Origin of the sequence: Pseudomonas viridiflava (assembly GCF_001642795.1) — a bacterium.
GTDB lineage: Bacteria > Pseudomonadota > Gammaproteobacteria > Pseudomonadales > Pseudomonadaceae > Aquipseudomonas > Aquipseudomonas viridiflava.
In genome coordinates, this window is record NZ_LKEH01000018.1 from 251649 (window position 1) to 309319 (window position 57671).

The following is a 57671-nucleotide window of genomic DNA, read 5'->3' on the forward strand; positions in this document are numbered from 1 at the left end:
CTTGCCGGCGATGCTTTTTCTGAAGCGATCTATCAGTGACTGAACTGAAGCCATCGCCGGCAAGCCGCCTCCCACGGGGTATGCATTCAGTCAGTCACTTTCGTTTTGCCCCCCGGTTTTGCGCGTCTTGCGGACTTGTATATAACGATGAGCGCGTGGGAACGATCATCAATGGACGATGAACGTCTGGAGCATTGGACACGTATGGAAATTCACAACCTGAACGACATCGCCGCTTTCGTGAGTTCGGTGAACGCGGGTAGCTTCACCGCTGCGGCCAGGCAACTGGGGCTCACGCGTTCGGCAGTCGGCAAATCGATTGTGAGGCTGGAAGCTCGATTGCAGGTGCGTCTGCTCAACCGGACAACCCGCAGCCTGAGCCTGACGGACGACGGTCAGGTCCTCTACGAACGCTGTGTTGGCATCCTTCAGGATCTGGACGATGTCGAGGACGCACTGGCGTTTCGTCGTTCGACACCCAGCGGCCGATTGCGCATGAGCCTGCCGGTCGCCTTGGGCAGGCTCCACGTTCTGCCTCACATTGAACGCTGTCTGAAGGACTGGCCTTCGCTAAGCGTCGACGCGACGTTTTCTGATCGTCTGGTAGACCTCATTGACGAAGGATTTGATCTGGCGATGCGGATCGGCCCGCCCAAAGAGGATTCCCGGCTGCTGACGCGCACCGTTGCGTACCAGCAGATGATCACCTGCGTTTCACCGCACTACCTCGCCGAACACCCAGAACCCCGGACGCCCGAGGAGCTGTCTGCGCACGAATGCCTGCATTTCGTCAGCGGGGGAAGATTGCTGCCGTGGCATTTCCGGGTACACGGTCAAACAATCGCTTTCACGCAAGGCGGACGGCTGCAGATGGACAGCGCTGAAGCGCTGCATCAGTCCGCGTTGGCAGGTTTGGGCATCACGACGCTTCCGTCTTATGTCGTGAGTCATGACCTGCGCAGCGGTAAGCTGGTTCGAGTGCTCACCGATTACGCTGAGGCCGCAGAGCCCATCCGCATCATCTACCCCAGCAAGCGGCATCTTTCGCCCAAGATACGGTTGTTTATCGACCGGCTGGTGGAGGCGTGGTCGCCGTGTGCTCCTTGGGAAGAGGGTCGGGATTGATGACCTGACTGGTGACGTGCGTGGTCGCCGTCAAACCACTCGTTCAAGACCGCATTCGCCCGCCGTTGCGGCGGGCGATTGGCTTTCAACCTAGTCCATCACCTCGGCCACACCCTGATCTTCTCCCAGAAAACCACCGCTCTGGTGCTGCCACAACCGCGCGTAGGTGCCATTCCTTTCGAGCAGTTCGCTGTGGGTGCCTTGCTCGATGATGCGTCCGTTGTCCATCACGATCAGCCGGTCCATGGCTGCAATGGTGGACAACCGATGGGCGATGGCGATGACGGTCTTGCCTTGCATCATTTCATCGAGGCTTTCCTGGATGGCCACTTCGACTTCCGAATCCAGCGCGCTGGTCGCTTCGTCGAGAAGAAGAATCGGAGCATTCTTGAGCATCACCCGGGCAATCGCGATGCGTTGGCGCTGGCCGCCCGACAGCTTGATGCCGCGCTCACCTACCAGCGTGTCGTAGCCGCTGTGGCCTTGCTTGTCGGTCAACTGATTGATGAACCCGTCAGCCTGAGCATTGATCGCAGCCCTGTGGATATCTTCGTCGGTCGCATCCGGCCGGCCGTAAGCGATGTTGTCGCGAATCGAGCGGTGCAGCAGCGACGTGTCCTGCGTGACCATACCGATCGCGCTGCGCAGGCTGTCTTGGGTGACGTGCGCGATGTTCTGCCCGTCGATGCTAATCTCGCCGCTGTCCACGTCGTAGAAGCGCAGCAGCAGGTTGATGAGGGTGGATTTGCCCGCACCGGAGCGGCCCACCAGACCGATTTTCTCGCCCGGACGGATGCTCAGATTCAGGCCATCGAGCACCTGACGTTCGCCGTTGTAGTTGAAGCTGACGTTGTCGAACTTCACCGCGCCGCCAGAGGTGACCAGCACGCCTGCATCTGGCGCATCCTGAACCTTGGGACCGCGGGTCAGGGTTTCCATACCGTCCTGTACCGTGCCGATGTTTTCGAACAGCGAGGTCATTTGCCACATGATCCAGTGCGACATGCCGTTGACGCGTAACGCCATGGCGGTAATGGCCGCCACTGCGCCTGTGCCGACTTCACCTTGGTGCCACAGATACAGGGCGTAGCCGCCAGCGGCCATGATCAATGCGACGACCAGGGCCTGATTGACGATCTCGAACTGGCTGACCAGACGCATCTGGCGAAAGCCGGTCTGCTTGAAATCTTCCATCGCGGCGCGTGCGAAGTGCGCTTCACGTTTGGAATGGGAGAACAGTTTCACTGTCGTGATGTTGGTGTAGGCGTCCGAAACACGTCCGGTCATCGATGACCGTGCGTTGGCCTGTTCCTGGCCGACCTTTCCCAGACGAGGCACGAAATACATCATGGCCAGCCCGAACAGTGCAATCCACGCGAGAAAAGGCAGCATCAGTTTCAGGTCGAAGCCGCCCGCCAGCGCGATGATCGCAATGAAATACACGCCGATGCCGGGCGCGATCTCGATAAGGGTGAACAGCACTTCGCGAACGGAGAGCGCCGTCTGCATCACCTTGGTCGTGACCCGGCCGGAGAACTCGTCGGAAAAGAACGAAAGGCTTTGCCGCAGCATCAAGCGATGGAAGTCCCAGCGCAGCCGCAGCGGCAGATTGATCGCCAGTACCTGATGCTGAACCATGGTTCTCAACGCCACCAGCCCGATGCTGACCACCAGGATGATGCCGATGCCCCACAGCACTTGGCTTTCCTGTCCGCTGACCTCACCGCCAGCCTTCCACGTCGAGAGCAGATCCACGACCTGCCCGAGAAAGGAAAACAGCCAGGCTTCGTAAATCGACACACTGGCGCCCAGTAATGCCAGAGCGAGGATGTAACCGCGGGCGCCCCGTGTGCAGGCCCATAGAAATTTCACCAGGCCTTCAGGCGGTGGTGGTGTTTCGTCGGGCGGGAAAGGGTCAAGCCGTTTTTCAAATGCCTGAAGCATCAGCAGTCTCCATGGGAATCAGTTGAATCGATCCTGTCGTTGCGCTGTACGTTGAGCTTGGGCTAAGGCACCGCACTCAATAATCAAAGTGGAGCTATGCGTAAAGTCAGTCAGTAGCAGACCTGCTGCAGGAGCAGGGGTTGCACTTGCAAGCATCGGATTGTGGAGGAGGGCAAGCTGCCTCTTCTCAAAACTCTGTCATTTACCGAAATGCACGCATGCCTGCTTCTGCCCGAAGGGCGTGGGAGTTCTCGGAGGTTACGACGGCAGCGATGGGCTGCGCAGCGGCCCCTGGTTACATCTGACATACCGTGTGTGCGGGTCTTGCTGCCGGTTCCCGGCAGATCGCCGGCAAGCCGCCTCCCACAGTCCGGTGTTTGCTGCGCGACAGCGTTCAGTCAGACACTTTTGCTCGCCCGCACCTGCGGCGGGCGAACACTCCCTTGCAACTGCGTCAGTTACCCAGCGGTGGCGTGCGAGGCGGGATCACGCGTTTGCTACCCATCGATTCAAAGGCCGAGGCAAAACGCAGCAGGTTGGAATCGTCATACGCACGACCGGCGAAGGTCAGCCCGACAGGCATGCCGATATCGGCCATCAGACCCATCGGCACGGTAACGGTCGGTACGCCCAGATGACGGATGGCGAGGTTGCCGTTGGCGACCCAGACGCCGTTGCTCCAGGCGATGTCGGCGGATTGGATGTTGACGTCCGCATCGGCAGGGCCAACGTCGGCCACGGTGGGGAACAACACGGCATCGAGGCCGAGTTTTTCCATCCAGTCTTCAAGGTCTATGCGGCGCGTCTGTTCCAGTCCGCGCAGGCCGTCCGGCAGCGTCGGGATTTCGTTCCAGGGCGTGATGCCGCGCTCGGCCATGCGTACGTATTCATCCATGCCTGCCGCCAGATCGTCTTCACGATTGGGCAGGGTGCCAGGGTCGTGCGGGAAGATTTTCGGCCCGTCGACATCGGCCAGGCGGTTCAACGCCGGGTCGCCGTTGGCGCGCAGGAAGTCATCGAATGCCCAGCCGGAAAGATCCCACAGTTCGTGGTGCAGAAACTCTTTCGAGACCAGCCCGCGGGTGAACACCGTTGGCGCGCCGGGACGATCACCTTCGCAGTTGGAAACCAGCGGGAAGTCGACGTCGATCACTTCGGCGCCAGCTGCAACCAAGGCCTGGCGTGCGTCTTCCCAGAGGTCGATCACCGAAGGCCGGGTGATGATGCGCTGGCCGGTCGGCCCACCGATACCGGGTTTTTCAGCGGTGCCTGCATCAGGGTCGGCATTGATGTACATGCGCGGCACACCGAAGCGCTTGCCGGCCAGATTCTCTGCGCCAGCACTCAACTCCGTGTAGGCGGCAGGGCGTACCGAGGCGACGGATGGAATCGGCACCCAGGGCTGCAGGCGCCACAGATCGCCGCGTGTTTCCGGGTCTTCGGCGACGATGACATCCAGCACTTCCAGCAGGTCGGCCATGGTTCTGGCGTAGGGCACGACCACGTCCATGGTCGGCGTCAGCGGCCAGTTGCCGCGCACCGATATCACGCCGCGCGAAGGGGTATAGGCGCACAGACCGTTGTTGGAGGCCGGGCCGCGTCCGCTCGACCAGGTTTCCTCGGCCATGCCGAACGCCGCGAAGCTGGCGGCGGTGGCGGTGCCTGCGCCGTTGGACGAGCCGGAAGCAAAGGGCGCGGTGAGGTAGTTCGCGTTGTAGGGGCTTTCGGCGCGTCCATACACGCCGCGCTGCATGCCGCCATTGGCCATCGGCGGCATGTTGGTTTTGCCCAGGCAGATGGCGCCGGCAGCACGCAGACGGCCGATGGTGAAGGCGTCTTTCTGGGCAACCAGATCGACAAACGCCGGGCTGCCCGACGCGGCTGTCAGGCCCTTGACCAGATAACTGTCTTTGGCGGTGTAGGGAATACCGTCGAGGGGGCTCAGCGTTTCGCCTTTCGCCCGACGCGCGTCAGACGCTTGCGCCTCGGCAAGCGCCTCAGGGTTAGGCACCACCAGAGCGTTCAGTGCCGTGGCAGTGTTTGGTCCGTCATAGGCTTCGATGCGTGCAAGGTACGCCTGAACCAGCTCGACGGCAGTGGTCTGGCCGGATTCAAGCGCCGCGCGCAGCTCGGCAATGGAGACTTCTGTGACTTCGATCATGGGATTCTCACCGACGGCTGATAGGGAACGGCACAGGCGCTCGCGTTGTGTGCACTCAGGTGCAGTTGCCTGCTTTGCGATAGCCCGCCGCCCTGGCTTTGGATTCAGAGTCGAAGGATATCCGATTTTTCGACGAGACTTTATCGTAGCTCGGGCAGCCCTGCGGCAGGTGATAGATATGGCTGTTGAGGTTGCCGATGATCACGCCTGCCGAGGATGCGCGAGGTGCAGGTTTCTTCGCGTCAGGCTGCGTTGTGGCCTGGGCGGTTTTCTGCGGGATGGCGCTGACCACGCCGTCGCCGACCGGCTTGTAGCCTTGCGTCCAGGTACGGGCACGGCTGACGAACGGATTGGCATGGCCCATGACGGTCGCGATGCGACGATCACGTTCCTTTTCCCACGCCGTCACCGGGTATTGCTTGTCCCAGGCCATCAACAACTGTTGCTGCTGACGCGACATGTTCAGGTTGTATCGATCGAACATGTAAAAAGTGGTGCGGGCAACCATGCCTTTCACTTCGTCACGCGGTTCGGCAACGTTCTGCTGGAAATCGACCTTGGTCTTGCACTGTCCATACTGCGGCGCCACGCCTGAGGCCATGCCGTAGTTGTAATTGTTGCGGTCGCCGTTCACTTCGCCCACTGCCGGGTAAAGGTTGAACAGGTCGGCTTCCATGGCCTTGAACACCGGGTCATCGTTTTCGCAAAATTCGCGTCCGCCTTTCTGCCAGCACTGACGCTGATGGCCGAAGGTCCAGGCCGGTACGATGTGCTCCCACTCGGTACGCTCTGCACGGTTCTCCTGTTTGCGGGCCTGCAGGCCACAGGAGTCGGCATCGATGCGGCCACCTGATTTTCCGACCCAGGTCCATTTGCAGCCGCAATAAAGATCGCCCTGAGCACTGCTGGCCTGATCGAGATAGATCTTTTGTTTGGCAACCACCTTGGCCTCGGAGAAGGTCGAAGGCGGCTCTGCGAAAGCGGGGTTGATAGCGAGGAACGACAGCGTCAATACGTAAAACAGAAATTTCATGAGTCAGCATATTTCAGGTTCAGGGGCGCGCATTGTACTCATGACAGCCCGAGCGTAAACGTATGATTCAGCTCGATTCCAGTTGCGCCTTGAAGCGTGCACGGTGTTCTCTGGGCGTGGTGCCGAAGGCTTTGATGAACCGGCGGATCAGCGTTGCCTCGCTGCCCATGCCGCAGCGTTGTGCGATTTCCTTGAGGGGTTTGCTCGACGTATCCAGCAGATGACGCGCCGCTTCCAGGCGGATCGACTCGACCATTCGGCTCGGTGTGCGGCCGGTGCTTTCACGGTATTTGCGGATGAAGGTCCGCTCGCTCATATTCATGAAATCGGCGAGCGCGGTGACGGATAAATCATCACACAGATGCACATTCATCCAGGCATGAAGGTCGGAAAACTGGCTGCTCTTCGATTGCAACGCCAGCGAGGAACTGAACTGGTCCTGATCGCCGGGACGCTTGAGAAACATGATCAGATGCCGGGCCACAGGTAGCGCGGAGGCGGCTGTGCCCAGGAGCGGACGGTGATCGGTGAAATGCTTTTTGCCGGAGCCAGATTCAGCATCCAGTCGCAGGCGTGGCTGGCCGTCAGCACAGTGAAGGAGGAGCACACCGGGCAGGACAGCTGAGGGAGCGCGTGCTGCTTCTGATCAGACTCGCTGGCGTCCAGGCCCGCGCTGCCTGAGCCATCCAGCGAACAGTAACCTCCGTTCAGACCGCTGAGCGCCAGACCGCCCATTTGTCCGTGATGCAAACCGCAGAAAAAAAGGCTCAGCAGGACGCTGGCGTAGAGCGTCCATGCAATAAGCGACCTTTGATCACGGGTTATTTTCATGGGGCGCAACTCTATCACTGCCCCGTTTTTTCAAGCAGTCGCCGAGTGTGGCGAATCGTCGCAGCCGATGAGTCAGCCCGATAATTGATAGAGGGTTAACCGCACCGTGGAGATGGGGCTTGATGAAAAGTGACAAGTTAGATGAATTAAAGATGCCTGGTATGTAAAACCTGACCATTGATGAATATCAAATAGTTACTGGTGAAAAGCCGACACTGTTTGTCGTCTTTGCTGCGCATTCAAATGCCCGATGAAAGTGCATGCTGGATAAGCGTGCACCGGTGTGAAGCGTCATTATCACTAAATTAAAACGTATTGAAAAAAGCGTTGTACCGTCACGAAATGTCTATGTTATGTTGATAACAGCGTTGCAGTTTTTGATCGATTGGTAACATTCCTGGTTTCACTTGCCTGTCAGAGTGGCGGAAGACGTGATGGAAAAAACCAGCTTTCTGGAAGCGCTTGAACAGCAATTCGCGGACCTGACACCCACGGGAAAACGGATCGCGGGTTATCTGTTGGCCAATCCGCAGAAGTTGCCTTTCGAGACCGCTGACAGCATCGCGTTGCAGGCGGGCACGACCGGCATATCGGTAGGGCGTTTCCTGCGTTCATTGGGTTATCGCAACATTGATGACGTGAAGCGCAGTTTGAGAGGCGATGAGGGCGGGCTCTGGGTATTGACCGATCGACTCGGCGCCTTCCGGGAAGAAGCCAGTCATGGGGACACGCTCGAAAGGTCGATGAAGCGCGAAGTCGAGGCCATTCAGCGCGTGTATGCGCTGGCCCGGGGTGAGGTGTTCGCGAAAATTGTCGAGCGGTTGTCGAGCGCGGATGCGGTGTTCATCGTGGGTATTCAAACCACGCGCGGCATTCTCAATGCGTTCTTCAGCCACCTGGAGTACATCAGGCCCAAGGTTTATTACGTGGATGGGTTGTCTGGAACATATGCCGAATCGCTCAATTCCGGATTCGATAATCCGTATGCCGTGATTGCCGACTTTCGTATGTATTCGGCCGTGGCCCGCACCTTTTGCGAAGTGGCCGAGCAGCGAAATCTGCCCCTGGCCTTTATTACCGATTTTCAATGTCCCTGGGCGCGGGATTACCCCACGGATTTGTTGCAGCTTGACATGGACGTCGGACAGTTTTGGGACTCGCTGGCACCCCTGGCCTCTTTGCTCAATTTGATGGTTTCAGCGGTGGCGGAAAGTTACGGCAATCGCCTTGATGAGCGACTGGCCAAAAACCGCGAGTTGCAAAAACTGTTTGGTCAGTTCGATTGAGTTCCATTTCATTGCCATTGCAGGCTTCGGAGTTGCCGAGTGAATAACAATCCCCTGATCGAAGTCGACGCCCAGGCGCTTCAGGTCGAGATCGATCTTATCTACGCCAGCGCCGACAACCTGGCGGGCAAACGCATCTACCAGGATTCGCGCTGCCTGTTGCACCGCGATGCGGAAGTCTGCCTGCGCAAGGCGAGTGATCTGGCCCGACAGGCCGGTCTGACGCTGCGCATCTTCGATGCCTACCGCCCGGCCTACGCGCAGTACCTGCTGTGGGACGCGCTGCCGAACTCGGAATACGTCAGAGACCCCGGCCTTGGCTCGCACCACACGCGTGGTGTTGCAGTGGACCTGACCCTGGTCGATGCCTCGGGTGAGGCGCTGGACATGGGCACCGGTTTTGATGACATGCGCGAGAAGTCCCATCAGTTTCATGCAGACCTCCCCGTTGAGGTGCAGCGCAATCGCCTGCTGCTGCTGGGCATCATGTTGTCGGCAGGGTTCACCTACATCGACAGCGAATGGTGGCATTACGAATTGCCCGGTGCGGATGATTATCCCTTGATCGATGACGTTTCGGTCGCACCTGCACATTGAATCAAAGACCGTGAAAACCGACCGGGGCGCCAAAGAATCCCGGCAATCACTATCAGCGTCATGAGCAAACACAGAGGCCGTCAGGCGTCTTTTTACTGCCCGGTATAGCTTCAATAAAAAACCGACGAACTTCCCTATCGAATGATCAAGGAACCGGCATGAACTCCATCGTTAAACCCAAGAATCTGGTACTCGCCCTGGTTGTCACAGCCATGGGGCTGGGCGCCTGGCAGTCGGCCAGCGCCGCCGTCGCCCAGGACACGCTGATGATCGGCAAACCAGCCGATCCGCAGACCCTCGACCCTGCCGTGACCATCGACAACAACGACTGGACCGTGACCTATCCGGCCTATCAGCGGCTGGTGACCTACAAGGTCGAGAACGGCAAGGGCAGCACCGAGGTTCAGGGAGAACTGGCCAGCACCTGGACCACTTCGGCAGACGGTCTGACCTGGGAGTTCAAGCTCAAACCGGGCAATAAATTCGATGACGGCTCGGAGGTGAATGCCGAGGCGGTCAAGTTCTCGTTCGACCGGGTAATGAAGCTCAAGCAGGGTCCGTCCGGCGCCTTTCCCGAGGACATGACAGTCTCGGTGGTTGACCCCATGACGGTGCGCTTCGTACTGACCGCGCCTTACGCACCTTTCCTGTCGACCCTGGCCCACAACGGCGCTGCCATCGTCAATCCGGCTGCTGCCAGACATGCCGAAGGCGCCGAAGCCTATCTCTCGACCCACACCGCAGGGTCGGGCGCGTTCAAGCTGACCAACTGGCAAAAAGGCCAGACGCTGACGATGGAGCAGAACAGCTATTACGCAGGGCCCAGACCCACCCTGCAAAAGGTGGTGATCAAGATCATCGGTGAGGCGTCGGTGCGCAGGCTGCAACTGGAGCACGGCGACCTCGACATCGTCGAAGACATGCCGGAGGACCAACTGGCAGCGTTGAGCAAGAAGTCAGGCGTGGTGATCGGCGATTTCCCTTCGCTGCGGGTCACGCTGCTGTACCTCAACACCCAGAAAGGCCCGATGAGCAACCCTGATGCGCGCCGCGCGGTGATCGAGTCGCTGGATTACAACGGCATCATCACCGGGATTCTGGGCGGCAAGGCCAAGCCGCTCAACGGTCCCATTCCGCAGGGCATGTGGGCCTACGATGAAAAGCTGGCGCCCATGCAGCAGGACCTTGCCAAGGCGAAAGCCGATCTGGCCAAAGTCTCGCCCAAGCTGAGCAACCTGACGTTCATGTATTCCGACAAGGACCCCAACTGGGAACCGATCGGCCTGACCTTGCAGGCCGGGCTGCAGTCGCTGGGCGTTAACCTCAAGATGGAAAAACTGGCCAACGCCAGCATGCGTGAGCGGTTGGGCAAAGGTGACTTCGACGTGGCCATCGGCTCGTGGAGCCCGGACTTCGCCGACCCCTACATGTTCATGAACTTCTTTTTCGATTCCCGGCTCAAGGGGCTGGCGGGTAATCGCTCGATGTACGAGAACCCTGCGGTCGACAAACTGATTCGTGAGTCCGCGACCACGCTGGACATGGGCAAGCGCGTCGAACTCTATCAGCAGGCCCAGAAGATCGTGCTGGCTGACAGCGTGTATGCCTATCTCTATCAGAAGGCCTACACCGTGCCGATGAGCGATAAGGTCAAAGGCTACGTGTTCAATCCGATGCTGGAACAGGTGTTCAACGTCGGGACCATTACCAAGTAAGTCCGCTCTCGTAAACGCTGTGCGCGCGTGACCTGGCCGGAATGGCGAGGTCACGGCAGCGCGGTGTTCGCGAAACGTTTTGCTCTGCCCACTGTACGTGTACCGAGGTGCCTGATGGCCTTCCTGAATATCTTGCGCAAACGCGTGGGCGGTCTTCTGCTCGTGGTGTTTGGCGTGTCGTTGATCACGTTTTCGATCTCCCACCTGATCCCTGGCGATCCAGCCCGTTTGATCGCCGGTGACCGGGCGACCGATGCAATCGTGGAAAACATTCGCCACCAATTGGGGCTTGATCTGCCGCTCTATCAGCAGTACGGCCGCTACATGCTCGATCTGCTGCACGGTGATCTGGGCACATCGATCCGTACCAACCGTCCTGTGCTTGAAGACCTTCAGGCGTTCTTTCCGGCGACCCTTGAGCTGGCGCTGGTGGCCCTGACCCTGTCGATTCTCGTGGGTGTTCCGCTGGGTGTGCTGTCGGCGGTGTACCACAACCGATTCATCGATCAGGTGGCGCGAACGCTGGCGGTCACCGGCATTTCTACTCCGGCGTTCTGGCTGGGGCTTGGGCTGATCGTGCTGTTCTACGGCCATTTGAACTGGCTGCCGGGCAGCGGGCGTCTGGACGAAGGGCTGCAACCGCCGCCTACGGTCACTGGCTTTTACCTGATCGATACGCTGCTGGCGGGCGATACCGCACTGTTCTTCAACGCGCTGAAACACCTGATTCTTCCGGCGATCACCCTGGGGTTCGTCAACCTCGGCATCGTGGCGCGCCAGATCCGCTCGGCCATGCTCGATCAGCTTGGCGAAGACTACATTCGCACGGCCCGGGCCTACGGGCTTTCCAAGTGGTCGGTGATTCTGAGACACGCGCTGCCGAACGCGTTGATTCCGTCGATCACAGTGCTGGGACTCACCCTGGGTGACTTGCTGTATGGCGCAGTCCTCACCGAGACCGTGTTCGCCTGGCCGGGCATGGGAGCTTACGTCGTCAAGTCGATCCAGTCGCTGGATTTCCCGGCGGTGATGGGCTTTGCCATCCTCGTGTCGTTTATCTATGTACTGCTCAATATGGTGATCGATCTGCTGTATCGCCTGGTCGATCCCCGTATTGGCGAGGTCAACTGAAATGTCCAGTCCTGTTGCCGCACCCATCGTCTCGCCGTTGCTCAAGTCCAATGACTGGCGGGAAAAATTCGCCTGGCTTGTCCATCAGATCGGACGCAGTCCGCTGACCATGGCCGGACTTCTGATCACGTTTCTGGTCCTGATGGTGATGCTCTTTGCGCCGTGGCTGGCGCCGCATGATCCCAATGCACTGAACCTCACTCAACGTCTGGCCGCACCCTCGGCTGCGCACTGGTTCGGCACTGATGAGGTGGGGCGTGATCTGTTCAGCCGTGTGCTGTACGGCAGCCAGCAATCGGTGGGCGTGGGGCTGTTTGTGGCCTTTGCTTCGTGCCTCGCCGGCGGGTTGCTGGGTTGTCTGTCGGGGATCATCGGTGGACGTTTCGACAGCCTGATCATGCGTCTCATGGACATCATGCTGTCGGTGCCTTCACTGGTGCTGATCATGGCCCTGGCCGCCGCGCTCGGCCCGAGTCTGTTCAACGCCATGCTGGCGATCACGCTGGTGCGGATTCCGTTTTATGTGCGCCTGGCGCGAGGGCAGGCGTTGAGCATTCGCCAGATGGGCTACGTCAAGGCGGCCGAGACCTTCGGCGCCGGACGCTGGCACATGGTCAGTTGGCACGTGGCGCGTAATGCCATGCCGCCGTTACTGGTGCAGCTCAGCCTCGACATCGGCGGCGCAATCCTGATGGCTTCGGCGCTGGGCTTCATCGGCCTGGGCGCACAGCAACCCACTGCAGAGTGGGGCGCGATGGTTGCAACGGGCCGCAATTACATCCTCGACCAATGGTGGTATTCGACGTTTCCCGGCATCGCGATTCTGATCACCGCGACGGGATTCAATCTGTTGGGCGACGGTATCCGGGATCTGCTGGATCCACGGCAGCAGGGGAAATGACCATGCAGACTCAGACAGCTATCACCTCGGGCGCGACGCAGCCTGTGCTGACCATCGATAATCTCAGCATTGAATTTCCTGCCTACAAGGGCACGGTCAAAGCGTTGAACGGCGTGTCGCTGCACGTCAAACCGGGCGAGATCGTGGGCGTCATCGGCGAGTCCGGTTCAGGTAAGTCCGTCACTGCGATGCTTAGCCTGCGCCTGCTGCCCGAGCGCTCCTATCAGGTCAAAAGCGGATCGCTGACCATTCTGGGGCGCGACATGTTGGCCGCGGCCGAACGCGATCTGTTGAAAGTGCGTGGGCGAGACGCTGCGATGATCTTTCAGGAGCCCATGACCGCGTTGAACCCGACCCGGCGCATCGGCCGCCAGATGCTGGATGTGATCATCCATCACCAACAGTTGAACAAGGCCCAGGCCCATGAAAAGGCGGTAAGCCTGCTGCGCGACATGCACATTGCCGATCCCGAGCAAATCATGAAGAGTTATCCGTTCGAGCTGTCCGGCGGCATGCGGCAGCGGGTGATGATTGCGCTGGCGTTTTCCTGCGATCCTCAGTTGCTGATCGCCGACGAGCCGACGACGGCGCTGGACGTCACGGTGCAACGCCAGGTGCTATTGCTGTTGCGTGAAAAGGCCCGTCAGCGAGGCACCGCCATTCTGTTGATTACCCATGACATGTCGCTGGTTTCGCAGTTCTGTGATCGGGTCTATGTGATGTACACCGGCGCCGTGGTGGAGCAGGGCGTTACCCGCGAGGTGATGGCCGATCCGCGCCATCCCTACACCAAGGGGTTGCTGAGCGGCCTGCCGGAACAGGTCAGCCCGGGTCAGGACCTGATGACGATTCCGGGCCAGGTGCCGAATCTGTCAGCGCTGCCACAGGGTTGTACCTTCAGGGATCGCTGCAGTTTCGCCATGGCCCCATGCGCTCAGCGACCGCCCATGCAGACCATTGATGAGGCAACTGATCGCAAAAGCGCCTGCTGGCTGAGCGTGCCATCCCATTCCGTTGCTCAGGAGTCGCTGTCATGACTGCACCTGCATCCACATCTTCCAGGCCTGAAGGCGCTGCCATTCTGGGGCTGAACGATGTCCGGGTTCATTACCCGATGGGCAACGACTGGCTGGGCAGGCCCAAGGCCGTCGCACATGCCTTGAATGGCATCGACATCGAGGTGCGGGCGGGTGAAACGCTTGGCGTCGTCGGCGAATCCGGCTGCGGCAAAAGCACCCTTGCGCAACTGCTGATGGGGCTGATCAAGCCGACTTCGGGAACCTTGAACTGGGCGTACAACAATCCGCGTGAGCGCAGCAGCAATGTGCAGATCGTGTTTCAGGATCCCCAGTCGTCGCTTGATCCCCGATTGCCTGTCTGGAAAATCATCACCGAACCGCTGTTCGTGCAGCGTGCTGCCCCGCGTCGTGACATGCGCGAGATTGCGGCAAAGGTCGCTGCGCAGGTCGGGATTCGTCCTGAATACATGGACCGCTTTCCCCATCAGTTTTCAGGCGGACAGCGTCAGCGCATCGCCATTGCCCGGGCACTGTCGTCCAACCCGGATATCATCGTGCTCGATGAGCCGACCTCGGCGCTGGATATCTCCGTTCAGGCGCAGATCCTTAATCTGCTAAGCGAACTGCAGCGCACGCGCGAGCTGACCTACATTCTGATTTCACACAACGTGTCCGTCGTCCGCCACATGGCTGATCGGGTCGCGGTGATGTATCTCGGGCAGATTGTCGAACTGGGCAGCGCCTCGCAGGTGCTCGAACGTCCCCGGCATCCCTACACGCAGTTGCTGCTGGATGCCGTGCCTCGGTTGGGCGTGCCGATAGACGATGCACAAGCCTCGGCACCGACCGAACTGCCCGGCAACCGAAACCTGCCCACCGGCTGCTATTTCCGTGATCGCTGTCCGAAAGCGACCGCTGGATGTGAGCGTCCTCAGGCGCTGTTGCCTGTCAGGGATCTTGCCGCCGAGCAATGGCAGGTTCGCTGTCATCTGGCGTCTGCGTCGTGAGCGCAATGAACTCAAGGGTGCCTGATATGAAAAACCGGACGGACAAACCTGCCGAACTCAACATGCATGAAGAAATGCGCCGCGCATTCTCATTGCTGTCAGGCAAATGGAAGCTGGAAATCATGTGGCTGATCAATCAGCGCGTCTATCGTTTTGGCGAACTGCGCAAGGCCATTCCCGGCATCACCCAGCACATGCTGACCGCGCAACTCCGCGAGCTTGAGGCAGACGGGCTGTTGACGCGCACCGTGTTCGCCGAAGTGCCGCCGCGCGTGGAATATGAAATCACCGAAAAGGCCCGCGGGCTGGGACCGACCATGGAAGCGCTGACGATCTGGTGGCAGGAACATGGTGCCAGCGTGCCGGTCAGGTCGGCCGGGCGTGGTCGTGTTGCGCGGAGTCGGGCACGAAATCCAGTTGAAGACACGGGATGTCCTGATCAGGCAAAAACCGCTGACTGGCTCGGCGAAGTTTTGTGAAGAGACCTCGCCACATTTCCGACTTAGCGCTGTCGCGCAGCAAACCCCGGACTGTGGGAGGCACCACCACGTCTTCGACATAGCGCTGTCGCGCGGCAAACACCGGACCGTGGGAGGCGGCTTGCCGACGATGAACGATGACGCGATTTTCCTGACATTCCGCGTCGGCTGCATCGCCGGCAAGCCGCCTCCCACAAAAACGTGTTCAGTCAGCAGATTACGTGTTGTTTGATAAGAGGCGGCTTGCCGGCGATCTGCCGGGAACCGGCAGCAAGACCTGCACACACGGTATGTCAGATGCAACCTGGGGCCGCTGCGCGGCCCATCGCTGCCGTCGTAACCTGCGAGAGCTCCCACCCCCTCCGGGCAGAAGCAGAGTCCAGCACTTTTTCGGCAATCAGTCTTACAGCCTGAACCTGCCCACTTCCTGCTGCAGACTGGTCGCGAGATTTTTCAATCCACCGCTGGTCTTGAGCAATTCCTGAACGGACATGTTGTTCTGTTCTGCCATTTGTGCGGAACGCTCCACGCTGCGAGCGACATCCTGGCTGGCGACGGTTTGCTCGCGCAAGGCAAAGGATATCTGGTCCACCACATGCAGCACCTTGCTGGAGCTGTCGCGGATTTCGATAATCGCCTGGCCGGCGTTGCCTGCCATTTCCACGCCGTTGTTCACTTCCAGCACGCCGCTGCGCATGCTCTCGACGGTCTCTCTGACGCCGGCCTGGATTTTCTCGATCATGCCGGCAATCTCTTTGGTCGATTTGCCTGTGTTCTGTGCCAGCAGGCGCACTTCGTCGGCCACAACCGCAAACCCGCGCCCCTGCTCGCCCGCCCGTGCAGCTTCGATGGCGGCATTGAGCGCCAGCAGGTTGGTCTGGTCGGCGATACCTTGGATCACGCTGATAATCGACGAGATATGCTCAGAGTGCTGGCCCAGGCCTGAAACCTGCGTCGATGAATGCTGCACGGTTCTGGCGATGCCGTTCATGCTCGACAACGTATTTTCGATGACCTGCGCGCCTTCTTTGGATTGCTCACCCGAACGGCTGGCGATCTGATGGGCTTCGTCGGCGTTTTCGGAAACATGGTGAATGCTGACGGTCAGCTCTTCGATGGTGGCGGCCATCATCGAAGCCGAGGTGGACTGCTCCTGGATGGCGCCGGACAGTTGTTCGGAAGCACCGGAAATCTGCTGTACGGACACCACCAGTTGGTTCGAGGCCTGACTGATCTGTTGAATCATCTCGCGCAGGCGCTTCTGCATCCGGTCGAAGGCTTTGGGCAATTCGTCATGGCTGCTGGTGTCGATGACCGTGTCCAGCCTGCCATCGGCAATCGCTGTGGCGGCGTCGATGGCCAATTGCAGGCGTGCTGTGGTGCTGCGGCCCAGTACCGTTGCCAAAATCGCGGAAAGGAGCGCGGCCGCAATGCCGCCGCATATCAGAATCAGCAGTGCGAAGTGCTTGGCGTCGACCATGTTCTGGGTTCTGACGACCAGCAGCACGTTTTCCGCGGCGCTGATTTCGGCCAGGGTTGCACGCATGCTGTCCATCTTGGCTTTGTCGGCACCGGAGGTGATGCGCTTGTCCAGTTCATCATCAGGCAGATTGCGCGCGGTCAGATCCCTGCGCATGGCAACGATGGCGTTGACGTCATCTTCAAGCCAGCGCTTGTAGGTGTCTCCCAGCGAGGCGAGGCGTCGCTGTTGTTCGGGGTTGTCAGCGGTCAGCCGTTTGAGCGCATCGAGTTCTTCGCTGAAGCGCTTTTCGCCCGCGACAAGTGGCTCGAGAAAAGCATCTTTCGAGGCAATGACAAAACCGCGCATGCCGGTCTCGATGTTAATCAGCTGTTCCAGGGCCAACTGCGCTTCACTGAGCACCTGATAAGTGTGAACATTACTGTTGGTAGCGTCTTCGACCTGCTCGAATCCCCTGTAGGCGCTGGCTACCAGAACGGCGATCAGCACGACGATAGCGATAAAGCTGAAGTAAAGCTTCTGCGAAATGCTGAGCTTGTTGAGCATGGTGTCAGTCCTGAAACGTGCCTCCCTGGCAGTCCGATGATTTTTTTGTGAGAAGAGCGGCAGTGTTCAAAATTTTTAAGTGATGCCATTTAGATATCATGGTTTCGACTGTGCCTTGGTGAACTTGAGGGGCGAGCGTTAACTATTCGAAATATTGTGAAATAATTTTATTAACCGACTGTTTTTAAATGTTTTTTATTTGGATTTTGGTCGTAATTTATAACGCTTTAAAAGACGAAAGTTGATATTTTGACGGCATAAAGTTGACGGATGCTTGGTAACTTGATGGTCTAAGATGACTACTTCTCGACTGTCTCGGGCTGTGCGGCAATGACACATGACACCTCGCTTGAACTGGCTTCCCGTCTGATCCGCAACATCAATGAGGTCTCGCTCGAAAAGCAGGTTCGCGACCCGTTGTATGAAAGTCTGGCAGGGCAGTTGGCAACGGGAACGGCCGCCAGCAAGTTGGGCGCCTCCATCGATATCGTTGCGCCGGGCAAGCGCTCATGCCCTTATCATTTTCATCATGCGCAGGAGGAAATGTTCATCGTCATTGAAGGCGAAGGCAGCCTGCGGGTGGCGGACCAGATGTTGCCCATCAAGACTGGCGATGTGATCTTCATCCCACCCGGGCCGCAGTACCCTCACCAGATCATCAATACGTCGTCAGCACCTCTGAAATACCTGTCGATCAGCACACGTGAAAAGCCCGAGATCTGCGAATACCCCGACTCCGGCAAGTACCAGGCCATGGCGTCCGGTGAAGGCGCTGCTTTCGTGGCCAGGCAGCGGGTCGATCTGAATGTGGACTATTGGGATGGCGAGCCGTAAACCGGACACGCTTGTGCGCATGCGCAGCGTTTGCTGTGCCTGTATGCTTCTGCCGACTCAAACGTGAAGTAAACGAATTCATCATGTCCGAAAACGTGCCCGATCCCGCCGCAGCGCCAGCCGCCAAACGTCGTCGCATCCCGAAAGGTGATTTGCGTAAGGTCGATATCATCAAGGCAGCGCTGGTGATCTTTGCCCGCGATGGCTTTGCCGGTGCGTCGCTGTCGAACATCGCCAAGGTGGCAGGCATTTCCCAGGTCGGATTGCTTCACCATTTCCCCAACAAGCTGGCCTTGTTGCAGGCTGTACTCGACCATCGGGATCAGTACATCGCGACGCGCCTGCAGGACGCCCAGCAGGTGGCAACGCTGGAAGGATTTGTGGCGTTTCTGCAGTTCATCATGCGGTTCAGCATTGAAGATGCTTCTGTCAGTCAGGCGCTGATGATTATCAACACAGAGAGCCTGTCAGTCACCCATCCGGCGAATCGATGGTTCTGCGAGCGTTTTCATATCGTGCACAGCCATCTGCAGGCGCAGTTGAAGCTGCTGGTGCAGGCGGGCGAAGTGCGTGGGGACATCGACGTGAAACAGGTCAGTATCGAGTTGGCGTCGATGATGGACGGGATGCAGATCCAATGGCTTCGGTCACGTGCCGACGTGGACATCGAAGGTGCGTTCAACCGGTTCCTCGACCGAATGGTGTCGGACCTGCGGGTACGCCAGTAGAGAAGATGCTGTGCAGCCGGTTGGCAATCGGTGGTCGCGAAGACCACCGATTGCTGCCTGTCAGTAAGCCTGTTCCGGCTTGACCTGTACGGCCTTGCGCAGCGGAACGGGGAGAGGGTTGGAATCACGCGTGGTCAGTTGCTCCGGGTAGAGCGCGACGACGGTGCGATTCAGAGCCAGGTTTTCCGAGTCCTTGCCGACCAGCACCTTGAACTTGCCAGGGTCCACATTCCAGCTCACCGAATCCGGCGAGTAGTAAGCGAACGAACGCGAGTCCAGCGCAATGGTGACGGTCTTGCTTTCGCCCGGCTTCAGGTAAACCTTGGAGAAACCTTTGAGTTCCTTCTCCGGACGATCAACCTGTGGCTTCGATGGTTGCACGTACAACTGAGCGACTTCGAACCCGGCTTTGTCACCGGTGTTGGTGATCGTGAACGTCGCGTTGATGGTCGAACCGGGTGCCAGTACGTTGCTCGACAGTTTCAGGTCGCTGTATTCATACGTCGTGTATGACAGACCGAAACCAAACGGATACAGCGGTTTGGTGTGCTTCTTGTCGTAGCCGCGATAGCCCAGATACAGACCCTCGCTGTAGGTCATTTCAGTGGGCGGATTGGCACTGCTGAAATAGTACGGCACAGGATCCTTGTACGACGCGTAGCTCGGGTTGTCCTCGGCCTTCTTGTCCAGGGTGATCGGCAGTTTGCCAGACGGGTTGACCTTGCCGAACAGGATTTCAGCCAGTGCCTGACCGCCTTGCTGGCCGGGGAACCAGGCATGCAACGAGGCCGCAACCTTGTTGGCCCAAGGCTGCATATCCATGCCGCCACCGCCATGCATCACCACAATGGTCTTCGGATTGGCTTTCTGCACGAAGCTGATCAGCTCGGACTGGAACTGCGGCAGCTCGAACGGATGGTCGAGGGACTCGCCTTCGTATTCGAAGTTGCTGCCTGCGGCGACGACCACGGCGTCGTAGTCGGCCAGGTTTTTCGGCGGACGCAGCGACGCCCAGCTCATCTGAACGCCATTCATGCCGCCCAGGACTGGCGTGAAGTTGCCTTTGAGTCGGCGATATTCCAGACGCACGTTGTACTCGCTGCCGGCTTTCAGGCTGGCGGTCTTGACGGTGCGAGGCACGACCGGGATCAGGTCGAACGAGACCTGTCCGCCTTCGTCTTCAGCCACCAGTTCGTCATTGATCCACAGCTTGTACGCGCCGTCGGCACGGACCTTGAACACATGCGGGCCGGTGATCGTCGGTTTGATCTTGCCGGTGAAACGGGCGGAGAACGCGCCTGCTGCCGGGTTGAAACCGCTGACGGTGCTGGTGCCGTTATCGGTCACGTTGCTGCTGGTGATCCAGTCCAGATTGACGCCCGGCTCGATGCGCGTGGCGACCGGATCGCCGGACAGGTTCGTGTTGCCGTAGTACTCGGCCTTGACGCCTGTGTTGCTGATGGCCTGTTTGTCACTGCCCGGCTGATACCAGACCGAGGACTTCGGGTTCAGGCTCATCTGACTGATGTAGTCGACATTGGCCGTATTCGATGCCAGTTGCTTCAAGCCACTGAGCTCGGTGACGTAGCTGCTCGGAACGGAGTAGGCGGTCCCGAATGGCGACGTGGGTGGTTGAACGGCCAGATCGCCGATGACGGCAATTTTCGCATTCTTGGCCAGCGGCAGCAGCGGCTTCTGTCCATCCACCGGTTCGTTGCGCAGCAGCACGATGGATTCCCGGGCCACGTTCAGCGCAGCGAGCTGACCGTATTCGCGATGCACCAATGGCTGTGCCTTGTTGATGCCCTTGTCGAAGCCGTAGCTCACCAGCGCCCTGAGGTTGCGGCGGACCTTGTCGTCGATCACGCTCTGGTGCAACTGGCCATTCCAGACGTAAGGCAGCAGTTTGGCCTCGGTAAACTGCAGGCCGCTCGGCATGTCGATGTCAGTGCCTGCCCAAGCGCCTTTGAACGCGTCCTGAACCGAGTTGAAGTCGCTCATGACATTGCCCTGAAAGCCCCACTGGCCTTTCAGAATGTCGGTGATCAGGTGGTGGTTCTCGCAGGCGTACTCGCCGTTGATCTTGTTGTAGCCGCACATGACCGAGGCGATGTTGGCGTTCTTGACCAGCGACTCGAAGCCCGGCAGATACAGCTCCTGCATGGCGCGTTCGTCGATCTTCACATCCAGATAATGCCGGTTGGCTTCCTGTTCGTTCATCAGGTAATGCTTGGCGGCGGCCTGCACGCCCTGCACCTGAATACCATTGGTGACCGCAGGTGCCAGCACCGCGCCAAGGAAGGGATCCTCGCCACTCATGTACTCGGCGGAGCGTCCGTTGAACGGCGTGCGATACAGGTTGATGGCCGGAGACAGCATCTGCTGGCCGCCTGCGATACGGGTTTCGTAGCCGATCGCCAGACCGAATTCCTTGGCCCGGTTGATGCTCCAGGTCGCAGCCAGTGCCGACGGCGACGGGTACTGCGCGCCGAACGTCTTGCCGCCGACCAGAACGCCCATCGACGAGTCATAGGCCACAGTGCCTTGCAGGCCGAACTTGTCCAGCTTGGGGATCATTCGTCCGTCGTCGACGCGAGAGAAATTGATCTTCTCCGATTGCGTCATGTTGTCCAGCATTGCGCCGACGCGCGCTTCTACTTCGTTGCCGGTCATGGGGGTGGCGGCAAACAGCGCACTTGCCTGGGCAACGCTCAGCGCAAGAACGCTCAGGCTCAGGCCTTGTTTGATCATGGACACGGTACTACTCCTCGGATAATGGCTTGAGTGATGGTTGAGTCAACGCAACGCTCACGGCTTTTTTTCATCCACGACGGGGGCATCTGCGGTGTCGACAGGGGCATCCAGCAGGGCCTGCTCGCCAGTCGGTTGTTTTTGGGGCAGGGCGTCAGCACCGGTGAGGTGCTGACGCTTGGCATCGACCTGCGCACGTAGCGCATCGGATGTTGCGGGCGACGTGTTCTGATGGTCCGCAGCCGAAGCCGGGAAGTTGATCAGGCACGTCAGTACGGCGGCAGCGACAGGCAGCAAGCGTCTGGCCATCGGGAAGTCTCCAGATAGAGTGTGTTGGCGATAAGTGTGTGTCGGACGGGGGTGGGGGCCGACGGCGAGCATTAAGGCCGCAGTGTGGGGATAAAGTTCTCGGGTCGCAAAGAATTCAGGTTGATAAACGATTAAAACGCCAAGAATATTAAATAACGTATTTCTGTTTTATAAGATTTTTTGATTTATTTTTTAAGGTTATGGATTTTTTTTAAGGTTTTATTTTATTTTTCATATTTTTATTAGCAGATAAAATTTTTTTACAAAACAGAGTGATCATTCTGTTTTAAGGGTTTTTCCAGATGTCAGTCGATAAAAAAAAGCGCCCGTTGACCGGAAAAATGCGAGGGTGGGCTGATCGAATGTTTTGTTTTTCAACGATGCAGCCTCTGTTAACGATGCCTTAATCGGCATCGCTCAATGTGCAGTCACTTGAAGCAGACGCCTGTGGCGCTGCAAGCCTGCCACCCACTGAGATAAGACAGATGACCCTTTCAAGAACTGCAACATTGATGCTGGTTTTGGTACTTGGCCTGTGCAGCGTGCAAGCCTTTGCACAGGACGGTGCCGAGATGCTGCAAAAACGCCAGGAAGCCTTTGCGCTCGAACGTCAGCAAGCGCGTGAAAGCCTCGCCAAATCCAGAGAGAAAGCCGAGCAGCAGCGGGCAACCGAAACCGCCTCCGGCCAGAACATGCAAAATCGTGATATTGAAAAACCTTCCAGCTGATTCAGAGGTTTTTATCGCGCAGGTTTACACTGGCGCTCATCCGGCTGTCCACGAGGCGTGCAGACCACCAGAGCGCGCCGCGGGACAGATTCTGTAGCGGCTTAACCCTTACTCCCCACAAGAGTCCGCCATGCATGTATTGCTATGTGAAGACGACGAACTCATCGCAAGCGGCATCGTTGCCGGCCTGAACGCTCAGGGTCTGGTCGTCGATCACGTGGCCTCGGCCTCGGCCGCTCATGCGCTGCTGGATGTCGCGCAATTCGATGTGATGATTCTCGATCTGGGCTTGCCCGATGAAGACGGCATCAGCCTGCTGAGACGCCTGCGTTCTGGCGGTCAGATACTCCCGGTGCTGATACTCACTGCCCGAGATGACATCAATGACCGGGTCAAGGGGCTCGAGGCCGGTGCCGACGATTACCTGCTCAAGCCGTTCGATCTGCGCGAGTTGTTCGCGCGTCTGCACACGCTGGTGCGGCGTACTGCCGGTCGGGCGGTCAATATCATTGAGCACGGCGCTGTCAGGCACGATCCCAGTTCCCGGCAAACCTGGCTGGCGGGAGAGACCGTCGACCTGTCGCGTCGAGAACAGGCATTGCTGCTGGCGTTGCTGAATAACCGGGGCCGTGTGCTGTCGGTGGAACAGTTGAAGGATTGCGTCTATGGATTTGGCGACGAAGTGGAAAGCAACGCCCTGAACGTGCACATTTTTCACCTGCGTCGCAAATTGGGCAGCGCAATCGTCGAGACAGTGCGGGGCTCGGGGTATCGAATCGGTAACGTCACCCACGCGCAAGGTGTCGAGTCATGAGCTTACGGCTTCGCCTGAGCCTGATTCTGGGCGTCGCTTTTGTTGCGGTGTGGGCGCTTGCGGCGGCCTGGATGTTTCAGGACCTGCGCACCCGGATGATGGATTCTCTGGATCAGCGGCTCGTGGCGTCGGCACGAATGGTCGCAGGCCTGGTGGATCGCTTGCCCGAGCCTTTGTCGACCCAGGAAAGTGGCACTCGTTTCAGTGCCGATCAGTTGGGGATGCCAGACGGCATTGCCTGTGAGGTCAGTTCCTTGCGCGGCGAGGTGCTGGTCAGTACTCACAATGCGACCAACAATGCCATTGCCAGTCCCGAGGGCGGGTTTCACGACCAGACCATTGACGGGGAACGGTGGCGAAGTTTCACCCTGTTGCAGGGCGATATTCGTATCACCACAGCAGACCTTGAGCGTGAGCGTGAGGCGCTCAATCGGTCCGTCATGCTGTCGGCGTCCATTCCTGTAATGGTGGCGTTGCTCGCCTGCATCGTCATGCTCTGGTTCGGGGTCGGTAAAGGACTGGCGCCGCTCAATCGCATGCGTGATGAATTGAAAAAGCGCAATGTCGATTCCCTCGAACCGTTGCAGCTCGACATGCTCCCCCGTGAGTTGAAGCCGCTGCTGGAAACCCAGAACCACCTGCTGGCTCGCATCGGCAAGGCCGTCGAGCGTGAGCGTCGTCTGACCGGTGATGCGGCGCATGAGTTACGTAGCCCGCTGACGGTCATCAAGACCCATTTACAGGTCGCTCAGATGACCTCGGGCGACGCCCGGGAGCTGGCGCTGGCTCGTGCCGAACAGGGCGCTGACCGACTGCACAATACGCTTGAACAATTGCTTCTGCTGGCAAGGGTGGAAGGCAGTCTGCCGTTTGACGACGGCAGTCGATGCAGTGTCGAGCAGGTGCTTTCTCTGGCGATTCAGGACGCAGGCGGTGACGTCGGACGGATTGTGCTGGCGTCACGGGTCAGGACATCTTCCTTGCTCCTGGACATGCAGGCCGTGCTGGCAGTGGCTGCTTTGCGTAACCTGCTGGACAACGCCCTGCGCCACAGTCCCGAGCAAACGCAGGTCATCGTCAGCGTCACCAGCGACGACGACTTTGCGTTTGTCAGCGTCCGAAATGTCAGCACAACGCTGTCGGAAGACAGCCTGCAATCCATGACCAAACGTTTCTGGCGCAGCAGCACCAGCAACGGTTGCGGGCTGGGACTGGCCATTGTTCAGGCCATCGTCGAGCGTTGCGGCTGCAGCATAAAGCTCGACTGCGTTGATCAGCAGTTCGATGTCACGCTGGGTCTACCCTTGTTGCTTCAGGTCGTACAGGTATTGCCTGGGGCCTCGCCCAAGGCGCTCGACACCGAGGTCGTCAGGCGCTGACGCACGGCAGGACGATCAGGAATCGCGCTCCGCCCAAAGGCGACGAATCAACCTGAATCCTGCCACCCTGACATTCAATTGCACGTCGGCTGATCGCCAGCCCAAGACCGAACCCGCCGGTGTCTCGATCACGGCTCCGATCCATCCGGTAAAACGGCTCGAAAATGAGCGCGCGTTCACTTTCAGGGATGCCGATGCCATCGTCTTCGACCGTCATGTACAAACCCTCTCCCGTCTGCAATCGCAGACTGACCCTCACTTGGCCTGAGCAGTAGCGAATGGCGTTGGCGATCAGGTTCTGCAAGGCTCTGGCGGTCAGACGCGGGTCGAGCACGAAGCGCTCCGGTGCGGTGTCAGTCTGCAGGCTCAGGTCGAATGGCCGGGCGTCCTGAGTATCGAGAAATCCACCCAGTACGCTGTCCAGGAACGCCTGCAACGGGATTTCCTGTCGATCGGCTTGCTGGTAAGGCGATTGCAGGCGTGTGTAGGACAGCAGCTCATCGATCAGGGCATCCAGCTCCCTGATATGCCCGACCATCTGCTCCAGCCTGAGTCGTGTGGAGGCTTCAAGCGGGTCGGTCAGCACCAGCGCCATGCCGAACTCAAGCCTGGACAATGGCGTGCGCAGTTCATGGGACACGGCGCTCAACAGTTCCTGCTGCTGATTGAGCAACTGCCCGATGTCCTGCGCCATTTTGTCGAACACTTGCGCCAGCTCGCCGATGTTAGAGCGCGGCGAAATATGGGTTCGCTGCGCCAGATTGCCATTTCCCAGCATCATCGCCGTGTGTTTGAGCCGCTGAAGGTCGCGCCAGTGCGGCCAGAACCAGATCGACAGGCAGCCCAGCAAGGCGGCGCCGATCAGCACGTTCATCAGCCAGTACATGATGTTGATGTCCACCGGTGGGTCCGGGAACACCAACTGGATAACCTGACCCGCCGAGAGCGGAGTCATCACCGTGCTCGCCATGCCGTAGTCACCGTTGCGCAACGCGTTTCTGCCTTGCTCCAGTTCGGTCCGCTCGCAGTCGCTGACGCTTGGGTCGGTGATGGTCAGCACCCGCAACTGCAATGGCGCAAAATCTTCCTGCAGCTCGTGCTCGACCTGCGGCCATGAAGCTTGAGGCACCTGAGTAAAGCGCGTCTTGATCAGCTTCAGCGTGCCCCTGACCTGTTCGTGGTTATACGTAAGGTTGCGCTCTTCGAAGACCTTGAGCACCAGTTCGGGCACCGCGTACAGCGCAACGGTGTAAGTCACCAGCAGGATCAGGTAAAGGCGGGCAAGCATCTTGAGCATGGCGATGGATCAACCGTTGAAAGACGAAAAAAGTGCAGTCAGGAGAAAATCCTGTTTATTCGGCGGGTCAGGTTTCGCCTGGCAGTGGGCCTATTCATCCCACTCCGATCGGCTCAGCAAATAGCCCTTACCCCACACGGTCTTTATCTTGCGGGGGTCGCCCGGGTCATCCTCGAACTTGCGCCGCAACTTGGAAATGGCGACATCGACCGAGCGGTCCACGCCGTTGAATTCGATGCCACGCAGTTGCTGGATCAGTTGATCACGACTCAGCACTTCTCCCACGTGGCTGGCCAGTACCAGCAGCAGATTGTATTCGCCGGACGACAGCTCGACGTCCTGTGATCGCCATTGCACCTGGCGCTCTGCGAGGTCGATCACTAACTGGCCCAGCACGATTTGTCTGGCATCACGGCGAGGCGTGGCAGCCGCGCTGCGGCGCAGTAACGTGCGAATCCGCGCCAGCAGAACCCGGGGCTCGCAAGGCTTGGCCACGTAGTCATCCGCACCGGTTTCCAGGCCCAGAATCTGGTCGTCGCTCTTGCCGCGGGCGGTGAGCATTATGATCGGCAGCGCGGGTTGTTCATCGCGTAATTGTCGGCAGACATGCAGCCCGTCCAGTCCCGGCAGCATCAGGTCGAGGATGACCAGATCGGGCCGCAGTCGATGCATGCCGTCGAGCGCCCGGTCGCCACGGTTGACCACGTTCACCTGATAGTCAAACCGCTGCAGGTAGCTGGCAATCAGCTCTGCAAGGGCTGCGTCATCCTCGACAAGCATGATCGTGGTCATTGTTCGGGCCGTTTCACAAAGAGGGTCAGCATAACCAGAGCAACAACCCCCGGCGTAAATCCTTAACACTTATTCACATCTTCCCAACACTTGTTTACATGCGTTGGCGAGCGTGTCTCTAGCATGGCGTAACGTCCAGAGGAACGCCAACCATGCTGTCAGTCTTGTGTCTTCATCCATACCGTTTGCTCCTCTGTGCAGGGCTTGTAACGCTTGCCGCCTGCAGCGAGCCGCCTGCCCCCCAGGACGCGACACCTGCTCGGGTGAGTGTCGAAACCGTCGCCCCCCGACCGCTGACCCTCACCACTGAACTCAACGGTCGTCTGGTCTCGCCGCGCACGGCCGAAGTGCGTGCGCGTGTGGCCGGGATCGTGCTGCAACGGGTCTACCGCGAAGGCACGGACGTGCGCCAGGGCGATGTGCTGTTTCGTATCGACCCGGCACCTTTCCAGGCCGATCTGGACAGTGCCGAAGCGGCGTTGCGCAAGGCTGACGCCAACCTCTATCAAACCAGGCTGCAGTCAGAGCGATACGCCGAACTGGTGGACATCAACGCCGTCAGCCGTCAGGAGGCGGAAAACGCCAAGGCAGCTTTTCTGCAGGCTCGGGCTGACGTTGCGTCCGCGCGTGCTGCACTCAAGCGTGCCCGTTTGAATCTTGGGTATGCGACAGTTACGGCGCCGATTTCCGGGCGCATCGGCAGGGCGCTGGTCACCGAGGGCGCGCTGGTCGGGCAGGGCGATGCCACGGCGCTCGCGATCATTCAGCAATTACAGCCCATTTATGCCGACATCAATCAGACCACTCGCCAGATCGGCGAACTGCGGCGTTCGCTGCAGCAGGGTCAGTTGCAGGCCCTCGAGCAAGGTCAGGTCAGTGCCACACTGGTTCAGGAAGATGGCGGCCCATACCCGGAAAAAGGTCGGTTGCTGTTTTCCGACCTGACCGTGGATCAGAGCACCGGCCAGGTCATTCTGCGCAGCGAGTTTCCCAACCCGCGCAATGAGCTGCTGCCGGGCAGCTTCATTCGCGTGCAACTGGATCAGGCCCGCACAGACCAGGGCGTCACTGTCGCCCAGCGTGCCGTACAGCGTGATGCGGCGGGCAAGGCGTCGGTGCTGATCGTGGATGCCGAAGGCAAGGTTCAGGAGCGTACCGTCGAACTGGGCGGGGTGCAGCGCAATCGCTGGATTGTCAGGTCCGGTCTTCAGGCGGGTGATCGCGTCGTGGTGGCCGGACTGCAACACGTGCAGCCCGGCATGAAGGTGAACGCTGAGGAACAGACCGCGCAGTTCGCTGAATCGGAGCACAAGTAATGGCGCTGTTCTTTATCGGTCGGCCGGTCTTTGCCTGGGTCATTGCCCTGTTCATCGTGCTGGCGGGTCTGTTGGCAATCCCGAAGTTGCCCGTGGCCCAATACCCCAGCGTCGCGCCACCGCAGATCGAGCTGACCGCCACCTATCCGGGCGCTTCTGCCCAGACCATCGATGAAAGTGTGGTCAGTCTGATCGAGCAGGAACTGAACGGTGTCAATCACCTGCTGTATTTCAGCTCCAGCAGCAGTCAGGGCACGGCGACCATGACGATCACCTTTCAGACCGGCACCAACCCGGAGCTGGCCAAGGTCGATGTACAGAACCGCCTGAAAATCGTCGAGCCGCGCCTGCCTCGCGCCGTGAGCCAGCAGGGTTTGCAGATCGAAGAAACCTCGGCGGGCTTTCTGATGATCGGCACACTCACTTCGACTGACGGGCGCCTGGACGAAATTGCGCTGAGCGACTATCTGACGCGCAACGTCGTCAACGAGCTCAAGCGTCTTGAAGGCGTTGGCAAGGCGCAGTTATTCGGTTCCGAACGCGCCATGCGGATCTGGATCGATCCGCAGAAACTCGTGGCCTACTCGCTAACCCCGGCGGACGTAAGCCAGGCGATTGCCGAGCAGAACGTGCAGGTTTCGGCGGGCAGTATTGGCGATCTGCCGTCTCCGACGGATCAGGAGCTGACCGCGACCGTTATGGTCAGGGGCCAGCTCAGTACGCCAGAGGAATTTTCCGCCATCGTGCTCAAGGCCAATCCGAACGGTTCCAGCGTGACGGTGGGCGATGTGGCAAGGGTCGAGGAGGGCGGTCAGAGCTACAATTTCGCAACCCGTCTGGACGGTAAGGCTTCCGTGGCCGTCGGCGTGCAATTGGCGCCTGCGGGAAACGCAATGAGCACTGCGACGCTGGTACGTGAAAAGCTCGACGAGCTGTCGCGCTATTTTCCGGCCGGTGTGAAGTACGACATTCCGTACGACACATCGCCCTTCGTCAAAGTCTCGATCACCAAGGTTATCCACACCTTGATGGAGGCGATGGCGCTGGTGTTCGTCGTGATGTTCCTGTTCCTGCAGAACATTCGCTACACCCTGATTCCGGCATTGGTCGTGCCGGTCGCCTTGATGGGGACGTTTGCAGTGATGTACGTGCTGGGCTTTTCCATCAACGTGCTGACGCTGTTCGGCATGGTTCTGGCCATCGGCATTCTGGTAGACGATGCGATTGTGGTGGTGGAAAACGTCGAACGGCTGATGGTGCAGGAGGGGCTGTCACCCAAGGATGCTACGCGCAAGGCCATGGGGGAAATCAGTAGCGCGATCATCGGTATCACGCTTGTGCTGACGGCGGTGTTCATTCCGATGGCGTTCATGCCTGGCTCGGTTGGCGTGATCTACCAGCAGTTCTCGATTTCCATGGCCGTGGCCATCGTGTTCTCGGCGTTTCTTGCCCTGAGCCTTACACCCGCGCTGTGCGCAACGCTGCTCAAGCCGATTCCTGCCGGTTCGCACCCTGAAAAACGCGGATTTTTCGGCTGGTTCAACCGCTCGTTCGAGCGCTTCAGCGGACGTTACGAGGGCTGGGTCAGCAAAGCGGTGCGTCGCACTGGCCGGTGCATGTTCATGTTCCTGCTGCTGGTGGCCTTCATGGGGCTGCTGTTCAGTCGGCTGCCGTCCTCGTTCCTGCCGGTCGAGGATCAGGGGTACACCATCACTGACATCCAGTTGCCGCCGGGCGCGAGTCAAAGCCGTACCATCGACGTCGCCAGACAGATCGAAGCCCATAATGGCCAGGAGTCCGGCATCACCAACACGGTGATGATCCTCGGCTTCAGCTTTTCAGGCAGCGGGCAAAATGCGGCGCTGGCCTTCACCACGTTGAAAGACTGGTCGCAGAGAAGCGCAGAGGATTCGGCGCAGGCAATCGCAGACCGTGCGACAGCTGTATTCAGTGGTCTCAAGGACGCCATGGTGTTCAGTCTGCTGCCGCCTCCGGTGGAAGGGCTCGGCACCTCGGGCGGTTTCGAAGTCCGGCTGCAGGACCGCGGTGGCCAAGGCTATGAGGCGCTCACTCAGGCGCGTGACGAGCTGCTGGGCAGGGTCGCAGCGAGCCCGGTTCTGCAGAACGTGCGCGAGGCCTCTCTGGCAGAAACCCCACAAGTGAATATTGAAGTGGATCGCCAGCAGGCCAACGCCATGGGCGTCTCGTTCTCGGACATCGCCAATGTGCTATCGACATCGCTGGGGTCCGCCTATGTAAACGATTTTCCGAACAAGGGGCGCATGCAGCAGGTCATCGTGCAGAGCGAGGGAGATCGTCGTCAGCAGGTTGATGACCTGTTGCGTCTGGAGGTAAAGAACCGTCAGGGCCGAATGGTGCCTGTCTCGGCGTTTGCCAAGGCGGTGTGGTCGCGCGGGCCTGCCCAGCTCAACCGTTACAACGGTTATCCCGCCGTGAGCCTCTCCGGGGAACCCGCTGCGGGGCACAGTACGGGCGAGGCCATGGATGAGCTTGAACGTCTGGCGTCGGCACTGCCCAAAGGCTTTGCACTGGAGTGGACCGGCCTTTCCCTGCAGGAGCGCGTTTCGGGCGGGCAGGCGTCATTGCTACTGGCGTTGTCCATGTTGGTGGTGTTTTTGTGCCTGGCAGCGCTCTATGAAAGCTGGGCGATTCCGGTTGCGGTGCTGCTGGTGGTGCCGCTGGGTATCCTGGGCGCAGTGTTGGCCGTCACCTTGCGGGGCATGCCCAACGATGTGTTCTTCAAGGTCGGCCTGATCACGATTATTGGTCTGTCGGCCAAGAACGCAATCCTGATCATCGAGTTTGCCAAGACCCTGCACGATCAAGGCATGGGGCGGGTCGAAGCGAGCATCCAGGCTGCACGCCTGCGTTTGCGGCCGATTGTAATGACCTCTCTGGCCTTCATTCTTGGTGTGGTGCCGTTGGTGTTCGCCACCGGTGCCAGTTCGGCGAGCCAGCAGGCAATTGGTACCGGCGTGATCGGTGGCATGTTGACCGCCACGCTGGCGGTGATTTTTGTGCCGGTGTTCTTCGTGCTGGTCATGGGGCTTGTGGAACGTTCGAAGCGCTTCGGGCGAACGCCGTAAACAGGCGAGCCCTTTGTTCAATGCTGTGAAGAGGTTATCTGTCGTGCCTGGAAAAGCTGCCAATCGTTGGTGGGTGCTGCTGTCGGTGATAATGGCGTTTCTGCCTATTGTGCTGGACATGACCATCCTGCATGTCGCTGTGCCGTCGTTGACCCTTGCGTTGCAGGCTACCGGGACGCAGGTGCTGTGGATCATCGACATCTATCCGTTGCTGATGGCCAGTCTGCTGATTCCCATGGGCACGCTCGCCGACAAGGTCGGGCATCGCCGGATAATGGTGTCGGGGCTGGCGATTTTCGGCATCGGATCGATACTGGCAGCGTTTTCGCCTACGGCCTGGGCGCTGATCGGGGCGCGTGCGTTCATGGCCTTCGGTGCCGCGATGGTCATGCCATGCACACTCGCCATTATTCGTCAGACCTTCGAGGACGAAACCGAGCGAGCGACCGCGCTGGGCGTCTGGGGCGCGGTGGCGTCTGCAGGCGCTGCGGTCGGCCCGCTGGCAGGTGGCGCGCTGCTGGAGCACTTCTGGTGGGGATCGGTGTTTCTCGTTAACGTCCCGGTAATGCTGATCGTTCTGCCTCTGGTAGTCGTCTACAGCCCGAAACAGTCCACGTTGAACGACGCACCCTGGCCCATCGGTCAGGCCGTGATTCTGATGGCCGGCATCATGGCCAGCGTGTACGCGCTCAAGTCCGGCTTTGTCGCCGGTAATCCTGTGGCCGTGACAGGGGCCTGCTCGCTGATCGGCATGCTGCTGCTGTTCTGGTTCTTCAGAAAACAACTGCGCTCACCCCAGCCGATGCTGGACCTTGGCCTGTTCAGGATTCCTGCAATCGGCGCGGGCGTGGGCATGGCGCTGGTGGTGATGGGTGCGCTGGCAGGCGTCGAATTGATGCTGGCGCAGGAACTGCAATTCGTACTGGGGCAGACGCCGTTGCAGGCCGGGATATTCATGCTTCCGTTGATGATCGCTTCGGCTGTCGGCGGACCTTTTTCGGGACGGATTCTGCGTGCTGTCGGATTACGAACACTCGCGACGACTTCCCTGCTGATTTCCGCAGCGAGCCTCGCCGGGCTGGCAGTTGCCAGTCTGGGGGAGGGCGGAGTCGAGGTGATCCTGTTGCTCGCCGCGCTGGGCCTGGCACTGAGTGTCGGCATGACCGCTTCTTCAGTGGCAATCATGAGCAACACGCCGGTCGACAAGGCCGGTTCCGCCGGTGCGCTTGAAGCCACCAGCTACGATCTTGGCTCGGGACTGGGCATCACCGTGTTCGGCATCGTGCTGGCATCAGGTTACCAGCGCTCCATCCAGTTGCCGGATGGCATCGCGCCCGAACTTGCCGATTCCGCAACGCGCTCCATCGGCGAAACCATGATGGTCGCGAACGCTCTTGGCGGCCATCAGGCGCAGCAATTGGTGGCGGCCGGGCAGGCAGCGTTCAGTGCGTCGCACAGCCTGGTGCTGCTGGTGGCGGCTGGTCTGATTGCAGTGATGAGCGCGGTGGTGTGGCGGGTGTTACGGACCTAGACCGATTCACCTGTGTCGGTCTCGTTGCGCGCCGCGCCCGGCGTTTTCCCTGTCCAGGCCTGAAAGGCCCTGGCAAACGAGTTGGGGTCTTCGAACCCCAGCAGGAACGAAATTTCCGCACTCGACATGGCCGTGTTGCGCAGGTAATGGTGGGCCAGCGACTCACGCAGGGTGTCGAGTATCTGTTGAAACGTAGTGCCTTCGCTTTGCAGTCTGCGTTGCAGGGTGCGGGTGCTCACGCCCAGTTTGCGACCGACAGCCTGCATCGAGACCTCCCCGGCCGGCAGGCTCTCCAGCAATGCGCTGCGTACCCGTTCCAGCATGCCGCAGGTTCTGTCCAGATCCGATAGGCGCTGGCGCAGGTCGGGCTCGAAGAACAGCCACATTCTGTGATTTTCGGTCAGAAACGGGCGATCCATGTCGGCGTTGTCCAGTACCAGCGTCGTGACGGCGCTGTGCGTGACCGGGATGCCAAAAAACGCTGCATAGAGGTCTGAATCTTTCTCGAAATCGTCCGGCAATGGCCAGCTTATCTGCAGTGGGTTGACCTGGGTGCGAGTGGCCAACCGTGCCAGTTGCACAAACAGCACCATCTTGAAGATCAGAAATACGGCCGGTGGCGGCTGCGAATCGGTAAGGAAGTCCAGCGTAATGGTGGTGTGTCTATCGCTGCGCACCATGCGGATTGCCATCGGCGCGATCAGCCGTACATAGGTGGCGAGGCGCTCCATGGCCCCTTTCATGTGGGCACTGCACAGCGCGGCAAACAATTCGGGATCGAACCAGTCCGCGGACATGACCCGTGCGATCTGCAGGGGCGTTGGAACCGTGGGTTGCAATGATTGGGCTTCTGCCTCGATGGCCTCCCACAGTCGAAAGAAATCGGCCGAATTCAGGCGCACGCTGCGACGTGCGAACAGGTCACCCGGCAACTGCGCGCGTCGCAGCACCGGAGGCGCGGTCACGCCAGCGTCTTGCATCAGAAGTCGCCATCCTGGCCATACCGAATATTCCAGCGCCGAGCTGCGTTTGCCGTTCATGGGCTTTTCACTCAAATGTCTGCACGTTGCAGGGCAGTCTAGGTAGCCGATCGTGCCATCACAATAGCCGATGACGCCAAGGCACCGCGCTGAAGATTGGCGCGTTGGGCAGTCATTCTGGCGCGTTGCGCGAGTGTCAAAAGGCCGGTGCACGAGCAATCTGGTGTCACGGGCAAATGTGTCGGGCACTTGATGACTCATCAGGACCGCTTCGATGTCACAGCCCGCCGAGCAGCCTTACAACGGGCACACATGCGACTCTTCAGGGCATTCAGATGAAAAAGACAATGTTGATTACCGGCGCATCCTCAGGCTTCGGGCTGCTGCTCGCGACCCGGCTTCACGATCAAGGCTTCGAGGTGATCGGCACCAGCCGTCACCCCCAGAACCATGCGGGTCGTTTCCCCTTCAAACTGCTGCGTCTTGATGTGACCGATGACGCGTCCATCAAATTCTTTTTGGAGCAGTTGTTCGCGAACATTCCGCGCGTCGATGTGCTGATCAATAACGCCGGTTACATGCTGACCGGTATTGCCGAAGAAACCCCTGTCGAGGCCGCGCGGGAGCAGTTCGAAACCAACTTCTGGGGAACGGTCAAGGTGACGAACGCGTTGCTGCCGTTCATGCGCGAGAAGAAGGGCGGGCAGATCATCACGGTCAGCTCGATTGTCGGCCTGATAGGGCCGCCCAATCTGTCCTATTACTCGGCGTCCAAGCATGCGGTCGAAGGCTATTTCAAGTCGCTGCGCTTCGAGCTGGACCCGTTCAACATCAGTGTCAGCATGGTCGAGCCTGTCTGGTTCAAAACCAAGCTGGGGGTTAATGCCGTGGCGTCGAAAGGCCAGCAGATCGCGGCGTACGATCAGTACCGGCGCAGGGTGGACGCAGCCACCCAGAAGGGCCTGGACGAGGCGCAGGCGCCGGACGCGGTGGTGGAGAAAATCATCAGGCTGATAGGTGCCCGCAAACCGCCGTTTCGCAACCCGGTTGGCAAAATGTCGGGAATGATCGTGTTTCTGCAGCATCACGCCCCCAAAATGTTCGAAAGCTCGATCCTGAAAAGTGTGGCTTCGGCTCGATAGCCTGGACGCCACTGACACTATTCCTTCTATCTTGCAGGTGATCGCCCATGAAGTTCTATCTGTGCAAATACCTTCCGCCGCGAGCGGATTTTCTCGCCACGATGACTGATATCGAGCGCGCCCTGATGGCGCAGCATGGGGCCTATCTGAACGAGCTGCTCGACAAGGGCGTGATTGTCGCGCATGGACCGGTCATGGACGAGCAAGGTGGTTACGGCGTCTCCCTGTACCAGATCGACGATGATCAGGAGGTCGACGACTTCACATCACATGACCCGCTTGTCAGGCAAGGGGTAGGCCACTACGAGCACTACCCGATGCTTCACTTGAAGGCGCGTGGCTGACCCTGCTCATGGCCGCGCTCGCTGATCAGTTCCTTGATTCTGGACGCCAGTACCTCCAGCCCGAAGGGTTTGGTGAGTATCTGTGTCCTTGGTTGCAGATGGCAGCCGTCCAGAGCCGAGGTCTCGGCATAGCCGGTGATGAACAGGGTGGGCAGGGCGGGGCGTTTCGTGCGTGCGGCGTCGGCCATTTCCCGGCCGTTCATGCCACCGGGCAGGCCGACGTCGCTGATCAGCAGGTCGATGTGTATGTCCGACTGCAGGATCTCCAAACCCGCCTGCGCATCTGCAGCTTCCAGCGCGTGATAGCCTTCTGTTGAAAGCACCTCGACGACCAGCATTCGCACCGACGGTTCGTCGTCGACCACCAGCACCGTCTCACCGTGGTGGGGCAGCGGCGTTTCGTCACTGCTCTTGTCAGTGGTTTCCTGCTGCGCATCGGGAAGGTGACGAGGCAGGTGCATCACGATGGTCGTGCCCTGGCCTTCGACCGACTCGACCTTGATCTGGCCGCCCGATTGCCTCACGAAGCCATACACCATCGACAGGCCCAGACCTGTTCCCGCACCAATCGGCTTGGTGGTGAAGAACGGCTCGAATGCCTTGGCCACGGTCTCCGGACTCATGCCGGTGCCGGTGTCCGTCACGCGAATACTCAGATGATCGCCAGCCGTGATGCCGTGGTCCGGGTCGATGCATTCATCCAGCGAAGCGTTGGAGGTTTCGATGATGATACGGCCGCCATTGGGCATCGCATCCCGTGCGTTCAGACACAGGTTGAGCAGGGAGTTTTCCAGCTGTGCATGGTCGATCAGTGCAGGCCAGACCTCGTCTCCTGCGACAACTTGCAATTCGATGGACGGGCCGACTGTACGGCCGATCAGTTCTTCCATGCCGTGAATCAGGGTGTTCACGTTGGTGACTTCAGGAGACAGCGTCTGGCGCCGGGAAAAGGCCAGCAGACGATGCGTCAATGACGCGGCTCGTCGAACGGCACCCTGAGCCACGCTCACGTATTTGTCCACATCGGCCAGACGTCCCTGGGCCATACGGGTCTGGATCATTTCCAGACTGCCCGAAATGCCGGCCAGCAGGTTATTGAAGTCGTGGGCGATGCCGCCAGTGAGTTGTCCCACGGCGTCCATCTTCTGGGCGTGCCGCAAGGCATCTTCGACCTGTTCACGTTCGTGAATGGCCTGCTCGATGCGTTGTTCCAGCGTCTGATTGAGTTCCTTGACGGCCACTTCGGCCTGCTTTCTGGCCGTCACATCGATGGACGAGCCAATCAGGCCGATGACTTCCCCGTCGTCGTTGAGCAGCGGGGCCTTGGTGGACAGGAACGTGGCGGCCGAGCCATCGGGCAGGTTGACCTGCTCCTCGATCTGTTCGCTGGTGTTGTTGTCCATGATCCGGCGGTCGGTCTGCATGATGATCCGCGCCTGATCCTTGTCCTCCAGAAAGTCCATGTCGGTCTTGCCGATGAAGAATTCCGGTGGTTTGCCGATCAGCGTTTCCGTGCCGCGATTGGCGACCAGCATCCGGCCTTCCAGATCCTTGGCGTAGACAACGCCGGGAACCGCTGCGGTGAAGATGCGCAGCAGCGAGGTCAGACGATCCCGCTCCTGTTCGGCGGCGCGGCGCGCTTCGATATCCAGCAGTACGCCGGGGCAGCGTATCGCCTGACCCTCTGAGTCACGTTCTATACGACTGTTGGCTTCCACCCAGCGATAACCGCCATCCTTGTGCTTGACTCGATATTCGCAGCGGAAGATGTCGCCGCTGTCCAGGATGTCCTTGATGGCGTCTCCTACCCTGATCACGTCGTCAGGGTGGATAGAGGTCATCACGCACTCAAGCGGCAGGCCGTCGCGGCAGGTCTGCCTGGATAATCCGAAGGTGCGGGCAAAGCGCTCGTCAGCCACCAGCAGATCGCCGGGCACGTCCCAGATCCAGGTGCCCACGACGGCGCCCGAGTCCAGTGCCAGCTGCATCTGCTCGAAGTTTTCTTCTGTTGAAGAACCCGATTGTTCTGAATGTATTGGCCCCATGTCAGGCGCATCATTATTCATACGGTCGACTCGTTTACGCGCTTGGTTTGCAAGGCCTTATTCATCAGGCAGTTTTGCTGAGCAGAAGTTGTGCAATTTGAAAACTTTTGCGGCCATACGGCCTGACGTGAGCATCACTGACACGCGATCATTCCATAAATTGCGGACTAAGGTGATGTTAAAAGCACATCATCCGCTCATTGGTCCGGCAGCTCACAGGCGAATCGCCTTCGTCGACAGCACTCCAAGTCTTGAATGCCAGTTGCTGTTTGCGCATTGAGGTATCTATAAAGTGATCGGGTAGCTGAGGTCGGTCGATTGTCAGGCGACGTATCGCCAGCCTGCCTCAACACTGATCGTGCCCATCGCGTGGGCATGCCGCCCGTGACGCTCCGCGTCACACATGGCGCAGACCGCGAAATCAGTGAGCCGAGCGCATGGCTCAAGTCACCTTTTCGCCCCTCGGCGACTTATTCATAGTTCGCCAGCCGCTACTGCGGCCACTGCTCCAGCAGCATCGCGACGAATTTCTCGGCAGCGGGGGACAGGGATGCGCCGCGCCTCGAGACCAGGCCCAGGGTTCTGATCACAACCGGGTCAACCAGCGGAACGCTCACCAGCGTCGGATGATCGTCGGCCGGCATTGCCAGGCTGGGCATCGCAGAGATGCCGAGACCTGCCTCGACCATCCCCAGCGACGTGGACAAATGCTGCACCTCGTAGAACCACTTCGGACGCCAGCCCAATCCGGCCAATGCATGGTCGAGGATCATCCGGTTACCACTCAAGCGTCCTACACCGATCAGCCGATAGTCGCTCAGTTCGATCCAGGCCACGGATTCGCGCTGGGCCAGTTCATGATCACGTCGGCAGGCCAGCACGAATGGCTCTTTCACCAGTGGCACGAACTCGATGTCCGGATGCTGTCCGCTCATCATGTTGATGCCGAAATCTGCCTCGCCCCGCAGCACCGCTTCCAGACCTTCGTTGGCACTCAGGTCGAGCAGGCGGATGCGGATCTGTGGATAACGCTCGTTGTACAGCCGTATCACGCTGGGCAGGAAATAGAACGCAGCCGTCGGAATACAGGCGAGGGTGACCTGACCGATCTGACGTTCGGCCAGTTCGCGGATGTTGAGAATCGAATCCTCGAAATCATCCAGCAGCCGTCGTGCCTTGGGAAAGAAATCCCGGCCTACGCTCGTCAGACTCACCCGTCGCGTGGTGCGATCCAACAACGACGTGCCCAAGCCCTGTTCCAGTTTCTTGATGCGTCGGGTGAGCGCTGGTTGCGAAATGTGCAGCACTTCGGCAGCTTCGTGAAAGCTGCCAAGTTCGGCGATCTTCACGAAAGATCGGATATCCTGCAGTTCATATTCCAAGATTTATTCCCCGCTGCCGAGCATGAAAGGACAATATGCCGAGCTTACATTATTTCGTTAAGTGGAATAATGGCTACGATCTTTGCATTGGATAAAACACAAACATCCGTGTGACTCTTGCTTTCAACGCATCAATACTCCCAATTGATCACCAAGAGTCAGACTTTATGCAACCGATTCCCTGCGTACTCATGCGCGGCGGCACCTCCAAGGGGCCGGTATTCCTCGCCAGTGATCTACCTGTTTCAACGGCCGAACGTGACGAGCTGCTGCTGGCCGTCATGGGGTCGGGGCATGAACTGGAAATCGACGGCATTGGTGGCGGCAGTCCGCAGACCAGCAAGGTCGCGATTGTCAGTCCTTCTCCGCACGCCGACGCCGACGTCGATTATCTGTTCGTGCAGGTGATGGTGTCCCAGCGCCGCGTTGATACTGCGCCCAATTGCGGCAACATGCTCTGCGCCGTCGGGCCGTTCGCGGTCGAGCACGGGCTGGTGGCGGCGGCCGGTGATGTCACTCAGGTGCGGATTCGCAACCTCAACACCGGCACGTTCGTCTGCGCCGACGTCAACACGCCGGGCGGTCAGGTCAGTTATGACGGCGACACGCAGATCGATGGCGTTCCCGGTTCTGCAGCCCCTGTGCAACTGACCTTTCTCGATGCGGCGGGCAGCAAGACCGGAAAGCTGTTTCCGACCGGCCAACAGACCGATGTCTTCGATGGCGTACCGGTAACCTGCATCGACATGGCAATGCCGATGGTCATCATCGAAGCCTCGCTACTGGGCAAGCGCGGCGATGAAAGCCCCGCCGAACTGGATGCCGACACTGACTTCCTGCGCAAGCTGGAAGCGCTGCGGCTCAAGGCCGGTGCCGCGATGGGGTTGGGTGATGTCAGCGACAAAGTGATCCCCAAGCCGGTGCTGGTTTCACTGCCCAGCGCAGGCGGTACGCTCAAGGTTCGTTACTTCATGCCGCACAACTGCCACAAGGCACTGGCCATTACCGGCTCGATCGGTCTGGCAACGGCTTGCGTGAGTGACGCCACGGTGGTCGCGCAGCTGCTTGGCACCAGCGGCAACGAGCGCTTGCAGCAGGTACGAATCGAACACCCGAGCGGGGCCATCGACGTCGCCATGAGCTACGTCGGACCTGACCGGCAGACCATCCGGGCTTCGGTGGTGCGCACGGCGCGCCGACTGTTTTCCGGCGAAGTGTATGCGCCACTCGCTCAGCGACTGGCTGGCTAGGCCGCCTGACCTGATTATCAACTCCGCATCAGAACAACTCCAATAATGGGTGATGCCTCATGAAAATCGCAAAATCACTGTATTTCCAGATCATCTGCGCCGTGATCCTCGGGGTCCTGGTCGGACACTTCTGGGCGCAGCAGGCCGTCGCCCTCAAACCGCTGGGCGATGCGTTCATCAAGCTGATCAAGATGATGATCGCCCCGGTGGTGTTCTGCACCATCGTCACCGGCATCGCCGGCATGAGCGACAAACAGTCGCTCGGTCGGCTGATGAGCAAGACGCTGCTGCTGTTTCTGGGGCTGACGGTGGTCAGCCTGATCATCGGACTGGTCGCGGTCTACGTGTTCCAGCCCGGCACCGGCATGAACATCGATCCGGCAAAGCTCAGCACGGCGGGCCTGTCCCAGTACACCGAATCGGCGGCGAAACTGGGTGTCGTGGATTTCTTCATGCACATCATTCCCGAGACTTTCGTCGGAGCGTTCAACAAGGGTGAAGTATTACCGGTGTTGTTCATCGCAGTGCTGTCGGGCTTTGCCCTGTCGTCGCTGGGCGAGCGCGGCAAGCCGGTGCTGAATGTGCTGGAATCGGCTTCGCACATGGTCTTCAAGATATTTTCCTACCTCATGCGCTTCGCCCCGATTGGCGCGTTCGGCGCGCTGGCATTCACCGTGGGGCAGTACGGCATCACTTCGCTGGGGTCACTCGCCAAGCTGATCATGACCCTGTACATCGCCTGCGGTTTCTTCGTGTTTGTGGTGCTGGGCAGCATCTGTCGGGCCAACGGGTTCAGCCTTTGGAAACTGCTGCGCTATTTCCGCGAGGAGTTTTTGGTGGTGCTGGGCACCTCGTCAACGGAACCGGTCATGCCACGCATGCTGGAAAAACTGCAGGCGCTGGGTTGCAAGAAAGGTGTTGTCGGTCTGGTACTGCCAACCGGTTATTCCTTCAACCTGGACGGCACGGCGATCTACCTGTCGTTGGCGGCGGTGTTCATTGCTCAGGCCTGCAACATCGAACTGAGCATGACCCAGACCCTGACCATGCTGGCGATCATGCTGCTGTCTTCCAAAGGCGCGGCAGGCGTGACCGGCAGCGGCTTCGTTGCACTGGCCTCGACCCTGACCGTGATCCACGACATTCCGCTGGCGGGCTTGGCCTTGCTGATCGGCGTCGATCGGTTCATGTCCGAAGCCCGTGCGCTGACCAGTCTGGCAAGCAACGCGGTGGCAACTGTGGCGATCTCGCTGTCGGAGAACGCCTGTGACCGTCAGGTGCTGATGCAGCAACTCGACAACCGATCGACAGCCAAACGGCCTGCCCCGGAATGGGATGCGCCGCAGGTCGCCGAGCGGAGCTGATCCGGCCTCAACAACCTTCGACCGACACGTATCATCTGCCTTCGGGCCTCGCCATCGCGAGGCTCGACAGGCCTTGCCGTGCGCGTCGTTCATCCATAACAACAAGAGAATATTCCGATGCTTGCCTTCCTCGGCCTAGCCATGGTGGTGGTCTTCACCTACCTGATCATGTCCAAACGCCTGTCGCCCATCGTCGCGCTGACCTTGGTGCCTGTGGTCTTCGCCGTGCTGGGCGGTTTTGGCGGCACCACCGGCAAAATGATGCTCGACGGCCTGAAAATGGTCGCCCCGTCTGCCGCACTGCTGCTGTTCGCGATTCTGTTTTTCGGGCTGATGATCGATGCCGGTCTGTTCGATCCGCTGATTCGCAAGATCCTCAAGCGCGTCAACGGCGACCCGCTGAAAATCGCCGTCGGTACCGCGTTGCTGTCGCTGACCGTGGCACTGGACGGCGATGGCACCACCACCTACATGATCACCTGCGCGGCGATGCTGCCGCTGTACAAGCGCATCGGCATGAACCCGATGATTCTGGGCATCATCTCGATGCTGTCGCTGAGCATCATGAGCGGCATGACGCCCTGGGGTGGACCGGCCACGCGGGCCATTGCCGCGCTGGGGCTGGATGCCGGCGAGTATTTCATTCCGCTGCTGCCGACCATGATCGGCGGGGCTGCGTGGGTGGTGTTCACCGCCTTTGTGCTCGGTCGCAGCGAGCGCAAGCGCATCGGCAATGTACAACTGCAGAGCGGCGGTGGCGGTTGTTACATCGATGCCATTCTGGGCGACACGCCGCACAAACGGCCCAAACTGGCCTACGTCAACCTGGCGTTGGTGATCGTGGTGATGGTGGCGCTGGTCATGGGCCTGATGCATTCGGCGATCCTGTTTCTGATCGGCTTCGTGCTGGCGCTGATGATCAACTACCCGCAACTGGACATTCAGAAAGAGCGGATTCTGGCCCACTCCGGCAATGCCATGACCGTGGTCTTGCTGGTGTTCGCCGCAGGCATCTTTGCCGGGATTTTTTCCGGCACCAAGATGGTCGATGCCTTGGCGCAAACGCTGGTCAGCTGGATTCCGCCGGAGTGGGGCCACCTGTTCCCGCTGGTGGTGGCGATCACCAGCATGCCGCTGACCTTCGTGCTGTCCAACGATGCCTATTACTTCGGCGTGGTGCCGATTCTGGCCAACGCGGCAGCGGCCTATGGCATCAGCCCGCTGGAAATCGCCCGCGCCTCGATTCTTGGCCAGCCGGTGCACCTGATGAGCCCGCTGGTGGCGTCGACCCTGTTGCTGGTCGGCATGATCGACCGTGACATCGGCGACTTCCAGAAAGCCACCCTGAAATGGGCCGTGCTCACATCGCTGGTGGTCACGGCGTTGGCTCTGCTGACAGGCGCCATCAGCCTGTTCGTCTGACTTTAAACCCTCCCTGTGCATTCACGCGCCCTTGACCGGGGCGCGCGGATCACTGCGCCTCCAATAACAAGAACGAGCCATGAGCATGAACACATTTTTCCAGCGCACCGCCTTGCCTTCACTGCTGTTGAGCGTCGCCCCCTGGGTGAGCGCAGGCGGTTTCATCGAAGACAGCAAATTGAAGCTGCAATTGCGCAACGTCTATTTCAACGAGAACTTCCGTGACGAACACGGCCTGAGCACGCGTGCTGCGTTGACGGCCAAGAGCGAGCGGACTGAATGGGCACAAGGCCTGCTGCTGGATTATCAATCCGGGTTCACACCGGGTGTACTGGGTTTCGGCGTCGATGCTTCCGGCTTGCTGGGCATCAAGCTGGATTCCGGCAAGGGACGCAGCGGCACCGGCCTGTTGCCGGTCCACAGCGATGGCCGCGCGGCCGATGAGTTTTCCAGTCTGGGCGCCACTGCCAAGGTACGTCTGGCCAAGACCACCGTGAAATACGGTTCGCTGCTGCCCAAAACGCCGGTCCTGGTCTACAACGATGCGCGCCTGTTGCCGCAGGTCTATCAGGGCACCCAGTTCACCAGCACAGACATTGAAAACCTGACCCTGACGGGCGGGCGTCTGGATCAGTTCAAGTTGCGCGACTCGTCGGACAGCCGCTCGATCATCCCGGACGGCTTCAGCGGCAAGGGCTCGGACTTCACCTATGTCGGCGGCGACTATCGGTTCGGCAAGAACGTTCGTCTGAGCTACTTCTATGGCGAGTTGGAAGATTTCTATCGCCAGCAGTTTGCGTCCATTCAGCACGACCTGAAGCTGGGATCCGGCGTGCTGACCAGCGACCTGCGTTATTTCCACAGCGTCGATGCCGGTGCTGCGCGCAGCGGCAAGATCGACAACGACATGCTCAGCGGTCAGCTGACCTACGCGCTGGCCGGGCACAGCGTCGGGGCCGGTTATCAGGTGCTGAGCGGCGATGCGGGCCTGCCTTATATAAGCGGGGCGACGGTGTACTCGTTCAGTAACGTGGGCATCGGCAAGTTCATCGAGGAAGACGAGAAAACCTGGATGGTCAGTTACGGCTACGACTTCGCCCGCCTGGGTGCGCCGGGCCTGACGTTTTCCTCGCGCTACCTGCGTGGCGACAATGAGAAATCAGGTCCGGCGCAGTTGCGCGAGTGGGAATGTGACGCCGAGATTGCCTATGTGGTGCAAGGCGGTGCCTTCAAGGGGCTGGGTGTGAAGCTGCGCAACTATGTGTATCGATCCGATTTCGCCCGCGGACGCGACAGCAACCGGCTGTACCTGACCTATGACATTGCGCTTTGGTAATCAACACCGTTTCAGGAAAAGTACAACGCCTGGGCGAGCCAGGCATTGTACGTATTCGTTGAAGCCTTGATCAGCCGTGGCTGGCGGTCGGTGCCATGTTCGCAGCATGAACCGGCGAGCCTTTGGTCAGCCCGTAATACAGTACGCCGCCCAGAATGCAGCCAGTGAACCAGGCGAAGTTGGCGATGGGCTTGAACCAGGGAATGAAGGTGAAGCACAAACCGACCAGCGCAGTGAGCAGCAGTGCTTTCACAGCGACCCAGTTCACGCCGTTGGTGTACCAGTAGCGACCGCTCGGGGTGTCGTTGAACAGCGCATCGACGTCGATCTGCTGCTTCTTGATCAGGTAATAGTCCACCAGCAGGATGCCGAACAACGGACCGATGCAGGCGGCGAGTACGTCCAGGGTGTAGTGGATCACTTCCGGGTTGTTGAAGAGATTCCATGGGGTGATGAAGATCGAGGCCACGGCGGCGATCATGCCACCTGCGCGCCAACTGATGCGGCTCGGTGCCACGTTGGCGAAGTCAAACGCCGGGGACACGAAATTGGCAACGATGTTGATGCCGATGGTCGCGGTGACAAAGGTGAACGCACCCAGCAATACCGCAGTGGTGTTGTCGATGCGCGCCACGGTGGCAATCGGGTCGTGGATCATTTCACCGAAGATCGGCAGCGTGCCGGAGACGATCACCACGGTCACCAGCGAAAACGCCAGGAAATTTACCGGCAGACCCCAGAAGTTGCCGCGGCGTACGTCCGCCATGCTGCGGCAGTAGCGGCTGAAATCACCGAAATTCAGCGTCGGCCCGGAGAAGTACGAGACCACCAGCGCGATGGCCATGACCACCTGGCCGAATGCGGCCCAGCCCGACAGTTCTTTCTCGGCCAGCGTGAAGCTGATGTTGTCCCAGCCGGCACGCCAGACGATCCAGCCCGCCAGCGCGAACATCACGGCATACACCGCAGGGCCGGCCCAGTCGATGAAACGTCTGATCGATTCCATGCCGGTCCAGAACACCGCGGCCTGAACGACCCACAAAGCCAGAAAGCCGAACCAGCCCAGCCATGACAGGCCGAGAAAGGTCACGCTCTGATAGGCAGCCAGTTCCGGGAAGAAACGCAGCACCACGATCACCAGCGCGCTGGACGCCAGGTAGGTCTGGATGCCGTACCACGCCACTGCAATAAGGCCGCGAATGATCGCCGGAATGTTGGCCCCGAAGACGCCGAACGCCAATCGGCAAATGACCGGGTAGGGAACCGCAGCCTGCTGGCTGGGTTTGGCCACCAGATTGGCGATCACCTGAATGATGCAGATGCCGACCAGCAGCGCGATCAGCACTTGCCAGCTGGCCAGGCCGAGGGCGAACAGGCTGGCGGCGAAGACGTAACCACCGACGCTGTGCACGTCGCTCATCCAGAACGCCAGAATGTTGTACCAGGTCCACTTCTGCGGAACCGGTCCCAAATCATGGTTGTGCAGGCGCGGACTGTAGCCGGCCGGGCGTTGGTCTGTCATTGCGTTACTCCCTCGCTGAGTCGTGACGGGATCGGGGTACGATCGTTGATCTTTTTTGTATACGATCGTGTACGCAAGACATGTGCCATGCCGTGTTTTCAGTGTTCCGAATCGCCTGAAAGCCTTGACGTGTTAAGCGTTTTTTTCAGAAAGCTGACGTCCTGGTCAGCTCAGGCTGGTCGCCTCAAATGCACATAAACAGGGCGCTTTTGCGCGTTTTGAGTGCGGAAGTTATCGAGGCCAGGTGACACCGGTTTAATACTGTCGTCCAGATAGCGCTATTCAGCACCGGATTGATCGGGCACTATTCTTGTATACGATCTGCATGCCAAAGCGATGTGATGCCATGACCCGACCTTCCAGCGCCCCTCTGTTCATTGCCCCCGCTGCCGACGAAAAAGGCCGCGATGAGCAGATCTATCAGCACGTGCTGGAAGCTATCGTCGAACACAGGCTGGCGCCCGGCACACGCTTGCCGGAAGACGCGCTGGCAGAGGTCTTCGAGATCAGTCGCACCGGCATTCGCAAGGTGCTGCAGCGTCTGGCGTTGGAACGACTGGTGACGCTGCGGCCCAAACGCGGCGCGGAAGTCGCCCAGCCCTCGGCGCAGGAAGCGCAGGATGTGCTGGGCGCCCGACAACTGATCGAGCCTGCCTTGATGGACACCATCGCGACACGCGTCAGCGGTCAGCGTCTGGAAGCGCTGCGCACGCTCTGCGATCAGGAACACGCGGCCCAGCACGCCGGGCGTCACAGTGAAGCCATTCAGTTGTCCGCGCGCTTTCATGTGCAACTGTGTGCGCTGGCGGGCAATCAGGTGCTGACCGAACAGGTTGCGCAATTGACCACACGTTCGTCACTGATCCTCGCCGTGTATGGCTCGCGGCGCAGCGTCGGTTGCGACTGCGGCGAGCACGCCGACCTGCTGACCTTGCTGGAAGCCGGGCAGGGTGACGAAGCGCGGGAGTGGATGGCCGAGCACCTGCGTCGTATCCGCGCCAGCCTTAACGTGGATGAACCCGTCAGCGAGACGGTGGACTTCCACAGTATTTTCAAACGGCGCTGAAGGAGGCCCGGTGCGTATTCAAGTCATAAACCCCAACACCAGTGAAGCCATGACCCGCAAGATGGGCCTGGCGGCGGAAGCTGTCGCGCGCCCTGGCACGCAGATCATTGCCTGCACCCCGGCGGATGGTCCGGTGTCCATCGAGGGGCATTTCGACGAAGCCATCGCGACGCTGGGTGTCCTGGAAGAAGTACGCAAGGGCCGTGAGCAGCAGGTCGATGCGCATATTATTGCCTGCTTCGGCGACCCCGGTCTGCTGGCCGCCCGTGAAGCCGCGAGCGCACCGGTCATTGGTATCGCGGAAGCGGCGTTTCATGTCGCGAGCCTGATCTCAACCCGGTTTGCGGTGGTCACTACCCTGACTCGCACCCGGATCATTGCCGAGCACCTGCTTCAGCGTTATGGATTCAGTGACTTGTGCACGTCCGTGCGCTGCATTGATCTGCCGGTACTGGCGCTGGAAGAGAGCGGCCCGGAACTGGTCGAACTCATGGCCGAACAGGCGCGCAAGGCGCGCGATGAAGAAGGCGCGGGTGCCATCGTGCTGGGTTGTGGCGGGATGGCCGATCTGGGTCGGCAACTGAGCGAAGCCGTCGGCCTGCCAGTGATCGATGGCGTCGCAGCGGCCGTGAAGCTCGCCGAATCGCTGGTGGACCTGGGCCTGACCACCAGCAAACACGGCGACCTGGCAGACCCGATTGGCAAACCGTTCAAGGGGCGGTTCGGGTATTTGAGTCGTTAGTCATAGCGTCTATGTCCATTGCTGAAGCGGACGCAGAGCGTCCAGAGAGGCATTCCCACGCGGAGCATGGGAACGATCAAAGTTGGACAGTTGATGATCGTTCCATTCTGCGTGGTAACGCCGCCCAGGACGCTCCGCGTTCGCTCGAATGTGACGTGCCCATCACCCCTTGCTGTGCTCATTCGACGTCGGTGCCTCAACCACGCCACGCGGTCCGCTGACACCCCATATACCGGCGCCCACGATGGGCAGTGCCAGGATCAGGACTGTCCAGCCGATTTTGGTACCGGACGATTTGGTCGAGCGCCAGACGCTGTAAATCAGCCATGCATCCAGTGCCAGAACGATGATCACTGCCGCGATCCAGAACACGTTAAACGCTTCCATGATGTACCTCCTTCTTTGTCACAACGCTGGAACACCCGTCAGTGAGTCAGGCACCGTCACGGGGATGTCGTTGCCGCCCGGCGTCAGGATGACCTTGCGGCAGTCTTCTTCTTTCTTGTCGAAAATCTTGTAGGCCGTCGCGGCCTCTTCAAGCGACATGCGGTGGGTAATGATCGCCTCGGGTTGCAGGCGGCCGGTCTCGATGTAGTCCAACAGTTCAGGCATGAAACGCTGTACATGGGTCTGGCCCATCTTGAACGTCAGGCCCTTGTCGAAGGCATCGCCGAACATGAAGCCGTGGATAAAGCCCGCGTAAACCCCCGGCACGCTCACCACGCCGCCGCGCCTGACGGTCGCGATGCACTGACGCAGCGCCTTGCCGCTGCTGCCTTCGAGCTTGAGGGTGGCGAGTACCGTTTCGGTGGTGCTGCCCTTGGCTTCGAAGCCGACTGCGTCCACGACGCCGTCCACCCCACGCATGCCTGGTGTCTGGCGAATGATGGTGTCGGCCGCGTCGTCATCCTCATCGAAATTGATCGGAATGACGCCATAGGTCTGCTGTGCATAAGCCAGGCGATAGGGATGGTGATCGACCATGAAAATCCGTTCCGCCCCCAGCATTCGGGCGCACGCCGCGCTTAGCAGACCGACCGGGCCCGCTCCGTAGATCGCAATGCTTGAACCCTGGCCGATGCCGGTGTTGGTCACGGCCTGCCAGGCGGTCGGCAGGATGTCGGAGAGAAACAGCACCTTCTCGTCCGCCAGCGTACCGGGCACCTTGAACGGACCGGTATTGGCCTTGGGCACCCGCACGTATTCAGCCTGCCCGCCGGGAATGCCGCCGTACAGGTGGCTGAAACCGAACAGCGCGGCGCCCGGTGGAATGGACTTCTTGTTGAGGATCGCGCCGCGTCCGGTGTTGGTGGTTTCACAGGCTGCAAACAGGTCCTGGTTGCAGAAAAAGCATGAACCGCAGGCAATCACAAAGGGAATGACGACCCGGTCGCCACGCTGCACGGACGTCACTGCCGAGCCGGTCTCTTCCACGATACCCATGAACTCATGACCGAAAATATCGCCATGCTCCACGGTGGGAATCTTGCCGCGATACAGGTGCAGGTCCGAACCGCAGATCGCGGTCGCCGTCACCCGCAGAATGATGTCATCGGCCTGCTGTATTTCCGGGTCCGGCACGGTATCGACTTTGACATTGTGTGCGCCGTGGTAGGTCAACGCTCTCATGGGAAGTCCTCTGTCTGATCGGGAAGTCTGATCTGTTACTTCTGATGAGCGGATTCCTGGTTTTTTGGTTCAGCGAATTTGTTCGAGGCGGGACTAACGGTCGCTCTCTGGCATTGATTACCGCACGCACATGCTGTTCGTCGGCTTGTTGATTGTCCGGCGTGAACGGCCTGTCGGGGCCTCAAGTCGACAGACTGACGGGCGAGAAATGAGGCCGTTCGCCTGAGTCGATCCGAATCTGGATTCACTGACACGAGGTTTCCGATGAGCACATCCAAAAAGAACACGATCAACGACCTTTTTATTCACGAGCTTTCTGACATTTACAGCGCTGAAAAACAGATCCTGAAGGGACTGTCGAAGATGGCGCGTGCATCGACCAATCCGACATTGGCGCAGGCGTTCGAGTCGCACAGAGAAGAGACTCAGGGCCAGATCGAACGCATAGATCAAGTGATCGAGATGACTGAGTTGAAGCTCAAACGGATGAAGTGCATTGCCATGGAGGGATTGATCGAGGAGAGCAAGGAGCTGATCGACGAAATTGAAAAGGGCCCGGTACTTGATGCGGGACTGATCGCCGCCTGCCAGAAAGTCGAGCATTACGAAATTGCGGGGTACGGCACACTTGTGGCAATGGCCAAACATCTGGGCATGAACGAGGCTGCAGAACTGCTGGCTGAAACGCTTGAAGAAGAAAAGTCAGCCGACGAAAAGTTGACCGCAATCGCCGAACAAGGTGGCAATCAGGCAGCAACAATGGACAGTGAAAGCCGATAAATCACACTTGATCTTGCGGGAGAGACGCGACGTATTGTGGGAGGCGGCTTGCCGGCGATGAATGACGACGCGATTTTTCTGACATACCGCGTCGACTGCATCGCCGGCAAGCCGCCTCCCACGACTCCAGGTTCGCAGCGCACATTCGCGTTTAATGCCTGAACGCAGGCATATCCTGCAGCAGCATCCCCATCAACCGGCTGGCACCCACGCTGAGTTGACGGCCCAAGCGACTGATCAGGTGCGTTTGCGGGCTGCTGAACACTTCGTGCTGCAATGTCAGTGCCCGTAGTTTTCCGCTGTTGATTTCCTCTTCCACAACAAAGGTCGGCAGCAGCGTGACGCCACCCTGCATGGCGAAATGCTTGAGCATGGCGAAGGTGTTGCAGGTCAGGGTCGGCTCGAGCGTGACGCCCAACTGGTGTTCGGCTTCCAGAAGAATCTGGCGAATACCGTACGAAACAGCGGGCAGTGCCAGGCGGTATTCAGCCAATGCCTTGAGTTCGATGGGACCTGGTTGCTGTGTTAGCGGATGATCCGGTGCGGTCACCACACAGACCGGCTTGCGCTGGTGGGCGTGGGAACGGATTTTGGGGTCGGCGGCCGGGTTGAAGACCAGACCGATGTGCGCCTCATCCTCGACCACCTGACGGATCACTTCGTTGCTGCCGCAGACATTCACGATCAGCTCGATTCGCGGGTACAGCGCCGAAAACTTCGCCAGCGGCTGCGCCAGGCTTTCCAGAAAACCCTCCCCGGAGACCAGCGTCACCGAGCCGCTATGCAGGCCGCGCAGTGCCTGGATGGAATCCAGCAGGACTTCCTGTTGAGTCAGCCGCTGGCGGTAATAGGCCAGCACCTTGTCACCGGCTTCAGTGGGCTTGACCCCGCGTCGATGGCGCTCCAACAGCGGCGAACCCAGCTCCAGTTCCAGTTGCGCGATCTGGCGGCTGACCGCTGAAGGCGCGACATTCAGAAAGTCCGCCGCTGCCCGCACGCTGCCCAGCCGCACAGCTTCGAAGAAATAAAGGATCCGACGATCCTGCACCAGACTCATTGGCTGTCCTGTGTTGCGCTCAAGGCAACATAAATTCGATTTTTGGATTATTGCTGAGAGGGGAGAACGCTGTCCATACTCGATCATCAGCACAAGGGAACGCGTATGAAGGCTCTTTGGCAGCGCCTGCGGGAGCAGGCAAAACAGTTGGGTGAGCGTAACCCGATACTGGGCCGTTACGGACAGGATCGAGTGCTGGCCCATGTGTCCTTCGAGACTGCACTGGCTGCCAGTCTGGCCAGGCAGTTGCAGAGCCACGCACCAGAAGCCGATCTCGCCAGCTGGTTCGGCGGCGTCCTTCAAGCGCATCCCGAGATTGCCGAATCGGCAGCGGCCGACATCGACCATTTGGTGGTCGTCAACCCGGCCTGTCCCGATCACCTCACCGCCTTCCTGACCTTTCGCGGCATCCAGGCCGTGCAGGCGTATCGCATCGCTCATGCGTTGTGGAACGACGGCGATTTTCAAAGCGCAGTTCTGCTGCAGAACTGGGCGGCCAATACCTGGGCCATCGACATTCATCCCGCCGCGCGTCTGGGCAAGCGCCTGTTCGTCGATCACGGCATGGGTCTTGTGATCGGTGAAACCGCTGTGGTCGAGGACGACGTCAGCCTCTGGCATGGCGTCACCCTGGGCAGCACGCTCAGCGAGGCAGGCGACCGGCACCCCAAAATTCGTCGCGGTGCGCTGATCTGCGCAGGCGCCACGGTGCTCGGCAACATCGAAGTCGGCGAGCGCGCCATCGTTGCCGCTGGCGCGGTGGTGCTCAAACCCGTGGAAGCCGGTGTCGTGGTGGCTGGCACGCCAGCCAAAGTCATCGGCAGGGCGCCGGATTCACTGGCGACCTTCACCAGCAAATCTCAGGTCTGATTCAGGGAGCAATCGCATATGGCTGCCGTCGCCCAGTTTCCACAAGGCATCGATCATCCGCTGGTCACTGTCCGTGATCACGCCGCCACGCTTGAGTTGTATCGTCGGATGGGCTTCGCGCCGTCGCCGGTCAGCTATCACCCGTGGGGCAGCGTGACTTCGTTGATGATGTTCAAGAGCAACTTCATCGAGCTGATCGGCATTCACGATGCGTCGCTGTTCGGCACCGGCTCGGTCAATGGCTTCTGCTTCGGCCGCCAGTTGGGCGAGTTTCTGGATCGCGGCGAAGAGGGCGTTTCGCTGGTCGCGCTGCACAGCCAGGATGCCGACGCGGATCATGCGCGGCTGATGCAGGCCGGTTTGCCGAGTCAGGGCCGAATCGACTTCCGCCGCGCCATGACTTTACCGGACGGACGTCCTGACGAAGCGGTGGTTTCGCTGGGGCTGTTCATCGACCCGCAACTGCCTGACGCCTCGAATTTCATCTGTCATCAGCACCGCCCCGAACTGATCTGGGTGCCGGGCTGGCAACAGCATCCCAATGCGGTGGACGGCATTGTCAGCGTGACGTATCTGGCCGACCCCGCTCAGCTTGAACCGCGCTGGCGTGCAATTTACGGCGATGCGGTGAGCTGGCAGGGCAACGTGTTGTTCGCCGACACCCGATGCGGCGTGTTGCGCGCCATGGATGCGACAGCGGCCGCCCGGCATTACCCCGATACGCCGCTGCCACAAGTCCATCGCGAACGACCGCATGCCATCGCCATCGGCCTGCACACCACCAGCCTCGACACCCTGCGCGCCATTCTTGCCGAGCACCACGTGCCGCATCAGCAGGCGCCCGGACGCGTCATGGTCGAGCCGCAGGCGGCAGGCAACGTCATTCTTGAATTCGTACAAAACCTCTAAGCGAGATGCAGAACATGACTTTGAAAACAGGCGTCATCGGACTGGGCAACATGGGCGGCGGCATGGCCGCGACATTGGCAGGCAAGGGCTTCGATGTCAGTGGATTCGACCTGTCGCAGACCGCGCTGGCGACGGCCGAAAGCATAGGCGTGAAGCCGGTTGCCGACCGCACGCAGTTGATCCAGAGCGTGGACATTCTGATTCTGTCGTTGCCCAAGGCCGAGCATGTCGAGTCTGTCTGCCTGGGCGCCGGTGGCATTCGCGAAGTGGGCCACGAAGGGTTGATTGTGGTCGATACCACCACCTCGACGCCTGAGATGAGCCGCAAGGTTGCTGCCGAACTGGCCAAGGCTGGAATCGCCTTCATCGACGCCCCGGTGTCCGGCGGCCCGAAAGGCGCGGCCACCGGCACTATGTCGATGGTGATCGGCGCTGAAGAGGCTGATCTGGCGCGGGCCATGCCGGTGCTGGAAGGCATGAGCGGCACGCGGGTCCACGTCGGTCAGTGTGGCGCGGGCAACGTGGCCAAGATCGCCAACAACATGCTTGCGGCCTGCCACCTGATCAGCACCGCCGAAGCCGTCGCGATGGCGGCCAAGGCAGGCGTTGACCCGGAAAAACTGCTGCAGGGCTTGAACGCCGGTTCCGGCCGCAGCGGCGCGACGCAAGTCATGTTCCCCACCTGGGTGTTGAACAAGGCCTACGACTCGGGCTTCACCATGGGCCTGATGCGCAAGGACGTCGGCCTGGCCAGCGACCTGGCGGACAGCCTGGACATGGACCTGCCGTTGTCCCGAGTCGTCGCGCAGTTGTGGAAAGCCAGCAGCGAGACGCTGGCCGATAACGAAGACTTCTGCGCCATCGTGCAACGCACCGATGCCAAACTTTACGGTCACGGAGAATAAGTGATGAGCACTGCAAAAATCCTCGAACTGATGCGCCCTTACTGGGGCGATCGCAGTGTCATCGCCAGCTACGTGGGCGGTGAGTTCATTCAAGGCCATGGCGCTCCGGTCGAAGTGCGCAATGCCCATGACGACAGCCTGTTGCTGAGTTTTCCGGACGCCGACGAGTCGCTGGTCGAAAAGGCCGACAACGCTGCGAAAGCCGCGCAGGTTCAGTGGTGGGCGTTGACGGCGCAGGCGCGTGGCCGCGCCATGTATCAGGTCGGTAACCTGATCCGTGAAGCGCTGGAAGACCTCGCCCAGATCGAATCCCTGACCGCCAACAAGCCGATCCGCGACGCGCGCGTCGAAGTGCTCAAGGTTGCCGAGATGTTCGAGTACTACGCCGGTTGGGCTGACAAGTTGCACGGCGAAATCATTCCGGTGCCGACCACGCACCTGAATTACGTCACCTACGAGCCACTGGGCACAGTGTTGCAGATCACCCCGTGGAACGCGCCGATCTTCACCTGCGGCTGGCAGATTGCACCGGCCATTGCGGCGGGCAACGCGGTCATCCTCAAACCTTCGGAACTGACGCCGCTGAGTTCGCTGATGGTCGGCGTATTGATCGAACGTGCCGGTGTGCCCAAGGGGCTGGTCAATGTGATCGCCGGTTTCGGCCACTCCATCGGGCAGGCGTTCATCGCCAGGGCCGACATTCGCAAAGTCGTGTTCGTCGGCTCCCCCGCAACCGGTCGCCACATTGCCATCGCGGCGGCACAACGCTGCATTCCGGCGGTGCTGGAACTGGGCGGCAAGTCGGCCAACATTGTGTTCGAGGACGCCGATCTGGAGGTCGCCCTGCGCGGTGCTCAGGCGGCAATTTTCTCCGGGGCAGGGCAGAGCTGCGTGTCGGGTTCGCGTCTGCTGGTGCAGGCGTCGATCTTCGAAAAATTCACCAATGCGCTGGCCACCGCTGCGACCCAATTCAAGGTCGGTGACCCGAGCGACCCGGAAACCCAGATCGGGCCGATCAACAACGCCAAGCAGTACAACCACGTGAAGACCATGGTCGAGCGTGCCTTGAAAGACGGTGCCAGGCTGGTCGGCGAGCACGCAGACCCGATCCCGGAAAAGCCCGGTTATTACGTCAACCCGACCGTTCTGGCGGGCACCAATGACCTGTACTGCGCTCAGGAAGAAATCTTCGGCCCGGTGGTCGTGGCCATTCCTTTCAAGGACGAAGAAGAGGCGATCCGCATCGCCAACGACAGCCGTTTCGGCCTGGCGGGCGGCGTCTGGACCCGTGACGTGGGCCGTGCGCACCGTGTGGCGAAACAAGTGCGTGCCGGTACGTTCTGGGTCAACGGCTACAAGACCATTCACGTCAGTTCGCCGTTTGGTGGCTACGGTGAAAGCGGCTATGGTCGTTCTTCAGGGCTTGATGCATTGCGCGAATACAGCGAAGTGAAAAGCGTGTGGGTCGAGACCGCTGCCAAACCCGCCGCCAGCTTTGGTTATGGCGCGAGCCTGGAGTGAATCACATGAGTATTTCCAAAACATTGATCGAAGAAGCCACGGTCTGGCGCCGCACCATTCATGCGGCCCCGGAGCTGGGCTTTCAGGAGCAGAAAACTTCCGACAAGGTCGCTGAACTGTTGAGCAGCTTTGGCCTTGAGGTCCATCGCGGCCTCGGGGGCACCGGCGTGGTCGGCACCCTGCGCACCGGCGACGGCCCGACCATCGGCATCCGCGCCGACATGGACGCCTTGCCGATTCAGGAACTGGGCGACAGCGCGCACAAGTCTGCGCATAAAGGCTGCATGCATGCCTGTGGCCATGACGGTCATACCGCCATTCTGTTGGCCACTGCCAGGCATCTGTCCGAAACACGGCGCTTTCGCGGGACCGTGCATTTCGTCTTCCAGCCTGCCGAAGAAAACCTCGGCGGCGCACAGCGCATGATCGAAGACGGATTGTTCGAGCGTTTCCCGATGGAAGCCATCTACGGCCTGCATAATTGGCCGGGCGTGCCCGCGGGCAAAGTGGTGGTCAATCCGGGGCCGATGATGGCCTCGCTGGACACCTTCGAGATCACCCTGACCGGCAAGGGCAGCCACGCGGCCATGCCGGACAAGGGCAACGACCCGATCGTGGCCGCCGCCGAACTGGTGCTGGGTCTGCAGACCATCGTGTCCCGACGTCTGTCGCCGCTGGATTCAGCGGTGGTCAGCATCACCCAGTTCAACGCGGGTGAGGCCATCAACGTGCTGCCGGAAACGGCTGTGCTGCGTGGCACCGTTCGCTGCCTGCAAACCCCGGTGCGCGAGAAGGTCCAGCAATGGATCGGCGAGTTCGTCGAGCGTCTGCCAATGGCTTTCGGTGTGCGTGGCGAGCTGGTCTACAACGTCGGTTATCCGGTGACCGAAAACCACGTCGAAGCCGCCGCAACGATTCGTCGTGCCGCCGTCGCCGCCGTCGGTGAAGCCAACGTGCAATGGGGCTGCAACCCGTCCATGGCCTCGGAAGACTTCGCCTTCATGCTGCACGCCTGTCCGGGCGCCTACATCTGGATGGGCGTTGACGGCGAAAAGCCTTCGGCGGCGCTGCACAACCCGTACTACGACTTCAATGATCAGGTGATCGAGCCGGGCGTGAAGGTGTGGACGTCATTGGTGGAGCAGTGCCTGCCAATGGCGTGATGGATGCGAATCGCTGAGAGGCAGCGCAGGTTGCTGACACAGCGCTGTCCTCTCGGCAAACATTGAACTGTGGGAGGCGCCACTACGTCGAAGACGTGCTGGCGCCTCCCACAATAGATCCCGTTTATTAAGTGGTTCGCGAATAACCCGCAGAGCTGCAGGCAAATCAACACTCGATCAGATTGACTGCCAGACCGCCGCGTGAGGTTTCCTTGTACTTGTCGTGCATGTCCGCGCCGGTGTCGCGCATGGTGCGGATGGCATGGTCGAGCGAGATGAAGTGTTCGCCGTCGCCACGCAGGGCCATCTGCGCGGCGTTGATCGCCTTCACGGCGGCAATCGCGTTGCGCTCGATGCACGGCACCTGAACCAGTCCGCCGACCGGATCGCAGGTCAGCCCCAGGTTGTGTTCCAGGCCGATTTCGGCAGCGTTTTCCACCTGCTCGGGCGTTGCCCCGAGAATCTCCGCCAGGCCTGCAGCGGCCATGGCGCAGGCCGAACCCACTTCACCCTGACAGCCCACTTCAGCGCCCGAGATCGAGGCGTTTTTCTTGCACAGAATGCCGACAGCGGCAGCGCTCAGAAAGAAGCGCACCACGTCGTCATCGTTGGCCGTGGGTTTGAATTTCATGAAGTAATGCAGCACGGCGGGCACGATCCCGGCCGCGCCATTGGTCGGAGCCGTCACCATGCGGCCACCCGCAGCGTTTTCTTCGTTGACCGCCAGCGCGAACAGGTTGACCCACTCCATGGCGCTGAGGGTCGAGCCGATCACGTTCGGGTTGTCGAGGTTTTGCAGGCTCTGATGCAGGCGATAGGCACGACGACGTACGTTCAGACCGCCAGGCAGTATGCCCGTCTCGAGCAGACCTTTGTTGACGCAGGCCTGCATCGCGGCCCAGATGACCATGATGCGCGCGCGGATTTCTTCTTCGCTGCGCCAGACCTTTTCATTCGCCATCATCAGTTCGGAGATGCTCAGGCCGTGGGTCTTGCACAGTCTCAGCAATTGCGCGCCGCTGGAAAAGTCGTAAGGCAGAACGGTGTCATCGGCATCCAGCACGCCGCTGGCCGCCTGTGCCGCGTCGATCACGAAACCGCCGCCCACCGAGTAGTAGGTCTGCTCGTACAGCTCGCCCGACTTGCCATACGCGCACAACGTCATGCCATTGGGGTGGTAGGGCAGGCTTTCTTCGAGCAGGCACATGTCGCGTTCCCAGACGAAGGTGATCGGCTGTTCACCGGCCAGCAGCAGTTGACCGTCGGCGCGCAGCGCGTCGATGCGCTGGTTGACCTGGCTGGGGTCGATCTGGTCCGGCCGTTCACCCATCAGCCCCATTACCGTCGCACGATCACTGCCATGACCGATGCCGGTCGCGGACAGAGAGCCGTACAATCGCA

At 59.8% G+C, this 57671-nt stretch carries 49 protein-coding genes (1 of these 49 only partly in view); 31 read left to right on the forward strand and 18 right to left on the reverse strand.

What is annotated here, in order from left to right:
* The first annotated feature begins 204 nt into the window (after positions 1 to 204).
* A complete protein-coding gene (locus AO065_RS04990; RefSeq protein ID WP_032652023.1) occupies positions 205 to 1125 on the forward strand; it encodes a LysR family transcriptional regulator in 921 nt (306 codons plus the stop codon).
* Between the two features lie 90 nt (positions 1126 to 1215).
* Here AO065_RS04990 and AO065_RS04995 read toward each other — a convergent pair whose 3' ends face one another.
* The 5 genes from AO065_RS04995 to AO065_RS05015 form a co-directional block, all read right to left on the reverse strand.
* The gene (locus AO065_RS04995) at positions 1216 to 3069 is read right to left on the reverse strand and encodes an ABC transporter ATP-binding protein (protein WP_004886047.1); all 1854 of its coding nucleotides are present in this window, start codon (positions 3067 to 3069) and stop codon (positions 1216 to 1218) included.
* A gap of 454 nt (positions 3070 to 3523) precedes the next feature.
* Complete coding sequence (locus AO065_RS05000) at positions 3524 to 5230, reverse strand: amidase (RefSeq protein ID WP_004886039.1); 1707 nt, start codon at positions 5228 to 5230, stop codon at positions 3524 to 3526.
* A 55-nt stretch (positions 5231 to 5285) separates the two neighbouring features.
* Entirely contained in the window at positions 5286 to 6263 is a 978-nt protein-coding gene (locus AO065_RS05005) for an endonuclease (RefSeq protein WP_004886037.1), read from the reverse strand.
* Positions 6264 to 6330: 67 nt separating this feature from the next.
* Positions 6331 to 6729 carry a helix-turn-helix domain-containing protein gene (locus AO065_RS05010; protein ID WP_004886035.1) on the reverse strand — a complete coding sequence of 133 codons (399 nt, stop codon included), beginning with the start codon at positions 6727 to 6729 and terminating at the stop codon, positions 6331 to 6333.
* Between the two features lie 2 nt (positions 6730 to 6731).
* Positions 6732 to 7094 (reverse strand): DUF2946 family protein, encoded by a 363-nt coding sequence (locus AO065_RS05015; protein ID WP_004886028.1) that lies wholly within the window; start codon positions 7092 to 7094, stop codon positions 6732 to 6734.
* A gap of 434 nt (positions 7095 to 7528) precedes the next feature.
* Here AO065_RS05015 and AO065_RS05020 point away from each other — a divergent pair, with 434 nt between their 5' ends.
* The 8 genes from AO065_RS05020 to AO065_RS05055 all read left to right on the forward strand — a co-directional run bounded on the left by AO065_RS05020 (position 7529) and on the right by AO065_RS05055 (position 15229).
* Positions 7529 to 8380: a MurR/RpiR family transcriptional regulator gene (locus AO065_RS05020; RefSeq protein ID WP_004886026.1), complete on the forward strand. Its 852-nt coding sequence runs from the start codon at positions 7529 to 7531 to the stop codon at positions 8378 to 8380.
* 39 nt (positions 8381 to 8419) lie between these two features.
* A complete protein-coding gene (gene ddpX, locus AO065_RS05025) occupies positions 8420 to 8977 on the forward strand; it encodes a D-alanyl-D-alanine dipeptidase (RefSeq protein ID WP_004886021.1) in 558 nt (185 codons plus the stop codon).
* 158 nt (positions 8978 to 9135) lie between these two features.
* Positions 9136 to 10692 carry an ABC transporter substrate-binding protein gene (locus AO065_RS05030; RefSeq protein ID WP_004886017.1) on the forward strand — a complete coding sequence of 519 codons (1557 nt, stop codon included), beginning with the start codon at positions 9136 to 9138 and terminating at the stop codon, positions 10690 to 10692.
* Positions 10693 to 10806: 114 nt separating this feature from the next.
* A complete protein-coding gene (locus tag AO065_RS05035; RefSeq protein WP_004886016.1) occupies positions 10807 to 11823 on the forward strand; it encodes an ABC transporter permease in 1017 nt (338 codons plus the stop codon).
* 1 nt (position 11824) lies between these two features.
* The gene (gene ddpC / locus AO065_RS05040; protein WP_004886013.1) at positions 11825 to 12724 is read left to right on the forward strand and encodes a D,D-dipeptide ABC transporter permease; all 900 of its coding nucleotides are present in this window, start codon (positions 11825 to 11827) and stop codon (positions 12722 to 12724) included.
* Positions 12721 to 13761, forward strand: coding sequence for an ABC transporter ATP-binding protein (locus AO065_RS05045; protein WP_004886011.1), 1041 nt, complete (start codon positions 12721 to 12723; stop codon positions 13759 to 13761). Before ddpC ends, AO065_RS05045 begins: the two co-directional genes overlap by 4 nt.
* The gene (locus AO065_RS05050; protein ID WP_004886010.1) at positions 13758 to 14750 is read left to right on the forward strand and encodes an oligopeptide/dipeptide ABC transporter ATP-binding protein; all 993 of its coding nucleotides are present in this window, start codon (positions 13758 to 13760) and stop codon (positions 14748 to 14750) included. Before AO065_RS05045 ends, AO065_RS05050 begins: the two co-directional genes overlap by 4 nt.
* Positions 14751 to 14824: 74 nt before the next feature.
* Entirely contained in the window at positions 14825 to 15229 is a 405-nt protein-coding gene (locus tag AO065_RS05055) for a winged helix-turn-helix transcriptional regulator (RefSeq protein WP_198430951.1), read from the forward strand.
* 403 nt (positions 15230 to 15632) lie between these two features.
* On the opposite strand, the gene AO065_RS05060 is transcribed toward AO065_RS05055, so the two are convergent.
* Positions 15633 to 17255, reverse strand: a complete 1623-nt coding sequence (locus tag AO065_RS05060) for a methyl-accepting chemotaxis protein (protein WP_004886001.1) — start codon at positions 17253 to 17255, stop codon at positions 15633 to 15635.
* A gap of 330 nt (positions 17256 to 17585) precedes the next feature.
* On the opposite strand from AO065_RS05060, the gene AO065_RS05065 reads away from it, so the two are divergent.
* Positions 17586 to 18089: a cupin domain-containing protein gene (locus tag AO065_RS05065; protein WP_004886000.1), complete on the forward strand. Its 504-nt coding sequence runs from the start codon at positions 17586 to 17588 to the stop codon at positions 18087 to 18089.
* Between the two features lie 83 nt (positions 18090 to 18172).
* Positions 18173 to 18817: a TetR/AcrR family transcriptional regulator gene (locus AO065_RS05070; RefSeq protein ID WP_004885997.1), complete on the forward strand. Its 645-nt coding sequence runs from the start codon at positions 18173 to 18175 to the stop codon at positions 18815 to 18817.
* 60 nt (positions 18818 to 18877) lie between these two features.
* Here AO065_RS05070 and AO065_RS05075 read toward each other — a convergent pair whose 3' ends face one another.
* Positions 18878 to 21568 (reverse strand): beta-glucosidase, encoded by a 2691-nt coding sequence (locus AO065_RS05075; protein ID WP_004885994.1) that lies wholly within the window; start codon positions 21566 to 21568, stop codon positions 18878 to 18880.
* 57 nt (positions 21569 to 21625) lie between these two features.
* Positions 21626 to 21877 (reverse strand): hypothetical protein, encoded by a 252-nt coding sequence (locus tag AO065_RS05080; RefSeq protein WP_004885991.1) that lies wholly within the window; start codon positions 21875 to 21877, stop codon positions 21626 to 21628.
* 512 nt (positions 21878 to 22389) lie between these two features.
* Here AO065_RS05080 and AO065_RS05085 point away from each other — a divergent pair.
* The 3 genes from AO065_RS05085 (at position 22390) to AO065_RS05095 (ending at position 24798) form a co-directional block, all read left to right on the forward strand.
* Positions 22390 to 22605 (forward strand): hypothetical protein, encoded by a 216-nt coding sequence (locus AO065_RS05085; protein WP_004885988.1) that lies wholly within the window; start codon positions 22390 to 22392, stop codon positions 22603 to 22605.
* A gap of 130 nt (positions 22606 to 22735) precedes the next feature.
* Positions 22736 to 23419: a response regulator gene (locus AO065_RS05090; protein ID WP_004885987.1), complete on the forward strand. Its 684-nt coding sequence runs from the start codon at positions 22736 to 22738 to the stop codon at positions 23417 to 23419.
* On the forward strand, positions 23416 to 24798 hold the full coding sequence (locus AO065_RS05095; RefSeq protein WP_004885985.1) for an ATP-binding protein: 1383 nt from the start codon (positions 23416 to 23418) through the stop codon (positions 24796 to 24798). The genes AO065_RS05090 and AO065_RS05095 overlap by 4 nt, the downstream gene beginning before the upstream one ends.
* On the opposite strand, the gene AO065_RS05100 is transcribed toward AO065_RS05095, so the two are convergent.
* Both AO065_RS05100 and AO065_RS05105 read right to left on the reverse strand, forming a co-directional pair.
* Entirely contained in the window at positions 24788 to 26095 is a 1308-nt protein-coding gene (locus tag AO065_RS05100) for an ATP-binding protein (RefSeq protein WP_004885984.1), read from the reverse strand. The two genes, AO065_RS05095 and AO065_RS05100, sit on opposite strands and share 11 nt — an antisense overlap.
* A gap of 90 nt (positions 26096 to 26185) precedes the next feature.
* On the reverse strand, positions 26186 to 26887 hold the full coding sequence (locus tag AO065_RS05105) for a response regulator (protein WP_004885982.1): 702 nt from the start codon (positions 26885 to 26887) through the stop codon (positions 26186 to 26188).
* Between the two features lie 152 nt (positions 26888 to 27039).
* Here AO065_RS05105 and AO065_RS05110 point away from each other — a divergent pair, with 152 nt between their 5' ends.
* The 3 genes from AO065_RS05110 to AO065_RS05120 are packed head-to-tail and all read left to right on the forward strand — an operon-like array spanning position 27040 to position 32841.
* Positions 27040 to 28203, forward strand: a complete 1164-nt coding sequence (locus AO065_RS05110) for an efflux RND transporter periplasmic adaptor subunit (RefSeq protein ID WP_032651984.1) — start codon at positions 27040 to 27042, stop codon at positions 28201 to 28203.
* A complete protein-coding gene (locus AO065_RS05115; RefSeq protein ID WP_004885975.1) occupies positions 28203 to 31310 on the forward strand; it encodes an efflux RND transporter permease subunit in 3108 nt (1035 codons plus the stop codon). Before AO065_RS05110 ends, AO065_RS05115 begins: the two co-directional genes overlap by 1 nt.
* Positions 31311 to 31353: 43 nt before the next feature.
* On the forward strand, positions 31354 to 32841 hold the full coding sequence (locus tag AO065_RS05120; protein ID WP_032651981.1) for an MFS transporter: 1488 nt from the start codon (positions 31354 to 31356) through the stop codon (positions 32839 to 32841).
* Here the strand turns inward: AO065_RS05120 and AO065_RS05125 are convergent.
* A complete protein-coding gene (locus AO065_RS05125) occupies positions 32838 to 33881 on the reverse strand; it encodes a helix-turn-helix domain-containing protein (RefSeq protein ID WP_004885964.1) in 1044 nt (347 codons plus the stop codon). The genes AO065_RS05120 and AO065_RS05125 overlap by 4 nt on opposite strands.
* Positions 33882 to 34156: 275 nt before the next feature.
* Here AO065_RS05125 and AO065_RS05130 point away from each other — a divergent pair, with 275 nt between their 5' ends.
* Both AO065_RS05130 and AO065_RS05135 read left to right on the forward strand, forming a co-directional pair.
* A complete protein-coding gene (locus tag AO065_RS05130; RefSeq protein WP_004885961.1) occupies positions 34157 to 34963 on the forward strand; it encodes an SDR family NAD(P)-dependent oxidoreductase in 807 nt (268 codons plus the stop codon).
* A gap of 47 nt (positions 34964 to 35010) precedes the next feature.
* Positions 35011 to 35307, forward strand: coding sequence for a YciI family protein (locus AO065_RS05135; protein WP_004885951.1), 297 nt, complete (start codon positions 35011 to 35013; stop codon positions 35305 to 35307).
* On the opposite strand, the gene AO065_RS05140 is transcribed toward AO065_RS05135, so the two are convergent.
* Together AO065_RS05140 and AO065_RS05145 are read right to left on the reverse strand one after the other, a co-directional pair.
* Positions 35286 to 37373: a hybrid sensor histidine kinase/response regulator gene (locus tag AO065_RS05140; protein WP_074454477.1), complete on the reverse strand. Its 2088-nt coding sequence runs from the start codon at positions 37371 to 37373 to the stop codon at positions 35286 to 35288. The genes AO065_RS05135 and AO065_RS05140 overlap by 22 nt on opposite strands.
* 470 nt (positions 37374 to 37843) lie before the next feature.
* Complete coding sequence (locus AO065_RS05145) at positions 37844 to 38734, reverse strand: LysR family transcriptional regulator (protein ID WP_004885945.1); 891 nt, start codon at positions 38732 to 38734, stop codon at positions 37844 to 37846.
* Positions 38735 to 38901: 167 nt separating this feature from the next.
* Here AO065_RS05145 and AO065_RS05150 point away from each other — a divergent pair, with 167 nt between their 5' ends.
* From AO065_RS05150 to AO065_RS05165, 4 genes are all read left to right on the forward strand, one after another.
* Positions 38902 to 39984, forward strand: a complete 1083-nt coding sequence (locus tag AO065_RS05150; RefSeq protein WP_004885942.1) for a 4-oxalomesaconate tautomerase — start codon at positions 38902 to 38904, stop codon at positions 39982 to 39984.
* Between the two features lie 59 nt (positions 39985 to 40043).
* Positions 40044 to 41348 (forward strand): dicarboxylate/amino acid:cation symporter, encoded by a 1305-nt coding sequence (locus AO065_RS05155; protein WP_004885939.1) that lies wholly within the window; start codon positions 40044 to 40046, stop codon positions 41346 to 41348.
* A gap of 117 nt (positions 41349 to 41465) precedes the next feature.
* Positions 41466 to 42770, forward strand: a complete 1305-nt coding sequence (locus AO065_RS05160; protein WP_004885936.1) for a CitMHS family transporter — start codon at positions 41466 to 41468, stop codon at positions 42768 to 42770.
* 85 nt (positions 42771 to 42855) lie between these two features.
* Complete coding sequence (locus AO065_RS05165; protein WP_032651993.1) at positions 42856 to 44106, forward strand: OprD family porin; 1251 nt, start codon at positions 42856 to 42858, stop codon at positions 44104 to 44106.
* Between the two features lie 70 nt (positions 44107 to 44176).
* Here the strand turns inward: AO065_RS05165 and AO065_RS05170 are convergent, their stop codons facing one another.
* Positions 44177 to 45628, reverse strand: coding sequence for an NCS1 family nucleobase:cation symporter-1 (locus tag AO065_RS05170; RefSeq protein WP_004885932.1), 1452 nt, complete (start codon positions 45626 to 45628; stop codon positions 44177 to 44179).
* A 346-nt stretch (positions 45629 to 45974) separates the two neighbouring features.
* Between AO065_RS05170 and AO065_RS05175 the strand changes: the two genes are divergently transcribed.
* Together AO065_RS05175 and AO065_RS05180 are read left to right on the forward strand one after the other, a co-directional pair.
* Positions 45975 to 46694 carry a GntR family transcriptional regulator gene (locus AO065_RS05175; protein WP_004885930.1) on the forward strand — a complete coding sequence of 240 codons (720 nt, stop codon included), beginning with the start codon at positions 45975 to 45977 and terminating at the stop codon, positions 46692 to 46694.
* A gap of 10 nt (positions 46695 to 46704) precedes the next feature.
* Entirely contained in the window at positions 46705 to 47436 is a 732-nt protein-coding gene (locus tag AO065_RS05180; RefSeq protein ID WP_004885927.1) for an aspartate/glutamate racemase family protein, read from the forward strand.
* Between the two features lie 162 nt (positions 47437 to 47598).
* On the opposite strand, the gene AO065_RS05185 is transcribed toward AO065_RS05180, so the two are convergent.
* Entirely contained in the window at positions 47599 to 47823 is a 225-nt protein-coding gene (locus AO065_RS05185) for a PLD nuclease N-terminal domain-containing protein (RefSeq protein WP_004885925.1), read from the reverse strand.
* A gap of 18 nt (positions 47824 to 47841) precedes the next feature.
* Entirely contained in the window at positions 47842 to 49065 is a 1224-nt protein-coding gene (locus AO065_RS05190; protein ID WP_004885923.1) for a zinc-dependent alcohol dehydrogenase, read from the reverse strand.
* A 264-nt stretch (positions 49066 to 49329) separates the two neighbouring features.
* Here AO065_RS05190 and AO065_RS05195 point away from each other — a divergent pair, with 264 nt between their 5' ends.
* On the forward strand, positions 49330 to 49845 hold the full coding sequence (locus tag AO065_RS05195) for a YciE/YciF ferroxidase family protein (RefSeq protein WP_004885921.1): 516 nt from the start codon (positions 49330 to 49332) through the stop codon (positions 49843 to 49845).
* 151 nt (positions 49846 to 49996) lie between these two features.
* On the opposite strand, the gene AO065_RS05200 is transcribed toward AO065_RS05195, so the two are convergent.
* Positions 49997 to 50902, reverse strand: coding sequence for a LysR family transcriptional regulator (locus AO065_RS05200; RefSeq protein WP_004885917.1), 906 nt, complete (start codon positions 50900 to 50902; stop codon positions 49997 to 49999).
* A 105-nt stretch (positions 50903 to 51007) separates the two neighbouring features.
* Between AO065_RS05200 and epsC the strand changes: the two genes are divergently transcribed.
* From epsC to AO065_RS05225, 5 genes are read left to right on the forward strand one after another with little or no spacing between them, the layout of a single operon-like run.
* The gene (epsC, locus tag AO065_RS05205; RefSeq protein WP_004885916.1) at positions 51008 to 51772 is read left to right on the forward strand and encodes a serine O-acetyltransferase EpsC; all 765 of its coding nucleotides are present in this window, start codon (positions 51008 to 51010) and stop codon (positions 51770 to 51772) included.
* An 18-nt stretch (positions 51773 to 51790) separates the two neighbouring features.
* On the forward strand, positions 51791 to 52681 hold the full coding sequence (locus AO065_RS05210; RefSeq protein ID WP_004885913.1) for a VOC family protein: 891 nt from the start codon (positions 51791 to 51793) through the stop codon (positions 52679 to 52681).
* A gap of 14 nt (positions 52682 to 52695) precedes the next feature.
* Positions 52696 to 53586, forward strand: a complete 891-nt coding sequence (locus tag AO065_RS05215) for an NAD(P)-dependent oxidoreductase (protein WP_032651990.1) — start codon at positions 52696 to 52698, stop codon at positions 53584 to 53586.
* Positions 53587 to 53589: 3 nt separating this feature from the next.
* Entirely contained in the window at positions 53590 to 55107 is a 1518-nt protein-coding gene (locus tag AO065_RS05220) for an aldehyde dehydrogenase family protein (RefSeq protein WP_004885909.1), read from the forward strand.
* 5 nt (positions 55108 to 55112) lie between these two features.
* Complete coding sequence (locus tag AO065_RS05225; protein ID WP_004885908.1) at positions 55113 to 56270, forward strand: M20 aminoacylase family protein; 1158 nt, start codon at positions 55113 to 55115, stop codon at positions 56268 to 56270.
* Positions 56271 to 56436: 166 nt separating this feature from the next.
* On the opposite strand, the gene AO065_RS05230 is transcribed toward AO065_RS05225, so the two are convergent.
* Positions 56437 to 57671, reverse strand: the 3' portion of a protein-coding gene (locus AO065_RS05230; protein ID WP_004885905.1) for an L-serine ammonia-lyase. 142 nt of this gene lie beyond the right edge of the window; 1235 of the gene's 1377 nt are visible here — the last part of the coding sequence; the start codon falls outside the window, past its right edge — the gene reads right to left on this strand; its stop codon occupies positions 56437 to 56439.

Coding starts and splice junctions, on each gene's coding strand:
- AO065_RS05105 (WP_004885982.1), bottom strand. CDS start 26,887: ATGACCACGATCATGCTTGTCGAGGATGACGCAGCCCTTGCAGAGCTG.
- AO065_RS05165 (WP_032651993.1), top strand. CDS start 42,856: ATGAACACATTTTTCCAGCGCACCGCCTTGCCTTCACTGCTGTTGAGC.
- AO065_RS05030 (WP_004886017.1), top strand. CDS start 9,136: ATGAACTCCATCGTTAAACCCAAGAATCTGGTACTCGCCCTGGTTGTC.
- AO065_RS05130 (WP_004885961.1), top strand. CDS start 34,157: ATGAAAAAGACAATGTTGATTACCGGCGCATCCTCAGGCTTCGGGCTG.
- AO065_RS05200 (WP_004885917.1), bottom strand. CDS start 50,902: ATGAGTCTGGTGCAGGATCGTCGGATCCTTTATTTCTTCGAAGCTGTG.
- AO065_RS05135 (WP_004885951.1), top strand. CDS start 35,011: ATGAAGTTCTATCTGTGCAAATACCTTCCGCCGCGAGCGGATTTTCTC.
- AO065_RS05155 (WP_004885939.1), top strand. CDS start 40,044: ATGAAAATCGCAAAATCACTGTATTTCCAGATCATCTGCGCCGTGATC.
- AO065_RS05015 (WP_004886028.1), bottom strand. CDS start 7,094: ATGAAAATAACCCGTGATCAAAGGTCGCTTATTGCATGGACGCTCTAC.
- AO065_RS05110 (WP_032651984.1), top strand. CDS start 27,040: ATGCTGTCAGTCTTGTGTCTTCATCCATACCGTTTGCTCCTCTGTGCA.
- ddpC (WP_004886013.1), top strand. CDS start 11,825: ATGTCCAGTCCTGTTGCCGCACCCATCGTCTCGCCGTTGCTCAAGTCC.
- AO065_RS05020 (WP_004886026.1), top strand. CDS start 7,529: ATGGAAAAAACCAGCTTTCTGGAAGCGCTTGAACAGCAATTCGCGGAC.
- AO065_RS05090 (WP_004885987.1), top strand. CDS start 22,736: ATGCATGTATTGCTATGTGAAGACGACGAACTCATCGCAAGCGGCATC.
- AO065_RS04995 (WP_004886047.1), bottom strand. CDS start 3,069: ATGCTTCAGGCATTTGAAAAACGGCTTGACCCTTTCCCGCCCGACGAA.
- AO065_RS05175 (WP_004885930.1), top strand. CDS start 45,975: ATGACCCGACCTTCCAGCGCCCCTCTGTTCATTGCCCCCGCTGCCGAC.
- AO065_RS05075 (WP_004885994.1), bottom strand. CDS start 21,568: ATGATCAAACAAGGCCTGAGCCTGAGCGTTCTTGCGCTGAGCGTTGCC.
- AO065_RS05185 (WP_004885925.1), bottom strand. CDS start 47,823: ATGGAAGCGTTTAACGTGTTCTGGATCGCGGCAGTGATCATCGTTCTG.
- AO065_RS05115 (WP_004885975.1), top strand. CDS start 28,203: ATGGCGCTGTTCTTTATCGGTCGGCCGGTCTTTGCCTGGGTCATTGCC.
- AO065_RS04990 (WP_032652023.1), top strand. CDS start 205: ATGGAAATTCACAACCTGAACGACATCGCCGCTTTCGTGAGTTCGGTG.
- AO065_RS05125 (WP_004885964.1), bottom strand. CDS start 33,881: ATGAACGGCAAACGCAGCTCGGCGCTGGAATATTCGGTATGGCCAGGA.
- epsC (WP_004885916.1), top strand. CDS start 51,008: ATGAAGGCTCTTTGGCAGCGCCTGCGGGAGCAGGCAAAACAGTTGGGT.
- AO065_RS05000 (WP_004886039.1), bottom strand. CDS start 5,230: ATGATCGAAGTCACAGAAGTCTCCATTGCCGAGCTGCGCGCGGCGCTT.
- AO065_RS05190 (WP_004885923.1), bottom strand. CDS start 49,065: ATGAGAGCGTTGACCTACCACGGCGCACACAATGTCAAAGTCGATACC.
- AO065_RS05060 (WP_004886001.1), bottom strand. CDS start 17,255: ATGCTCAACAAGCTCAGCATTTCGCAGAAGCTTTACTTCAGCTTTATC.
- AO065_RS05065 (WP_004886000.1), top strand. CDS start 17,586: ATGACACATGACACCTCGCTTGAACTGGCTTCCCGTCTGATCCGCAAC.
- AO065_RS05085 (WP_004885988.1), top strand. CDS start 22,390: ATGCTGGTTTTGGTACTTGGCCTGTGCAGCGTGCAAGCCTTTGCACAG.
- AO065_RS05170 (WP_004885932.1), bottom strand. CDS start 45,628: ATGACAGACCAACGCCCGGCCGGCTACAGTCCGCGCCTGCACAACCAT.
- AO065_RS05070 (WP_004885997.1), top strand. CDS start 18,173: ATGTCCGAAAACGTGCCCGATCCCGCCGCAGCGCCAGCCGCCAAACGT.
- AO065_RS05215 (WP_032651990.1), top strand. CDS start 52,696: ATGACTTTGAAAACAGGCGTCATCGGACTGGGCAACATGGGCGGCGGC.
- AO065_RS05080 (WP_004885991.1), bottom strand. CDS start 21,877: ATGGCCAGACGCTTGCTGCCTGTCGCTGCCGCCGTACTGACGTGCCTG.
- AO065_RS05100 (WP_004885984.1), bottom strand. CDS start 26,095: ATGCTCAAGATGCTTGCCCGCCTTTACCTGATCCTGCTGGTGACTTAC.
- AO065_RS05005 (WP_004886037.1), bottom strand. CDS start 6,263: ATGAAATTTCTGTTTTACGTATTGACGCTGTCGTTCCTCGCTATCAAC.
- AO065_RS05225 (WP_004885908.1), top strand. CDS start 55,113: ATGAGTATTTCCAAAACATTGATCGAAGAAGCCACGGTCTGGCGCCGC.
- AO065_RS05160 (WP_004885936.1), top strand. CDS start 41,466: ATGCTTGCCTTCCTCGGCCTAGCCATGGTGGTGGTCTTCACCTACCTG.
- AO065_RS05050 (WP_004886010.1), top strand. CDS start 13,758: ATGACTGCACCTGCATCCACATCTTCCAGGCCTGAAGGCGCTGCCATT.
- AO065_RS05010 (WP_004886035.1), bottom strand. CDS start 6,729: ATGTTTCTCAAGCGTCCCGGCGATCAGGACCAGTTCAGTTCCTCGCTG.
- AO065_RS05045 (WP_004886011.1), top strand. CDS start 12,721: ATGACCATGCAGACTCAGACAGCTATCACCTCGGGCGCGACGCAGCCT.
- AO065_RS05035 (WP_004886016.1), top strand. CDS start 10,807: ATGGCCTTCCTGAATATCTTGCGCAAACGCGTGGGCGGTCTTCTGCTC.
- AO065_RS05210 (WP_004885913.1), top strand. CDS start 51,791: ATGGCTGCCGTCGCCCAGTTTCCACAAGGCATCGATCATCCGCTGGTC.
- AO065_RS05140 (WP_074454477.1), bottom strand. CDS start 37,373: ATGAATAATGATGCGCCTGACATGGGGCCAATACATTCAGAACAATCG.
- AO065_RS05055 (WP_198430951.1), top strand. CDS start 14,825: ATGCGCCGCGCATTCTCATTGCTGTCAGGCAAATGGAAGCTGGAAATC.
- AO065_RS05220 (WP_004885909.1), top strand. CDS start 53,590: ATGAGCACTGCAAAAATCCTCGAACTGATGCGCCCTTACTGGGGCGAT.
- AO065_RS05150 (WP_004885942.1), top strand. CDS start 38,902: ATGCAACCGATTCCCTGCGTACTCATGCGCGGCGGCACCTCCAAGGGG.
- AO065_RS05195 (WP_004885921.1), top strand. CDS start 49,330: ATGAGCACATCCAAAAAGAACACGATCAACGACCTTTTTATTCACGAG.
- AO065_RS05095 (WP_004885985.1), top strand. CDS start 23,416: ATGAGCTTACGGCTTCGCCTGAGCCTGATTCTGGGCGTCGCTTTTGTT.